Below are 57,671 nucleotides of genomic sequence, written 5' to 3'. Positions count from 1 at the left end.
CGTGGACAACTTCCTGTGTCGATTCAAGGATGTTTTTTCGTTTTTGATGACCTTTTTCTTGATCCGTAATCATGAAGGTTTCCTCCCCTAAATTGTCAATTCTCCCCCAAGAATCAACCTCGTATTCGTTTAAAAGTATAGCCGATAAGCAAGCATTTTGAAAGGGTTTTACAAAAATAATGAAAGCGTTTTCCAAAAAGCGGAGAAGGGGAATCCCTTCTTATTTCTCTAAGGCGAGCGCGATGAAACGCTCTAGCAATTCACCGTAAGAAATACCGGCGACGTTCGCACTGTCCGGGAACAGACTGAGCGGCGTCATCCCCGGGAGCGTGTTCGTCTCGAGGATGTAGGCCAATCCTTGCTCCGACACTAAGAAGTCAGAGCGTGAATAGCCGCTGCAGCCAAGGGCACGGTGCGCCTCAATCGCGGCCGCTTGCACTTCTTTCGTCAACGCCTCCGGCAATTCCGCCGGACAGACGTGAATTGACCCGCCTTCCGAATACTTAGACTCGTAGTCGTAAAATTCATTCTTCGGGATGATCTCGATGACCGGGAGGGCGTGCTCGTTCCCACGGTTGCCGAGCACCGGAACGGTCAGCTCACGACCTTTGATGTACTGTTCGACCAACACGGCCGTATCACATTGGAACGCCTTATCGATGCCCGCGCGTAGCATCGACTCGTCGGTCGCAATCGTCAGTCCGTTCGAAGATCCCTCTTGCGCCGGTTTGACGACACAAGGAAACTCGCCGCCCCATTCAGCCACTTTCAAATCGAGGTCATCCCCTGCTTGGACGAGGACGTCACGGGCGACACGAATACCTGAAGCGGCGAAAATGATTTTCGCGCGTGCCTTGTCCATCGCGAGAGCCGAAGCCAAGACGCCCGACCCTGTATAAGGGAGCTGCGCCATCTCGAGGAGCGACTGGACGCGACCGTCTTCTCCATACTTGCCGTGCAGGGCACTGACGACGACGTCTGCTTGAAGCGTCAATAACTCTTCAGCCCGATCCGGGTGAAAATCGATAGCCACGACTTCATGACCCCGTGTCTCTAACGCTTCGATCATACCTTTACCACTCGTAAGCGACACTTCACGCTCACCCGATACTCCACCATATAAAACAGCGACTTTCATTATATCTCTCCTTCAGCTAACTTCTCAAAAATTCAAGTTTTATCATACCATGTGTCAGCTGAAAACAATAGAAACAGAATAGTAAAAAAGCCGTACTTACGCGAACGTATCGTACAGCTGTTTCACTGCTTGTTCAGTTTGGATGGTCTTCCCGTACTCCATCATGAGATACGGGCTGACGGTCGTCGTTTTGCCATATTCAGACAGGATGGCGGCGAGCCGCTCCTCGACTTGCGGTTTGATAACTTCCACAAAATGTAAGTAGTAGCGGCCGTCATAATGATAGAGTGCCCCACCTTGGTCGGTATCTTGCATATGCGGAAACGCGCGAATCGACGCATTGATCACGTCTTCAATATCGTCAAACTGATAAATCAAATGGTGGATCACATCGATCGTCAACCGAATCTCGACTTGTTCTTGATCCGACTCCGCGACGACCGCATCGACTTTTTGAACATCGATGACGAGTCCATCGCGTGGAAACATCGTCACATTCAAGTCGACAGCACCTTGCGGCATGAACCCATATTCGGCCTCGGCCGTTTCAAGCAATTCCCGCCATAGTTCTTGACCGCTCTCTCCGACAATCGTATCGATGGCGATCCCTCGAATCGATAAGTCGCTCGCAGTCAAGTATACCCTCAAATGTTCTTTTGTCTGTTTTTCAAATCTCAAACGAAAACCTCCAAAGAAAAATCATTCTACTTAATAAGCTACTCCCGTTTTGTCGACCTGTCAAATGGTTGACAACCACTCGTTCCAAGCGTCAGGCGTATCTCCTAGAAACGCTCCTTCAAATTGCGACGCTTGTTGACTGACGGCGTATCCACCCGCACCGATGACGAGGTCCGGGTGCTCCGCTTGAATGTAACGCATCGCTTCTTGAAGATTGGCAATGTGCTCAGTCAACGTACACGAAAAGATTAAACATTTCGCATCGATATCATGGAGCGCTGTGCTCAAATCCTCTTTCGGGAACCCCGATCCGAGGAAAATGACGTCAAAGCCGTATTGTCTTAAATAGAGCGTCACGAACAAAAGGCCAATTTCATGCATCTCACCTGGGGCACAGACGCAAATGATCCGGGGCAAAAATGGATTCATCGGCATTTGAAGAGACAGCGTCGACAAGCGGGCTCGGAAAAAGGACGTCGCAAAGTGTTCGTGCGCGATCGTGATCGTCCCATTTTCCCAGCGTGTGCCGATATCCATCAGCAAAGGGCTAATGATATCTTTCGTCACTTTTTCAAAACTGAACGTGTTGAAGGCACGATTAATCAAATCGTGCGCTTTCCGTTCATCAAATTTGAGCAGCGCGTCCATTAATCCATCCTTCAATTCTTCGTCGTAGAGACGAGCAGGCTTTGGCTTCGGTGCCTCATGAAGTTGCTGAATCGCTTGCGAGACGGTCAACCCTTCGCGTTGTTTTTCAACGACCCATTTGATTTTTTCGACGTCTTGGTCGGAATACAATCGGTGACCTGAATCGGTCCGGCTCGGCTCGATAAACTGATAACGACGCTCCCAAGCCCGAATCGTCGTCGGGTTCACACCGGTCAATGACGCGACCGTCTTGATGGAGTACTTCGGCATAGCAGCCCTCCTCTCCTACAGGTTCTTCCCTTTCAGTATAGACCCATCATTTCAGCTTTACCTGTTTTATTGTGCAAATCTGTGAGAAACAGGTGTGACTTTTCCAATTCAAGTAAACCTCGCGAACATGTTGAAACAAAATAAAAAAATACGGCGTCTCCACCGTATCATCAGAAAAATAATGTATGACGTCCTATATATAAAAATGCGAGGATAATCGCAAACATCGTCAAAGTCAGCATCATAGCCAGCGGTCGTTTCAACCAATTATCATTTAATTTTTCTTTCCGCTCGTGCTCTTGCCGTTCCGACCGAGACGGCAACGTGTCCACGACTTTTTCACGAAGAGAATCTGCTTGGTTTCGATGTCGCAACGTGTGCCCTCCTTTACCTTTTTTATCATTTTACTATGATATCAATCAAAGGAAAAGATGCGCGCCAACCGATGTTTCCAATCTGTCACATTTTTAGACACAACTTGAACCGACGGCGGGAATGAAATCTCACCACAGACGTCACAGCAATCGGCTTGTTTGACCGGTTGCTCCGAAAAGTAATTCAGCAAGTAATCGCGCCGGCACTTCTTGATGAGCGCGTAGTCAATCATTTGGCCGAGCTGGCGGTACCGGGCCCGCTTTCTCTCTTTTACCCAATCGACCGCATCGGCAAGCGTGCGTTCGGCGAGCATTTGGTTTAGCAAGCCCCATACCGGATCTTCCTCGTTCATCTTCAACAGCCGCGGTAATTGCGACAAGCTCGTTCCGTTGTCCCGTTCTAGATAAGCCACGCGGATGTCTTTATCTTTCGGGTACTGTTGATCGATTAAAAACTGTTGGATCCGTTCATCCCCTTCGGCATACAGTAAGACGGCAAACGCCGGTTCGCCGTCCCGGCCGGCCCGGCCGATTTCTTGCATGTACGCCTCGAGCGTCGCCGGCAGTTGGAAATGGATGACAGAGCGCACGTTATCTTTGTTGACGCCCATCCCGAACGCACTCGTACATACCATGATCGCAACTTCATCGCGTAAAAATTGCGATTGAACGAGGCGCCGATCCTCGGTCGACATCCCGCCATGATAAAACAAGGCGTCATCGAGTTGAAGCGCGAGCGCTTCAGCTTCCCGTCGTGTCGCCGTATAGATGACGGCCGGTGTCGGCATTTCTCGAACGAGTTCGATCAGTCGCGGCATCTTTTGTTCCGTCTCGAGCCGTTCGACGATGAGACGGATCTCAGGTCGATTGGCCGAATGGACGAACTGGGACGGCGAGAATAAAGCTAATTTCTCGATAATATCCCGTTTCACGTTTTCCGGGGCCGTCGCCGTGACGGCCATGCATTGCGGGCTTCCGAGTTGTTTACGGAGCTCCCCGAGCCGTGCGTATTCCGGCCTGAATTCGTGACCCCATTGCGAGATACAGTGCGCTTCATCGATGACGAGCATTTGAATCGGAGTCCTTGCGAGCGCCCGGGTCACGTGCGGCACAGCGAGCTGTTCGGGAGATAGGTATAAGAACCGATAGCGCTTCAAATGATTCAGTATGTCTTGCTTCTCTTCTAACGTCTCCATCGACGTCAGTCTCGCCACGCCACGCTCGCCGCGCTCCCGAATATGGAGCATTTGGTCTTCGATCAACGACAAGAGCGGTGAGACGATAATCGTCAAGCCTTCATTCTTTAAATACGACGGGAGTTGGAACGTCAATGATTTCCCGGCACCCGTCGGCATGATCGCCAACACGTCCTGCCCTTCGGCGACCGCTTCGATGACGTCACGCTGTCCGGGACGAAACGTCTCGTGACCGAACACACGCTTCAACGTTTTTTCATACAAATGTCTCACCTCGTTTCAATCTCGCGAACACTAACCGAATTTGGAAGTAACTGAGATTGTCGGTTTTCTCGAAGATCGGCTTTAGCGCCCAGCTGTCTTCTTCCCGTAACCGTTCGACTTCGGCAATCGCGTCGGCTGGCACGAATTGATCGAGCGGGAAGTCGTCCAAATACATCGCCATCTCGACGACGTGGTCTTCGATCGTGCTCGTGCGCAGGCGCCTGATCGATTGTACTTGCGCGAACGTGCGACCGGCCGAAAACAAATCGAACGATTCACGCGCCGATAACGTCATCCGCTCATCCGACAATCCGTGGGCAAACCCTAGTATTTTAGCATCTCGCGGCACAGTCCGTAACAGCGCGTTCCATCCGGCCAAGAAATAAAGCCGTGCCGTCCGAGCATCGACGTCAAGGAGCGTCGCGATCTGTTCATACGTGTATCCCGTCTCGAACGCCCCGGTGAAACGATAGACGACTGCCGTCGCATATGGATCACCGACCGTTTCAAGCGCTGTTTCGAGTTCTTGATGAAACGAGGCGATCAGTTCTTTCCACTCTCGTTCCGTTCGCACGATTTGCTTGACCCACCGCTCGGCCATCCGATCGGCTTGAACCGGATAAAACGTGCGCTCGTGTTCGAGTGACATGAACGTCTGGATAAATAAACTGAGACGTTTCCATGTCATCGTCGTATAGTCCCGGTACTCGCCACCGAGCCGGTCAAACAACTGGCTGACCGCGTCCGGACTAGCGAGCATACTTCCGGCTTCGGTTAACGTGAACGTCGCCCGATTGAGCCAGCCTCTTTTCTCAAACGAGACTAACAGCTTCTCATAATCATATTTCGTATAAGGGAACAGTCCGAAAATCGGTTCAAGGTCATAAAAAAAAGCATCTTGGAGCGTCGTCGCCGAACGTTTTCCGTTTAAAACGTGAAACAGGCTACGTTCGCTGCGCTCCCCTTTTAAGCGTTGAATCGATAGGAGCAACACTCCGTCGGCTAAATGAACCATCCTTCCACCCTCTCTCATTATCACTATCCCTCCAAAACGTTATTCGTTTCCTCATTGAAATATTAGGGTATGTAGACTACAATTACTCATAGTCAGTAGAAAGTCATTTCTATGCAGAGAGACGAAATGTTTGGAGGGTTACAAATGGCAAAATTTACTATCGTTGACAAAGATACATGTATCGCATGTGGTGCTTGTGGAGCAGCTGCTCCCGACATCTTCGACTATGATGACGAAGGTCTCGCCTTCAACTTGATGGACGACAACACAGGCACAGTCGAAGTACCTGACGAACTGTCGGAAGATTTGATGGACGCGTTCGAAGGATGTCCGACCGACTCAATCAAAGTCGCTGATGAATCGTTCGATGGCGACGCACTCAAATACGAATAAGAGAGACATGTGTGTCAAGTTGACACACATGTCTTTTTTTAACGGGCCGCTCTTCTAAACCCGGCCGCCTCGGCCTCTCCTTCCGTACAGAACATTTCCTCCGGGTTCGTGCGTTCATAGCTCGCACCGTCCGGCACGTGATAAATTTTCTCGCCGTCCCGATTAATGTTCCCTTTAATGTCACACGCTTCGCTCGGCTCCGGTCGAGGTTTCGCCGGTCGCGCCGCTCCATGGTCGAAACCGTTGCCGGTCACGTAGTCCTCGATGCTCCAAATGCCGAGCAGCTCGCGCCGGGCAGCGCGTTCGACATCGCGGAACGCATCGATGTGCTGGGTGTTCGGGGCGTAAACGTACGCGACGCGTGCGAGACCGCGACGCAGCAGCTCTTCATTGAGCATCGCATCATCATACCATACGTAAGCGAGCGTCCGCTGATAGCGGTCGTAGCGCCCGACGTCGTACTCGAGGACGATCGTCTCACCTTCCGATAACCAACGCGCGACGAACGCCTTCGCGTCCTCACCGAACGGTTGGACCGGCAACGTCGGATGACTCGTCTCAGGCGTGTCGACGAGCAGGAGTCGAATCGACTCGGTCGCACCGCTCTCAAACTCGACTTTAAGCGTATCGCCATCGATGACGCGGTCTAACGTGACCGTCTCCGTCTTGCCGATCGGCGCTCGGACTTTTGTCCCGACGTCCGCTGCCGGGTAATCCGACTCGAGTTCGACGAGCGATTCCGGCGGCTCGATTTGCTCGGCGAACCAGTCATCGACCGAGCAACCGGCTAACGAAACGCTCAGCACGAGAACGAGCAGTAGTTGCCACCATTGTTTCAATTGTCTCACCTCTACACCAGTATAACAAAAAAGGTTGTTTGACTTAAGCGTCAAACAACCTTGGCAAAACGAGACATATGTCCTTTCCCTCGTCAGCGCTTCCCTTTAATATACGGGATACCAACTGATCTCGGAGCGTCCGCTCGTCCGACGACACCTGCTAGGGCGAGGATCGTCAACGCGTACGGCGCGATCAAGAGCAATACTTGCGGTACGTTATTGATGACCGGCAAGTTACTGCCGATGATCGATAGCGCTTGGGCGAACCCGAAGAATAGACCAGCGCCCAGGGCACCGAGCGGGTTCCATTTTCCGAAGATCATCGCGGCAATGGCGAGGAAGCCTTGTCCGACGATCGTCGTCCCACTGAAGTTGGTCGTAACCGTGACGGCATAGACCGCACCAGCCAAACCACCGAACGCACCTGAGAGCATGACGCCCATGAAGCGCATCTTCGTGACGTTGATTCCCATCGTGTCCGCCGCCATCGGATGTTCACCGACTGAACGAAGACGAAGACCGAACGGCGTCTTAAAGATGACGAACCAGACGACGAACGCGAGGATGATCGCGATGAACGACGTGTATTGGACGTTGATGAAGAACATGCGGAGCACCGGGATGTCTGACAGAATCGGCACGTTCTCTTTGGCGATCCGATACTCGATGAAATCGGTCTGTCCTTTATTGTAAAGAACCCGAACGACGAAGATGGCGAGCCCGACGGCGAGCATGTTGATCGCGACACCGAGAACGGTTTGGTCAGCCCGCCAGAGGATGGCAGGAACGGCCAAGAACAGCGAGAACAGCGCGCCGACGACCATGGCGATCAACAGTGAGAGCCACGGGCTGAGCCCGCCAAATCCCATATCGGTCAGTGTGAGCGTGACGATGATCCCCGTCGCCGCACCGATGACCATGATGCCTTCTAGAGCGATGTTGACGACACCCGAACGTTCACTGAAAATGCCGCCGAGCGCCGCGATGATGAGTGGAGTCGCATAGGCTAACGCAACCGGAACGACGATGTAGAGTACTTCTAAGAAGCTCATTTTTTCTCCACTCCTTTCTTACGGTTTCCTTTAAGTTTTTCAATCACATAGTTTAAAGCATACCCTGACGCCACGAAGATGACGATGGCGGCAATGATGACTTTGACGAGTTCAGACGGGATGTTGGCCCCGAGTTGCATCGCAAGTCCGCCGATGTTGAGACCGGCGAACAAGATGGCTGCCAGGAAGACACCGACCGCCGTGTTCGCACCGAGCAGGGCGACAGCGATCCCGTCGAATCCGACGCCGGTGAACGACGCGCTGAGCGTCATTCCGTTGAACGTCCCGAGACCTTCCATCGCGCCGGCAAGTCCGGCGAACATTCCAGAGATGACGAACGAGAGAATGATGTTCCGGTTAACGCTCATCCCCGCATACTGCGAGGCGTGTTTGTTAAATCCGACGGCACGAAGCTCATACCCGAGCGTTGTCCGTTGCAAGATGTAGTAGTAGACGATCGCTGCGAGCACGGCGATGAGAATACCCCAGTGCAGACGCGAGAACGTCGTCAATTCTTGCAGCAACGGCGAGGCGAGCGAGGCCGAGTCTTTAATATCATCGGTCCGTTCGTTCGTCACACCGATGACGCCACGCAAAATCGCGTTCGTCGTGTAGAGGGCGATATAGTTCATCATGATTGACGTGATAACTTCATGGACGTGGAACTTGGCTTTCAAGAAACCAGGCACGAACGCCCATAGCGCTGCCGCGAACATGGCCGCGAGAAGCGCGAGCGGCAAGTGAATGAACATCGGTAAGTCAAAATTGATCCCGACATAAACCGCTGCCACCCACCCGATCAAGACTTGACCTTCGACACCGATGTTGAACAGTCCGGTCCGGAAAGCGAACGCGACGGCCAAACCTGAGAAAATGAGCGGTGCTGCCGCACGGAGCGTCTCACCGATCGCATACGGGCTGCCGACCATGCCGCTGAACAGTGATGAGAACCCTTGGACCGGGTTGTAACCACCGATGAGCATGACGATCGCACCGACAAGTAGTCCCATCAAGATCGACAAAAGCGGGATAAGAAGTCGATTAAATTGTAGCTTGTTCATACTGTTTCTTCCCCTCTCTTACCGCCGGCCATCAAGAAGCCAAGCTCTTGCTCGGTCGTTTCTTTCGGGTCGCGAATTCCGACGATCTTTCCTTCGTATAAAACGGCGATCCGGTCGGAGACGTGAAGGATTTCTTCAAGCTCGAACGAGATGAGCAGGACGGCGCGTCCTTTCTCCCGTTCTTTAATGAGTTGCTCGTGAATGAATTCGATGGCACCGACATCGAGCCCCCGCGTCGGTTGCGCGGCGATCAACAAGTCTGGTGACCGGTCGACCTCTCGGGCGATGATCGCTTTTTGTTGGTTACCGCCAGATAACGCGCGGGCCGGCACGTCGATTGATGGAGTTCGGACGTCAAACTTCTCAATCAACGCTTTCGCTTTCTCAGCGACGGCTTTATAGTTCATCAAGCCACGCTTTGAGAACGGCTCTTTATAGTACGTTTGGAGCACCATATTGTCACGGATCGAGTAGTCGAGGACGAGTCCGTGCTTGTGACGGTCTTGCGGGATGTGCCCGACACCGGACTCTGTCACTTTACGCGGCGTGAAGCCGGTCACGTCTTTCCCGTTCAATAAGATTTTACCTGCTTCAGGCTTTTTCAGACCTGAAAGCGCTTCAATTAATTCAGTCTGACCGTTCCCGTCAATCCCGGCGATACCGAGAATCTCCCCAGAACGAATTTGTAAATCCAAGCCTTCGACGACTTTCAGTCCGCGGCTGTCTTTGACGACGAGCTGTTGAACGTCGAGCACGACTTGCTGTGGATCTGCCTTGGAATATTCCGCATCAAAGTTTACTTCACGCCCGACCATCATCTCGGCTAAGCTATCTTCATTCACGGTCTCGTCGACTTCGACGGTACCGATATAGCGTCCGCGACGAATGACCGTACAACGGTCGGCGACTTGCATGATTTCTTTTAATTTATGCGTGATCAAGATGATCGATTTGCCTTCTTCAATGAGACGCTTCATGATTTGAATGAGTTCTTGGATTTCTTGCGGCGTCAAAACAGCTGTTGGCTCATCAAAAATCAAGATTTCAGCCCCGCGGTAGAGCGTTTTCAAAATTTCGACACGCTGTTGCATCCCGACCGAAATATCTTCGATTTTGGCATCAGGATCGATGCGAAGACCGTATTGCTCCGAGATGTCCATTACTTTTTTACGAGCCGTCGCCCGGTCGACTGTCAATCCACTTCTCGGTTCAGACCCGAGGATGATGTTCTCGGTCACCGTGAACTTCTCGACGAGCATGAAGTGTTGGTGTACCATGCCGATTCCAAGTTCGTTGGCGATGTTCGGATTTTCAATATTCACTTTCTCCCCGCGCACTCGAATCTCTCCACCTTCTGGTTGGTAGAGACCGAACAAGACGTTCATAAGCGTTGATTTCCCGGCACCGTTCTCGCCGAGCAGCGCATGAATCTCGCCTTTGCGAAGTTGGAGGGTGATGTTGTCGTTGGCTACGAACGTTCCGAACTCTTTGCGAATATTGAGCATTTCAATTACATATTCCAAGAAAGTCCACCCCTAACTTTAAGTAAAGGGAGACCGCATGGGTCCCCCCTAACTCAATGAATTATTTTACTGTCTTCATGAACTCTTCGAACTCAGCGTCAGTCGCTGGCGCCGTGAGTTCTCCGTCGATCAACTGTTGACGGTACTCTTCTACTTTGTCAAGAATCTCAGCAGATACATGCTTGTCAGATGTTTCAGCGATACCGACGCCGTCATCTTTCAAACCAAATTCGATGATCTCGCCACCTGGGAAGTTTCCATCCATCGTCTGTTTCGATACTTCGTAAGTCGCCGTATCAACACGTTTGACCATTGAAGTAAGGGTTACATCTTCAGGAAGTCCTTCTTCGTACTGGTCACGGTCAACTCCGATGACCCATACTTTTTCACCGTTCTTCTTACGGTTTTTCGCTTCTGTGAAGACACCGACACCCGTTCCGCCTGCTGCGTGATAGATGATGTCAGAGCCTGCTCCATACATACCTGAAGAGATTGCCGTTCCTTTTTCAGCTGAGTTGAAGTCTTCAGCGTACTTGACGTCAATTGTCGCGTCTGGGTTGACGGCCATGACACCCGCTTTATATCCGTTCTCGAACTTCTTGATCAAGTCTGACTCGACGCCGCCGATGAAGCCGACTTTGTCCGTTGTCGTTGTGAGACCTGCGACGACACCGACGAGGAACGAACCTTCTTGTTCTTTAAACGTGATTGACGCGACGTTCGGTGCGTCAACGACCATGTCGACGAGCGCAAAGTTGTTGTCCGGGAACTGCTCGGCCACTTTCTTGATGTCTTCACCCATCAAGAAACCGATACCGTAGATCAAGTTGAAGTTATCGCGTGCCAATTGCTGCAAGTTTGGCTGATAGTCCGCTTGTTTCGAAGATTGAAGATATTTGTAGCCTTCGTTTTCAGTCAAGTTGTTGTCCGCTCCGAACTTTTGAAGACCTTCCCAAGCTGATTGGTTGAACGATTTGTCGTCAACGCCGCCAGTATCGGTTACCATCGCGACTTTGAAGTCGCTGCCTTCGCCGCCTTCGCCGTTTGAAGTAGTACCCTCGTTGTCATCCCCACCGCATGCTGCGAGTACTGTTGAGAGCGTGAGACCTGCTGCTAAAGCTGAAAGAATCGTTTTTTTCTTGTTCATCATCGTCGTGTTTCCCCTTTCGGATCATAACAATTAAGGTTGTCATGTCATCAGTCGTCTTTACACCGGTATAAGAAAGCGCTTTCACGCCATTCCCCAAAAATAACCATTTCCGCCTTACAAGAACTTGCTTAGACGCGTTTGCGAACGACGTGGAAGTCGAAGCGGTCCGCTCGGAAAAAGTTTGCCGAATCGAGCAACGGTAAATCGCTCTCATCGTAATGCAGTTGTTTTAAAGCGAGTAACGGTTGGTCCGTTTGAAGTTGGGTCGAGATCTCTGAACTGACACTCGGTTCGATGTGCGTGATCGCGTATGCGACCCGACGTCCTACCTCTTTTTCAAGCGCATCGAATAACGACTTTCCTTCTGTCAATGCTTCAGGATTAGAAACGAGATGGGCTGGAATTTTATCCACGCAGTATACGACCGGTGTTTCATCTGCGTAACGAATCCGGACAATCCGATAAATCGGTGAGTTCGGTTCAATTTTCAGACGCTCAGCTTCTCTCTCTGTCGCTAACACTTTTTCGGCCACCAATACTTTTGTTCCTGGTGTCATCTTGGCGCGCATAATCATGTCCGTCACACTGAACAGTTCCTCGATCCCAGAAGTGAATGGGGGTTTTGAACTGATGAATGTCCCAACACCATGTTTCCGCACGACAAATTTCTCGTCTTCGAGAATGCGAAGCGCTTCTCGGAGCGTCGCTCGACTGACTCCTAGTTGCTTCGACAACTCGAATTCTGAAGGAAGTTTCTCTCCTTCACGATAGACACCATCGTCGATATCCTGCTTGATTTTCTCAATCACGCGAAGATAGAGCAAGCGATGATCGAGCTTGATCGACATGGGCCTCACCACCTTTACCTATTTCTTACCAGTGCTCAGACATCTGACGTATGAATGTCCTTGCCAATTCTAAGTATAGGGATTCCGCAAAAAGAACGCAATACTTTTTTGTTCGGAATCAAGGAAATGTTTTAAAGCCAAGGGATTATGTATACCACTTAGTCTATATTACCTGTTCTACGAGTGTTTGAAAAGAAATCGTAAAATGAAAACGGTATTAAAAAATGAAAGCGTTTCAACGTTTTCAGTAGTATGTCTCAATAGGTCATATAGTCCAGATGTGCTATATAACTTCTACTGTACATGTTTATCCGACGCGAGGTAACTGAATTGACGATACTTTTAAAAACAAACAAAAAACGAACTATTTCGAACGCTTTCGTTCTTATAGTTCGTTTTTAGTATTATGCATCTTGTTGGTTAACGAGTACTTTCCGTGGCTTCGATCCTTCCGAAGGACCGACGTACCCTGCTTGTTCGAGCGAATCAATCAAGCGGGCCGCCCGGTTATAACCGATTCGGAATCTTCGTTGAATCATCGAAGTCGACGCCGTTTCTTGCGTCAAGATGAATTGGACGACTTCTTCGAACAACGAGTCGTCCGAGTCGATCGTCGTCACTTCTTCTTCTTTTGGCATCATCGCCTCGACGTACTGGGCCCGCTGCTGGGCGATGACATGGTTGACGACCGTCTCGATTTCCTGATCAGAGACGAACGCCCCTTGGACGCGTACCGGCTTGTTCATTCCGTTCGCGAGCATGAGCATATCACCTCGACCAAGTAGCTTCTCAGCTCCCCCGCCGTCGAGGATCGTTCTTGAATCGGTCGCTGACGAGACCGCGAACGCGATCCGGGACGGGATGTTCGCTTTAATGACACCCGTGATGACGTCGACGGATGGACGTTGCGTCGCCAGTACCATATGGATACCGGCCGCTCGCGCCATCTGGGCGAGCCGCATAATCGCGTCCTCGACATCGTTTGAGGCGACCATCATCAAGTCGGCCAACTCGTCCACGATGACGACGATGAACGGGAGCCGTTTAGCGTCTTCGTCCTCTGACTTGTCGACGAGGTCGTTGTAGCCCTCGATGTTACGGACACCGTAGCGGCTAAACAGCTCGTAGCGGCGCTCCATCTCGGCAACGACTTGCTTGAGCGCTTGAGCCGCTTTTTTCGGATCCGTCACGACCGGCGTCAATAAATGTGGGACGCCGTTATAGACGTTCAACTCGACCATCTTCGGGTCGATCATCATGAGGCGGACTTGATCTGGCCGCGTCCGCATCAAAATAGACACGATCATCCCATTGATACAGACCGACTTCCCGGAGCCGGTCGACCCTGCGACGAGTAGATGAGGCATCTTGTTCAACGCGATCGTGACCGTCTCACCGCTAATACTGCGACCGAGCGCGACGAGGAGCGGTGCCTCATCGCGTTTGACAGGCTCCGCTTCTAACACTTCACGCAGACAGACCGGCGCGACTTCTTGGTTCGGGACTTCGATGCCGATGGCCGCCTTCCCTGGGATCGGTGCTTCGATGCGAATGTCTTTGGCGGCAAGTGCGAGTGCGAGATCATCACTCAATGAAGTGATCCGGCTCACTTTGACGCCGATGTCCGGTTGCAGCTCGTACTTCGTGACAGTCGGACCGAGATGGATTTTGAGCACTTTCACCCCGACGCCGAACGACTTGAGCGTTTGGACGAGTTTCGTCGCGTTCGCCTTCAATCGTGCGTTCTCCCCTGACAAGTCGGTCACGACCGGTTCACTTAAAATCGTGAACTTCGGCAATTCGTATGTCGCAGACACGTCCTGAGCCGCTGTCATCATCATGTCCTCGGTCGGAAGATCTGATACGACCTCGCTCTTCACGGTCTCGTCAGACGCTTTCTGACGCTTCTCGGCGTCGACGGTCTCACTAAACCCGACAATCGGGATATCATGCATGACGATGGCGTCCGCCTCGGCCTCCACTTCTTGAGGCTTGGCTGTTGACTCGGACGCGCGTGCGTCGACCCGCTTCTTCTCAGTCGGTTTCGGTTTGGCGGGTGTACGTTCCCGGTCACGCCATTCTTGTTTAACCGCAACGAAACTTTCGAGCAACCGGTTCCCGATCGTCCGCCAAATCGCCGGAGACAGAAGCGAGATACCGACGACGAGGCTGCTGATGCCAAGGAAGATAATCCCGAAGTCCGATAGTAAGTATTGGTTCAATCCGTAGAGCGCCCCGTTCACCACTCCCCGTTCCGTTCCCCACACCATGTCCCCGAACAATAGGAAGGACACGAACAGCAAGAAGATGCCGGCTCGTTGGATCGGACGGAAATCGTTCAAGAATACGAGCAAGATGAATGCGACGATCAAATATGTGAGTGCACCCCAGCCCCCAAACAGCGTCGTCGCAAACGTCGCTGTCTGAGTCCCGACCCAGCCGAACTCGAACAGCGAAAAGATGAACGCGATCATCGACAAGATAAAGCCGGCCCAACCATATGTACGAAGTGGGATTGGCTGTTTCCGCTTACGATTCCTCGTCGTCGGTCGCGGCTTACGCTTCACCGGGGTCTTTCTCGTTTTTTGTGCCAACTTCTATTCCTCCTAAAAAAAGAGGCAAAAGTCAGATGACTTTTGCCTCGATCTCAATTCTTTAAATTTCCATGATGATCGGCAAGATCATCGGACGACGTTTCGTCTGTTCAAACAAGAAGACGCTGAGCCGCTCGCGGATATTTGATTTCAATTCGGTCCAATCACTTCCAGCTTCGAGACTCTTCTCAATCTGTTTCGTGACAATCCGGTTTGCTTCTGAGATCATCACTTCTGATTCGCGCATATAGACAAATCCACGCGAGATGAGTTCAGGGCCTGAAATCAACTTCTTCTGTTTACGGTTCAACGTGACGACACAGAGGACGACACCGTCTTGCGACAAGAGGCGACGGTCGCGGAGAACGATATTCCCGACGTCCCCGACACCGATTCCATCGATCAAGACGTTGCCGGCAGGAACTTTACGGCTCATCCGGGCTTTGCGGCCCGTGAACTCGACGACGTCACCTTTCTCGACGATAAAGATGTTACTTGAATTGATCCCGACCTGTTGGGCGAGTTTCGAGTGGGCCATCTGCATCCGGTACTCCCCGTGAATCGGGAGGAAGTATTTCGGCTTGACGAGGTTGAGCATGAGCTTGAGCTCTTCAGCCGAACCGTGACCGGATACGTGCACTTTACGCTGGTTATAGATGACGTTCGCACCAGAACGGAATAAGAGATCGATCGTTTTCGAGACCGATTTTTCGTTACCCGGAATTGGCGTCGCCGCGATCACCACGGTATCATTCAAGCGAATATTCACTTGTTTGTGGGCGTTACGCGCCATGCGCGTCAAAGCCGCCATCGGCTCACCTTGTGAACCGGTCGTCAAGATGACGACTTTATCGTCCGGCAAACGGTTCACTTGCGAGAGCTCGACGAGCGTCTTCGGCTTGAAACGAAGGTAGTTCAGACGTTGTGCGACTTCGACGATGTTGACCATGCTGCGTCCGACGACTGCGACTTTACGGTCGTTCGCCTCGGCTGCAGCAAATACTTGTTGCAAACGATGGACGTTCGAAGCGAACGACGCGACGATCACACGCCCCTCGGCTTGATAGATCACATCGTTTAATTCAGCACCGACTAACGATTCAGACCCTGTTTGGCCTGGTCGTTCCGCGTTTGTTGAATCTGACAATAAACAGAGCACACCGCGCTGACCGATGGCTGCTAACTTGTTAAAGTCAGACTGCTTCCCATCGACCGGCGTGTAGTCGAATTTAAAGTCGCCGGTATGAACGATCGCGCCTTGTGACGTTTGAATGCAGACACCGACACAGTCAGGGATTGAATGGTTGACGCGGAAGAAAGTGATGAAATGATCAGCGATAGTCAATTTCGTTTTAGCGTCAATCAATCTAAGGTCGACTTCTTTCAATAAGCCTGCCTCTTTTAACTTGAGCTCGATTAAACCGAGCGTCAATTTCGTCCCGTAGACCGGGACATGCTTCAAGTCACGGAGTACGTAGCTGAGTCCACCGATATGGTCTTCGTGACCATGGGTGATGAAAATAGCGCGTACCCGATCTTTGTTTTCTTTTAAATACGTAATGTCCGGGATGACGATATCAATCCCGAGCATCTCATCGCCTGGAAACATAAGGCCGGCATCGATGACGAAGATGTCGTCGTCTAGTTCCACGACGTACATGTTCTTCCCGATTTCGCCTACGCCACCAAGCGCAAAGACGCTAACGTTCTCTGTCTTCTTCTTTGACACTAACAAAAACCTCCTAGATGATTCATATTCTGTTTCGTCCACTTATCGCTACTGAATATTGTATCGGAAAAAACGCTTATATGCCACCATTTCCGTTCAATCGACTAGAGGTTTCATCACATCAGCGAGCGGCATCGTCGCTTTAGTGTCCGGCCGCTTGCCGGCTGCGAGCTGTCGAACCGATAAGCCGAAGTCCATCTGCAAGTGTGGATAGTCCGGAAAACTTCTCCAATCCCCACCCCATTCGAAGCCGAGTGCCTTTCCGAGTTCACCGAGTTCTTGCCAGTCGGGTTCCCCCGACTTATTGTGATCTGCGCTCAAATCGTAGTCGGCCCGGTTATCGTGGATGATGACAAAATCGACCGCGAGTCCATAGTTATGATAACTTTGTCCCGCCTTGGCGTTCGTCACGACTTGCCCTGGTTTTGAGCGTCCTTGCGCGTAGAGCGCATTCTGCTCATCGGCCGAACGATAGCCTGACGTCAAGCGGACCTCAAGCCCGAGACATGAATACGCCAGTCTTACGAACGATTCGCCACGATCTCGCACATGAGGATGCAAGTTGGCAAACGCCTTGTCACTACGGTCGACAATCGTTTGTTCCGAGCGCGGGCTCCGTTCGCACATCCCGGCTTCGAACGTCGGTTCATCGACCCAAGGCATTGGCCCGGGCCGCGAGAACGTATACGCCAAGAAGATCCCAATCAAAAACGCCGTCATCGCAAACGTCAAAACGCCTGACCATTTCATCTTCTTAACCGTTTACGGAGTCCTTTGACGAGCGGTAACCCTGTCTCGAGGGCAAAGTAGAGCGGCCGGTTCAAGACGAGGTCGAACTCGCCGACTTTCTCGATTTGATCGCTGCCCCAGCCCGATTTAAACGCATACAGGCCCGCATATTCATCGTCCGGCTCCGTGCTGCCCGATACACCACCGAAATCATAGCGCTCGGCACCGCTCGCCTTGGCAGATTGCATCATCGTCCATTGCATCAAGTGGTTCGGCATGAACTCCCGAAACTCGTTCGAGGAAGCACCGTATAAGTAATACGAGCGGCGGCCGGCGAGCGTCAACAAGCCGCCCGATAACACGAGACCGTCCGGATAGCTGGCATGAAGCTGTTCGAGTTCCGGCAAGGCCGCTTCAGCTTTCACGAGTTGGTCGCGCGTCTGTTTCTGACGATTCGACAAACTGATCCGTTTTTTCTCGACCGTTTCTTTTTCCAAAGACCGTTCGATCTTGTCAAGGTCCCGTTTTGCCTTGTCGAGCGTCGCCATTTGTTGATCGAGCGCGAGTTTCGGTTCAAGTTTCGTCAAAAACAAACGAGCGTCATTCGGCTGCAGGCAATCGTACAAGTTCTCGAAGTAATCGAGCCCGCGAATGGCGAAGCCGTCACGCTCACCCGTGACTTTCATCAGTTCGGCGAACGTTTTCAAGCCGTCCCGACCGACTTCGGTACAGACAATCCCTTTACGCTCGGCAAGACGGACGTTATAGCGAAACTTATGATGGAACTTGGCGAAAATATCTTTCTCGCTCGGACGGAGGTCCGTCTCCATCGTGAAACGGGGTTGGGCATAGTCAAAGCCGCCGCCGTACCCTTTATGTGTAAAACCGAGGCTAGACATTTCCGTAAGTAAGCCCGGTACTTCGTCCCGGTCGATATTCGGATCGATTTTGATGACGATCGCCTTTTTCAGTTTGGCGACGCGTTTCGCTTCCTCGGTCAAGGCACGCAATGATGCCACGTCATCGTAATCGACGACGAAACCGCGCGGTGCGTAACAAAGCGTGAACGGTAGCTTTGGCACTTGTTTGAATAAAAGAAGCGCCACTCCTGTCGTCTCACTATTTGTAGCGACGGCAATCCGCTCAGCGGACCAACCGTTTTGTTTTTTGACGTCTGCCCAACTCGAAAGTTGGAGCAAGTCGCCGCGGTCGTGTGCTTTGACGAAATCGTCATGCTCTGTCTCTGTCAAGGTAATCGGTTGTACTGCCATAAATCAAGATTCCTCCGTATTTAAAATTGTCGCCCGGACGATCGCTTCCTCATCGAGCGGGATTTTCTCGTTACCGATGATTTGGTACTTCTCATGTCCTTTACCCGCCAACACGACGATATTATCCGCTTTGGCTAGACGCGCGGCGTAAGACACCGCTTCTTCGCGGTCGCCGATTTCAACAAAGTTGTCATGGGTCATCCCGGCGGCAATGCCGCTCGTGATCGAATCATACGCCTCAAAACGTGGATCATCCGTCGTGATGATGACGGTACCGGCATATTTTGAGGCCATCTCGCCCATTGTCGGGCGTTTCGTCACATCGCGATTCCCGCCCGTCCCAATCAAGAAGACGATGTTCTCTTTAGGGACACCGACAAGCGACTTCAAGCATTGCTCAATCCCGTCCGGTGTATGGGCATAGTCCGCATAGACGTTATACCCAGGCACGTCGAGTCGTTGCATCCGTCCTTTGGCTGGATGAATCGACTCGAGTGCTTGGATGATCTCAGGTAAGCTGTACCCAGCCGCGAGCAGGCAACCCGTCGCGAGCAACAGGTTGTATACGTTGAAACGTCCGATGAACTGGACCGTCACCGGCAGACTCGCTCCCTGATAGTTGAGACGGAAACTCGTGTCTGACAGTGTCTGAACGATGTCTGACGCTGTCACGTCCGCCATTTCGTCGATGGCGTACGTGATGACACGAGCACCCGTCATCGTCTCGTAAAGCTTGCTGTACGGATCGTCCGCATTCAAGACGGCAACTTTGTCGCGCGACGCCATCTGTCCGAGTTGAGCGAACAGCAAACCTTTGGCCCGCGCATAGTTTTCAAACGTCCCGTGAAAATCGAGATGGTCGTGCGTCAAGTTCGTGAAACCGACGATGTCGAAGTCCGTTCCGATGACACGACCTAGTTCAAGTCCGTGTGATGACACTTCCATCATCACATCGGTCACCCCTTCACCGCGCATGCGAGCGAGTAGCTGCTGAAGCTCAGAACTTTGCGGCGTCGTGTTCTTGCTCGGGACGACCGTATCGTTAATCCGGACCTCGACCGTACCGATCAATCCGGTGCTATGTCCAAGCTTTGATAAAACGTCACGTAAAATCGTCGTCGTCGTCGTTTTTCCGTTCGTCCCCGTGATGCCGAACAGACGCATCTGTTCAGACGGATAGTTATAAAATGCCGACGCTAATAAGCCGACCGTACGCGAACTATCGCGCACGAGCAGGTTTGGGACGCTGATGTCGAGCGGACGCTCACTGACGACCGCGACCGCTCCTTTACTCACCGCTAAGTCCGCATAGTCGTGGCCGTCGACGGTGTAGCCTTTAATCGCGACAAACAGCGTTCCGGGTACGACTTCCCGTGAATCGGTCGTGACATGGGTCACGTTGATGCCCTCTATAGTTGGTTGATTAATCAATTGTATCTTGGTTACTAAATCCGTTAAGTTCAAGTCTTTCCCTTCTTTCACCTGTATCCTGTCCAATGTAAAGAATACCTCTTAATCAGTGTAGAGAACTTACAATCTGGTTTCAAGTCAGTCTTCGGACGGAAGAACATATGATTTTGCTGGGACGTGCCCAAGCAGCTCCCGAATCAAGGCGTTGACTTCATCGGTTTCGATGCGGTCGATTTTATTGAGCACTTCGTCCAAATCCTCGACTTCGTCAAGTAAGACGAGGTTACGCCCGTTCCGGTTCATTCGGGCGCTCGTACTTTCGTTGCCGAGGACGAGCGAACCTTTCAACTGGCGTTTGCCTTTAGCGACTTCTTCTTCGGTTAACCCCTGCGCCTTGAGCGCTTCAAGTTCACGCTCCATGATCGTCTCGACTTGAGTGAGCGTTTCCGGTGACGTCCCGATATAAATCGTGAACGTGCCATGGTCAACGAACGTCGTATAGTACGAATAAATCGAGTAAGCTAACCCTTGTTCTTCACGAATCGATTGAAACAGCCGTGACGACATCGTCGCACCGATCGCGTTGTTTGCCAGCGCGAGGTGTGGGAGCCGGTCGTTCGTTGCCGAAATCGCCTCAAAATTCCAACAGAGGTGCGCCTGCTCCGTCTCTTTATGCTTTTTCAACACATCACTGTATAGAACCGGAATTGTCGATTCTTTCGGTGATTCCCCTGATGGGAGTTCCGCAAACCTCGACGTGACCGCTTCGACCAGCTCGTCGGTCACATGACCGGCGATCGAGACGACGACACGGTTGCCTGTATACATCGATTCGACATACCGCAACAATTGATTGCGAGAGAAGCTGAGCACGCTCGCTTCCGTCCCGAGGATCGGCTTCGCTAATATGTCTTCACGGTAGACGGCATAGGCGAGCAACTCATGCACGAGGTCTTCCGGTGTGTCTTCGTACATTTTAATCTCTTCTAACACGACCCGCTTCTCTTTTTCAAGCTCAGTCTCATCAAAGACTGAATGGAACAACATGTCGGCCAGTGCGTCGAAGGCGATGACAGCATGTTCATCGAGCGTCTTGACGTAGTAGCATGTATGGTCTTTTGAAGTGAAGGCGTTCACACTGCCGCCAAGTTCATCAAAAAACGAAGCGATTTCTTTCGCCGTTTTTGTTGTTGTGCCTTTGAACAACATATGTTCGATCAAGTGGCTGATCCCGATCTCATTGTCTTCTTCGGTCCGTGTCCCGGCTTTGATGAATACACCGGTCGATGTACTGCGGACGTCTGCCATTGGTTCGACCACGATGCGGACGCCATTCTTTAAGGTAATCCATTCCATTTTATCACTCCTATGAAAAAGGCCATCGCACCAGACGATGGCCAAAATAATTAGTTTGTTGGTCTTGACGGACGACGGTCTCCGTCACGACGCGGAGGGCGGCTGTCACGTGGCGGACGGCTCTCGCGTTGTGCTTTACGTTTCGCTTCATACGCTTCTCGCTCTTCAGGAGATAATCCTTCGACAATCAACGTTTTATGCGAGGCGTTGACGCGGCCTTTGTCGTCAATTTCTGTGACTTTGACTTTGATCGTGTCACCGAGCTTGACGACGTCTTCCACGTTGGCGACGCGGTCGAGGCTGAACTCAGAGACGTGGACGAGCGCGTCTTTGCCTTTGAACAACTCGACGAACGCGCCGAACTTCTCGATCCGACGGACTGTCGCGTCGAACACTTCGCCGACTTCGACTTCACGGACGATGTCACCGATGAGTGCCATCGCCATATCGATGCCATCTTGATCGGTCGAGGCGATGAACACCGTACCATCTTGCTCGATATCAACCTTGACACCGGTTTGGTCGATGATGCTGTTGATCATCTTACCACCAGGCCCGATGACGTCGCGAATCTTATCTGGATTGATTTTCATCGTGACGATCTTCGGAGCATACTTCGACAACTGTGGACGCGATGAGTCAAGCGTTTCGAGCATATGGTTGAGAATGTGGAGGCGGCCTGAACGAGCTTGTTCGAGCGCTTCTTCTAAAATCTCACGCGTGATGCCGGCGATTTTAATGTCCATCTGCAACGCCGTGATCCCGTCTTTCGTTCCAGCGACTTTGAAGTCCATGTCGCCGAGATGGTCTTCGAGACCTTGAATGTCAGTGAGTACTGTATAGTGTTCGCCTTCCATGATGAGACCCATCGCGATTCCCGCGACCGGTGCCTTGATTGGAACTCCGGCGTCCATGAGGGCGAGTGTCGAGCCACAGATTGAAGCCTGTGAACTCGAACCGTTCGACTCGAGCACTTCTGAGACGAGACGGATCGTATACGGGAAGTCTGCTTCTTTCGGGATGACCGGAAGAAGCGCACGTTCACCGAGCGCACCGTGACCGATCTCGCGGCGACCTGGCGCGCGAACCGGACGAGCTTCACCGACCGAGAACGGCGGGAAGTTATAATGGTGCATGAAACGTTTGTTATCTTCTAGACCGATGCCGTCGATGATTTGAGCGTCACCGATGACACCGAGTGTCGCGATCGACATGACTTGCGTCTGCCCCCGTGTGAACAAACCGACACCGTGCGCACGCGGCAGCACGCCGACTTCTGACGCGAGTGGCCGGATGACTTCCGGGCGACGGCCGTCTGGACGAACTTTATCGACCGTGATTAAACGGCGGACCTCGTCTTTGACGAACTTGTTCAAAATACCAGATACTTCTTTCAACTTGGCCGGCTCGTCAGCGAGACGCTCTTCATATGACACGACATACTTCGCGATGACTTCGTTAATTGCTTCGTCACGCGCATGTTTCTCTTCAACTTGGACGGCAGCGTTAATTTCTGGGCGAGCCGCTTCAAGTTCTTGTGATAACGCGTCGTCAAATTTAGAGACCGTGTATTCAAACTTCGGTTTCCCGACCGCTTCGACGATTTCCATTTGGAACGCGACAAGCTTTTTGATTTCTTCGTGACCGAACAAGATCGACTCGAGCATGACGTCTTCCGGCACTTCGTTCGCGCCTGCTTCGACCATGTTGATCGCAGTTGCCGTTCCGGCGACTTGAAGTTCAAGATCTGTCTTCTCGAGTTGTGCGACCGTCGGGTTGACGACGAACTGTCCGTCCACACGTCCGACCGTCGCTCCAGCGATCGGTCCGTCAAACGGGATGTCCGAGATCGACAAGGCTATCGACGTTCCGAGCATACCGGCCATCTCAGCCGAGCAGTCCGGATCGTTCGACATGACGTAAATCATGACTTGGATATCGTGACGGAATCCGTCTGGGAATAATGGACGGATTGGACGGTCGATGAGACGTGACGTTAAAATCGCATTCTCACCAGGACGACCTTCCCGACGAAGGAAACCTCCTGGGATTTTACCGACCGAGTATAATTTTTCTTCATAGTTGACCGTTAGCGGGAAGAAATCTAAATCCTTTGGTCCTTTTGAAGCTGTGACCGCGGCGAGCACGACCGTGTCTCCGTACCGGACGAGTGCAGAACCGTTCGCTTGCTTCGCGAGTTGACCTACTTCTACAGACAGCGGACGACCGCCCCATTCTGTAGAAAAAACTTGTTTCGTACCTAACATGTACATTCTCCTCTCAAACCTTATCTAGTTTATTATGTAACTCATTCATATGTTTGTCTAATGATTTTCCTCCAAAAAAAGAAGAAACGGACTAGGAACGAGTGTCCCAGTCCGTCATTTGGTCCGTTCGGATTAACGACGGAGACCAAGGCGTTGAATCAATTCACGGTAACGTGTTACGTCCTTGTTACGAAGGTACGTGAGCAAGTTACGGCGACGTCCAACCATTTTCAAAAGACCGCGACGTGAGTGGTGGTCTTTCTTATGTGTGCGAAGATGATCGTTCAAAGTGTTGATTTGTTCAGTCAAAACAGCAACTTGAACTTCCGGTGAACCAGTGTCACCTTGTTTTGTCGCGTATTCCGCGATGATTTCGTTTTTACGTTCTTTTGAGAGTGCCATTGCCTCTCCACCTCCATTTAATAGAAAATTGCCGCGTTGCCGAGCCGTCGTTGGTGAATCGTCCAGCCAAGCGAAGCGGTGTACTTTGCGTACCAAACTAGAATACATGACCCCTACTCCAAAGTCAAGATAGGATTGCCCGAGCCGCCGTCTCATCTCGTTTCAACTGAGCGATCAGCGAATCGAGTCCGTCGAACGCCCGTTCATCACGCAAATAGTGAACCCATTCGATTTCGAGCAATTGTCCGTACAAGTCCTCCGAAAAATCAAATAAATGACTTTCAATTGAGACGTCTCCCGTGTCGTAAAATGTCGGCCGTCGACCGACGTTCGTCATCGCATCAAACGTCCGGCCGTCTTCTAGGTGGACGCGGGTCGCATAAACGCCGAGCCGTGGCATGACATAAGACGCATCCATCACCATGTTTGCGGTCGGATAGCCGATCGTCCGCCCTCTGGCGTCACCATGGATGACTTCGCCACAGATGACGTAAGGCGCCCCTAACAGCTCACTCGCCAGGTCGACACTGCCTGCGCCGAGAAGTTTGCGGATCCGGGTCGAAGAGACTTTGTCACCGTCACTCGTCTGTTCGGCGACAACGGACGTCGTGAAGCGTCCTCGGGCGTGGTAGGGCATCGTCTCCATCGTCCCTTCCCCGAACTTCCCATACGAATAGTCAAATCCGGCCGTCACGTGCACGGCGCCCGCGCCGATCAAATAATCGTCGACGAACTGTTGCGGTGACAGTGATGCCAACTGTTTTGTGAACGTCAAGACGAGACAACGTTCGACACCGAGCGCGGCGATTCGCTGTAATTTCCGTTTGAGTGGCGTGATGTAACGAACAGCATCCGCATTGTTCGACAGCACTTGTTTCGGGTGCGGATCGAACGTGACGACGGTCACGGGCACGTCAAGCTGCTCCGCGCGCTGTTTGGCGTGCTCGATCACGGCTTGATGTCCGATGTGAACGCCGTCGAAGAATCCGAGTACGATGACCGAAGGGACAAACTCTGGCGTCTCGGGATGTGTGAGATGTATCGTTTCCATACTTCAAATTCCCCCTTAGTCGATTGTCAACATGACCTCGACTGTTGCGTCTGTCGTTCCGTCAAGCCGTCTATAGAGGGCGAGCGGAATTCCTTCTTCATTATAGACAGTAAACAGTTCAAATTCGAGTGAGACGTCGTTTAAGCGCCCACCGTTCCGAATATACCGTTCCCGATTGGCCGGAATGGTGATGGCCGGCCAACGTTTGATCACGTCCTCGAGCGGGATGAGCCGTTCAGCGCGTGCTTCGACCGTCTCTAACGCCGCGAGCTCCGCGAGCGTCACGGCGTCCCTTTCATCGAACGTGCCTGACCGCGTCCGACGCAGATCGCTCATATGGGCCGGATAACCGAGTCCTTCCCCGATTTGGACGGCAAGTGTCCGAATAAACGTGCCTTTTCCGCACTCGACATCAATGCGAAACCGGCAGACGCCGTCCTCGAAGACAGGTTCGTTCGTCCGTTCTAACCGGTGAATCTCGACGATGCGGCGCGGCCGTTCAACCGTCTGTCCTTTGCGGGCGTATTCGTATAGCTTCTTCCCGTTCACTTTGACGGCCGAGAAGTACGGTGGCACCTGCTCGATGCTTCCGGTCAACGTGCCGAGAACGCGGTCGATGGCTTCACCCGTGAACGCATCCGGCGCGACATCAGTTTGCGCGACGACTTCGCCGTGTGCGTCTTCCGTCATCGTTGCCGTCCCGATCGTGACTTCGGCGACGTAGCGCTTGCCCTCATCGGTCAAAAACCGGGACAGCTTCGTCGCGCGGCCGAAACAGATCGGCAACACACCGGTCACTTCCGGATCGAGCGTGCCCGTATGGCCAACTTTTTTCGTTTGAAACAGTTTACGCAGCTTGAAGACGCAATCGTGGCTCGTCATCCCGCTGTCTTTATCTAGTATTAAAATCCCTGTCGGTTCCACGTTCATTCCTCCATATCAAAAAAGGGGAGACACGAGTCCCCCCTCAATTTATTAGTCTTTATTCAAATCACGGATCAACGAATCGATATGGCTACCATATGCGACCGAAGAATCGTATTCGAACGACAATTCCGGCGTCTTACGGAGACGGATCCGGCTGCCGATTTCACGGCGGATGAAGGCGCTCGCCTTATCAAGACCTGCCTGCGTCTCAGCCTTCACGTCGGCGTCGTCTCCGAGCACCGTGTAATAGGCCGTCGCTTGTTGCAAATCTCCTGTCACGTCTACGCTCGTGATGGTCGCGTTCTTTGTACGTGGGTCGTTGACTTCGCGTAAGAGGATATCGGTGATCTCTTTACGCATCTGTTCAGCAACACGTTGGGCACGAATATTCATACGTGTTCACTCCTCGCTTTATTTACGTTCGACTTCTTTCATGATGAACGCTTCGATGACGTCCTCCACTTTGATGTCGTCGAACTTCTCTACTTTAATCCCACACTCGTAGCCTGTCGCAACTTCTTTGACATCGTCTTTGAAGCGGCGGAGCGTATCGAGTTTACCTTCGTACACAACGATCCCGTTACGGATGATGCGTACCCCGGCATCACGTGAGATTTTACCTTCAGTGACGTAACAGCCGGCAATCGTACCGACTTTTGAAACTTTGAAGACGTCACGGACTTCGACTTGTCCTGTCACTTCTTCAACGAACTCAGGGTCAAGCATCCCTTTCATCGCGCTTTCGATTTCATCGATCGCATTGTAGATGATCCGGTGCAGACGCATTTCAACGTGTTCTTGTTCGGCCATTGATCGGGCGTTACCGTCCGGACGAACGTTGAATCCGATGATGATCGCGTTCGCTGCTGAAGCGAGGATGACATCACCTTCTGTGATCGCACCGACACCTTGGTGAACGATGTTGATCTTGACGCCTGCGACGTCGATTTTGCGGAGTGATCCAGCGAGCGCTTCAGCCGATCCTTGAACGTCTGCTTTGATGATGACGTTCAAGTCTTTGACTTCGCCTTCTTGAATCCGGCTGAACAAGTCTTCAAGACTGACTTTAGCCGATTCACGGCGCTGCGACTCGAGGTAACGTTGGTAACGTTTCTCTCCGATTGCACGTGCCTTTTTCTCGTCTTCGAAGACGATGAACTGGTCACCAGCTTGTGGGACATCGTTCAATCCTGTAATTTCGATTGGCGTCGATGGGCCAACTTCTTTCACACGACGACCGATATCGTTGACCATGGCCCGGACGCGTCCGAACGTGCTGCCGACGACGATCGAGTCACCGATACGAAGTGTCCCGTGTTGAACGAGAAGCGTGGCGACAGGACCGCGGCCTTTATCGAGCTTCGCTTCGATGACCGAACCTCGAGCTGGCATTTCAGGCGTCGACTTGTACTCTTCGACTTCTGAAACGAGCAAGATCATCTCGAGCAACTCATCAATTCCCTCATCTTTCAAAGCAGAGATCGGTACGAAAATTGTTTCGCCGCCCCACTCTTCCGGTACGAGTCCGAATTCAGTCAACTCTTGTTTGACGCGGTCAGGGTTAGCCCCTTCTTTGTCCATTTTGTTGACGGCAACGATGATTGGGACGTTTGCCGCCTTCGCGTGAGAAATCGCTTCTTCTGTCTGTGGCATGACACCATCATCTGCTGCGACAACGATAATCGCGATATCCGTCACTTCAGCTCCACGGGCACGCATCGTCGTAAAGGCGGCGTGACCTGGTGTGTCGAGGAATGTGATTTTTTTACCGTTGATATCAACTTGGTACGCACCGATATGCTGCGTGATTCCACCAGCTTCGCCAGCGACGACTTTTGTGTTCCGGATCGAGTCGAGCAACGTCGTTTTACCATGGTCGACGTGACCCATGATCGTGACGACGGCAGGACGCTCAATGAGGTCGTACTCAGAGAAGTCGATTTCCACTTCTTCGAAGTCCGTCTCATCGATGATGACTTCTTTTTCGACTTCGAAACCGAATTCAGTCGCAAGCAATTCGATCGTCTCGTCATCGAGTGTTTGGTTGATCGTCGCCATGACGCCAAGACCCATCAATTTCATGATGATCTCGTTTGGCTTTTTATCCATCTTCGCCGCGAGATCCGATACGCTAAGGACATCCTCGTACTTGATGACGTTGCCCATTTCAGACTCTTGCGCTAAACGAGATGCTTTACGCTGGCTCGTTTTCGAATTTGGATCCGCTTCTAACGGGATTGCCGCTTTTGCAGGCTTCCCTTTAAATTTACCGCCGCGCTTTTTGTTGCGGTTATCGTTACGGTTGTTGCCGAAACGGTTGCCACCACGGTTGCCCGCTTGATTGCTCGGGGCGCTAGAAGTTTGTGGACGGGCTTTCGGTGCTTCTTTTTTCTCTGCTTCTTGTTTCGCAGCAGGCTTCGCTTCAGCCGGCTTCGACTCAGCAGGTTTTTCTTGCTTCTCAGCCGAACGATATTTCTCAGGGTTGAAGACACGGTCGAGTTGCTTGACCGACTCATCATCCAATACAGCCATGTGATTTTTCACTGACTTGTTCATCTTCTCGAGCTGAGTAATGACTTGTTTACTTGTTACATTCTGTTCTTTTGCAAATTCATAGACGCGTTTTCCCAAAGCATCCACCTCCGTTAATAGTTAAGAGAGAAGTTGCTTAAGCTTGTTCGCAAATCCGGATTCTGTCACAGACACGACGACTCGCATGTCTTTACCTAAAGCAGCTCCGATTGTATGTCGGTCGCTCACTTCGATTAATGGAACACCATACGATGTACATTTGTCGGTAATCCGTTTTCTCGTCGACGCTCCCGCGTCTCCGGCAAGAATGACGAGCTTGGCTCGGCCAGCCCGTACATCCTTCAAGACAAACTCTTCTCCCATCGTTACCTTCCTCGCACGTGAGGCGAGGCCTAACAATGATTCCCACTGACTCATGATTCGGCACCTGTGACAGCTTGTTCTAGCTGTTCATAAAGTGTCTCGCTCGTCTTTACTTTCAGATGATGATCAAGCGTTCGTTTTTTCTCTGCTAAACGAATCACATCGACATCTCTTGACAAATACGCGCCACGACCGTTCAGTTTGCCGGTCGTGTCGATGACGACGTCGCCTTCCGGCGTCCGTACGACACGAATCAAATCGTTCTTCGGTAACATCTCTTGAGTGATCACACATTTACGCAAAGGAAGTTTCTTTTGCTTCATGGTCATTCCTCTTCTTTTACCGCGGTTGGTTCGAGCGTCACATCAACCGAGTCAGTCTGTTCAACTTCATTGTGAACAATTTCTGGCGTTGATTCAACTTTTTCGGCATACGTATCGAACAAGTTCATGCTCTCTGCATCCGTCTCGCTCTTAATATCAATTTTCCAACCTGTCAACTTAGCGGCGAGACGCGCGTTTTGACCGCGCTTCCCGATCGCGAGCGACAATTGGTAGTCCGGCACGACGACTGTCGTCGACTTGTTCGGTTCATTGACATATACATCAACGACTTGAGCCGGGCTGAGTGCGTTTTTAACGAACTCTTTTGGATCGTTCGACCAACGGACGATGTCGATCTTCTCACCGTTCAATTCATCGACGATCGTCTGGACACGTTGCCCTTTTGGACCGACACATGCGCCGACCGGATCGACGATGTCTGAGTGGACCGCGATTTTCGAACGGTCTCCCGCTTCACGCGACACCGACATGACGTCGACCGTCCCGCTCGCGATTTCTGGAACTTCGAGTTCGAACAAACGACGAAGTAGGCCAGGATGCGTCCGCGACACTTGAATCGCCGCGCCAGAACCTTTCGTCGTCGAGTCAACTTTCGTCACGTATACTTTGATGCGTTCATGAATCTTATACGACTCGTTCGGCATCTGTTCATTCGGCGTCAACACCGCCTCGATGTTGTTCTCTAAACCGATGTACAAGTTGCGCGGGTCAAACCGCTCGACGATCCCTGTCATGATCTCGTCTTCTTTATCGACGAAGTGGTTGTAGATGCGTTCGCGCTCGGCTTCACGCATCTTTTGCGTGACGACTTGTTTGGCCGTCATCGCTGCGACACGACCGAAGTCGCTCGGTGTCACTTCTTCTTTATGGAAGTCCCCTAACTCAAAGTTCGGGTCGATCTCGTGCGCTTCTTCAAGCGAAAGCTGTTGGTCCGGATGCGTCAGGCGTTCAACGACTTCGAGAAGCGCGAACACGCGAATGTCACCTGTCACTTGGTCAAACTCAACTTTGACGTGCTCGTTCGGGTTGGCGACGTTTCGGCGATATGCCGAAATGAGCGCCTGTTCAAGCGCGTCGATGATGATTTCTTTCTCGATCCCTTTTTCTTGTGCAATCTGTTCGATTGTTGTGAGTAATTGTGGCCCCATCTTTACCTCTCCTTAACTAAACGTGACCGCTAGGCGGGCTTGTGCAATTTTATCAACCGGTAGCGATATCGCTTTTTTTCTAGTCTTGATGCGCGTTTCGACAACTGCGGTCTCGCCGTCGTACTCCGTCAAAATGCCCTCGAACTCTTTGGCACCTTCAATCGGGGCAAACGTTTTAATGTAGACGTTTTTCCCGATCGCCCGCTCAAAGTCAGTCGGCTTTTTAAGTGGTCGTTCGGCACCGGGACTCGAGACGTCAAGATAATAGGCTTGTTCGATTGGGTCGGTAGCGTTTAATTTCTCCGAGAGTTGCTCGTTGATGTTGACGCAATCATCTAAATCGACGCCCCCCGGTTTATCGATATAGACGCGCAAGAACCAGTCTGGCCCTTCTTTCACGAATTCAACATCGACCAATTCCATGTTCGCTTGCTCGACAATCGGCAACGCGATTGTTTCGACGACTTCTGTTATTTTGGACACTCTCATCCCTCCTTCTGGCTTTTACATACAAGAAAGGAGTAGGGTTCCCTACTCCTTTCCGTCGTAGTATCCAACATTGTTCGATACCAATATATCATATTTTCCCGCTTTTTCGCAACTTACACCCCAAAATCAAAGAACGAAAGTTGGTTCTCGTCAGGCAGGCCTTCGAGACATTTCATCGTATCGAGCGTCTCGATAATCGTCTTCGACAATTTCGCCCGTTTCCGGAGATCCTCTTTTGACAAGAACTGACCTTCGGCACGCGCCTCGACAATCGCTTTCGCCGCGTTCGTCCCGAGTCCATCGACAGCGTTGAACGGTGGAATGAGCGTGTTGCCTTCAATCAAGAACTCGGTCGCATTCGAACGGTAAAGATCGATGTTTTGGAATTTCATGCCGCGTTCGAGCATCTCAAGCGCGAGTTCGAGCACGGTGTGAAGCCCTTTATCTTTCGCCGTGGCGTCGAAGCCTTTCTCCCGGATATCAGACATCGCCTTGCGGACGGCCTGAGACCCTTTGATCATCGCCGACAAATCAAAATCGCCGGCGCGGACCGTAAAGTATGTCGCGTAATACAGGATCGGGTGGTGCACTTTGAAGTAAGCGATCCGTACGGCCATGAGCACGTACGCGGTCGCGTGTGCTTTCGGGAACATGTATTTGATCTTCTTACAAGAAGAGATGTACCATTCCGGGACGCTGTTCTCCCGCATCTCTGACTCCATGTCGTCAGACAAACCTTTCCCTTTACGGACCGACTCCATGATCTTAAAGGCGAACGATGGCTCCAGTCCGGCGTAGATCAAGTAGACCATAATGTCGTCACGACACCCGATGACGTCTTTCAGTTCACACGTCCCGTTATAGATCAACTCGTTCGCATTCCCGATCCAAACGTCCGTCCCGTGAGACAGACCTGAAATTTGGACGAGCTCTGAGAACGTGGACGGTTTCGTCTCTTCAAGCATTTGGCGGACGAACTTCGTCCCAAACTCAGGAATACCGAGCGTCCCTGTTTTTGACTCGATTTGCTCCGGTGTGACACCGAGCACTTCCGGTGACGAAAAGATTTTCATGACGGTCGGATCATCCGTCGGGATCGTCAACGGGTCGATGCCTGATAAGTCTTGGAGCATCCGGATGACGGTCGGGTCATCGTGTCCGAGAATATCGAGCTTGAGCAAGTTGTCGTGAATCGAATGGAAGTCGAAGTGTGTCGTCTTCCATTCAGACGTTCGGTCGTCGGCCGGATACTGGATCGGCGAGATTTCGGCGATGTCCATATAGTCCGGGACGACGATAATCCCGCCTGGATGCTGCCCGGTCGTCCGCTTGACACCGGTGACACCCGAGACGAGACGATCGACTTCGGCGTTCCGGTAAATCTTATCGTTTTCGGTCGCATAGCCTTTCACATATCCGTACGCCGTCTTGTCGGCAATCGTCCCGATCGTCCCGGCACGATAGACGTACTCTTCTCCGAACAACACTTTCGTGTACGCGTGAGCGTGAGGCTGGTACTCACCTGAGAAGTTCAAATCGATATCCGGTACTTTGTCCCCTTTAAAGCCAAGGAACGTCTCGAACGGGATATCGTGTCCATCTTTCGTATACCACGTCCCACACTCCGGACATTGCTTGTCCGGAAGATCGTAACCGGAACCGATCGACCCGTCATTAAAGAAGTGAGAGTGTTGACACTTCGGACAGACATAATGCGGTGGTAGTGGATTGACCTCGGTGATCTCGGTCATCGTCGCGACGAGACTCGACCCGACCGATCCTCGTGAACCGACGAGGTAACCGTCGTCGAGTGACTTCTTGACGAGTTTATGTGAGATCAAATAAATAACGGCGAAGCCGTGGCCGATGATTGATTTCAGTTCCTTCTCGAGCCGGGCCTCGACGATCTCCGGAAGCTCGTCCCCGTAAATCGAGCGGGCCATGTCATAACTCATATTACGGACCTCGTCATCCGCCCCTTCGATTTTCGGCGTATACAGTTCATCCGGAATAATTTGAATCGCTTCAATCTGGTCGGCGATCGCGTTCGGATTCGTGATGACGATCTCCCGTGCGAGCTCGTCACCTAAAAATTTAAACTCTTCCATCATTTCTTTCGTCGTCCGGAAATGGGCATGGGGCAACTCTTTTCTCGTGTTAATGAAGTTGGCCCCGCCTTGCGTCCGAATCAGGATTTCGCGATACGACCGATCCGTCTGGTCCAAGTAATGGACGTTCCCGGTCGCACAGACCGGAAGTCCGGCTTGACCTGCTACGCGAATGATCCGTTTGATGATGTCACGAAGTTCAAGCTCGTTCGTGACGATCTCTTTATCGATCAGATGCATATAAAGTGCCGGCGGATGAATCTCGATGAAGTCATAAAATGCCATCATCTTCTCGAGCTCTTCGTCCGACTTGTTCAAGGCGGCGTCAAAGATCTCGCCGTTGTCGCACGCCGAGCCGATGAGCAGCCCTTCTCGGCGCTTCTCGATCTCTGAGCGCGGCATCCGAGCCATCCGGAACAAATAGTCGATGTGCGACAACGAGATCAACTCATACAAGTGGCGCAATCCTGGTTTTTTCGTCTTCGCGTAAACCGTCGCATGAAACGGACGGATCTTCGAGACGTCACTGCCGACTTTCGCGTTCAGTGACCGATGCGTCTGCATCTCGAACATCTGTTTCGCCAAATCGAGCAACTTCATGAGCAGGTACGCCGTCGCCTCGGCATCATAGATGGCCCGGTGATGCTGCGTCAATTCGATATCAAACCGTTTGGCGAGCGTGTTGAGACGGTGGTTTTTGAGCGTCGGTAAAATTGTCCGGGCCAGTTCAAGCGTATCGATGACCGGATAATCGTCCGGCTCATGTCCTCCGCTTCGGAGCGTCGCCTCGAGAAAGCCCATATCGAACGAGGCGTTATGAGCGACGAGAATCCCGTCCCCGCACCAGTCGACGAACTGTTTCGCGATCACTTCCGGGTCGGGCTGTCCGTGGACCATGTCATCCGTGATCCCGGTCAGTTCAATCGTCGTCGCCGAAAGTTGATGTTTCGGGTCGGCGAACGCTTCGAACCGGTCGATGATCTCACCGTCTTTAATCTTGACGCCGGCGAGTTCGATGATTTTGTTGTAGACGGCCGACAGACCGGTCGTCTCGACGTCGAACACGACGTACGTCGCCTCGTCGAGCGAGACGTCGGTCGGATGATACGCGACAGGCACGCCGTCATTGACGACGTTCGCCTCGACACCGTACAAGATTTTAATGTCGTTCTTTTTCCCGGCATAATACGCTTCCGGGAACGACTGCACACCGGCATGGTCGGTGATGGCGATGGCGCGATGACCCCACTTGGCGGCCCGGGCGACGAGCGCCGACACGTTCGTGACCGCATCCATCTGGCTCATCTGCGTATGGGCGTGCAGTTCGACGCGCTTCTCCCCGGCCCATTCGTCCCGCTTCGGTTCGACTTTCACTTCTTGGAGCTGCGACGCCATCATGCACAGTTCGCGCATGAAGCTATCGTCTTCGACCCGTCCGGCCGCTTGGATCCACATGCCTTTTTTGACGGCACTGAGCATACGGTCGTCATCATCGTCACGTGCGAACACTTTGACGATGAGCGAATCGGTATAATCGGTCATCTTGATCGTGAATAGCTTCTTCCCGCTCTTCAACTCTTTCCGTTCGGCTGAAAACACGAGTCCACGGATGGCGACACGGCGTTCTTCTTCGATAATCGTCTTGATCGGGACGATCTCGTCTTTGATCAAGGCGCCCATCCGCACTTCCGTGATCGGCTCATCGTTCGTCTCGGTCGCTTTGGCGAACTGGGCCGCGAGTGCGAGTTTCGCCTGTTCGATATCTTCTTGGACGACTTGTTCACGCAACGCCTGATTCGCTTCCGCGTCTTCTGAGAAACTGGCTTGGCACGGCTTTTTCATAAACCCGTAAGCACTGTAGAGCGCTTGAACTTCTTGGCACAGCTCTTTATCGACATAGCTCGCCTCAGGTGCGGAGCGGACGGGAATGAGCAACTTGTTTTGCTCGAAGCGCGGTTTGACAGTTGCGAAATAGCTTCGCATCGCCCCCGACACTTGACTGAGCTCACTGACGATGCGCGGCCAGTAGTCGATATAATCCTGCTCGCTTCCACCTGTCTCTGTCGTAAAACGAGCATACACTTCATCGGCAAACGTCGCGTACCGATTCTCGACCCGACTCATGAACAATTGATAAACCTCATATGGCAACACTTGGCGCATCTTAAAGTAAAACGTCCACGTCCGTCGCTGTTTATTGACGACAAGACGCGATAGTTCCGCTCCGTCGAACTGATCACTCTCTGTCGTGATCCCGAGATCCGTCAACAGTAATTGCATCTTTTGATTTGCTTCCACGGGTAAGTCGTCCCCCCCTTTTATATGACAATGTCGAAAAATGAAGGTGACGGCAAGAAACCGTCACCTTCATCGATCAATGCGTCTCGTTGAGTTGCGCGACAATCACTTGCGGCAACTCCTCTACCGTCGTTTCAATCACTTCGCCCGTCGCACGGACTTTCACTTCGACGATGCCTTCGCCGGCTTTCTTCCCGACGTTGATACGAATCGGCAAGCCGATCAAGTCAGCATCGGCAAATTTAACGCCGGCCCGTTCTTTGCGGTCGTCGTACAATACATCATACTTCGATGATAGTTCACCGTAAAGTCGATTCGAAAGTTCGAGTTGCGTCTCGTCTTTCGCGTTGATCGCGATCAAGTGCAGATCAAACGGTGCGACACTCTTCGGCCAAACGATACCGCGGTCGTCGTGATGCTGTTCGACGATTGCCGAAAGCGTCCGCGAGACACCGATGCCGTAACAACCCATGATGAGTGGTTCCGCCCGGCCTTCTTCGTTCAAGAACGTCGCGCCCATCGCCTCTGAGTAGCGCGTACCGAGTTTGAACACTTGACCGACCTCGATCCCACGTGCGAACCGGACTGGACCAGATTCGTCCGGTGCCAAGTCGCCTTCGACGACGAAGCGGAGGTCGTGATACGTCAAGTGCGACAAGTCGCGTTCTGCATTGACGTGCATGAAGTGCGTGTTCGCAACGTTGGCGCCACATACCGCATCGACTAAATATTTAACGGCGTAATCGGCGACGACTTTGACCGGTGCGTTGATCGGTCCGAGCGTCCCTGGTTCACAGCCGAACAATTCAATAATCTTCGACTCGTCTTCCATTTGGATATCGAGTCCGCCGAGGGCGTTCTTCACTTTGACATCGTTCGCTTCGTGATCGCCGCGAACGATCGCCATGACCGTCTCGCCGTCGACGTTGAACAACACCGACTTGATCGTCGTGTTCGTCTCCACGCCCAAGAATCGCGCCACGTCTTCGATCGTCTTATGATCTTTCGTATCGACTTGCTCGAGCTCGAGCACAACACCCGCTTGCATGTCGTAACGGTCAAGCGTTTCCGCCATCTCGATGTTCGCCGCGTATGACGACGAGTCCGTGTAGACGATCGTATCCTCACCGATTTCGGCGAGCGCCTGGAATTCGTGCGTGTCTTTCCCGCCAATCGCGCCTGAATCGGCCACGACCGGACGATACTTCAAACCGGTGCGGTCAAAGATGCGCGAATAAGCGTTGTACATATTGTCGTACTCTTCGTCCAAATCAGCCTGTGTGGCGTGGAACGAGTAGGCATCTTTCATCAAAAACTCACGTCCGCGTAATAATCCGAACCGCGGACGACGCTCATCGCGATACTTCGTCTGAATCTGGTACAAGTTGACCGGTAACTTCTTATACGAGTTCAACTCGTCACGGACGATCGACGTGATCAACTCTTCGTGGGTCGCTCCAAGTGCGAAACGGCGGTCATGACGGTCCGTCAAACGCATCAGTTCAGGTCCGTAGATGTCCCAACGTCCCGTCTCTTCCCATAGCTCCGCTGGTTGGATCGCCGGCATGAGCAGTTCTTGCGCCCCGGCCCGGTTCATCTCTTCACGGATGATCGTTTGAATATTTTGTAACACACGATGACCGAGTGGTAAATAAGAGTAGATCCCCGCTGCATTTTGTCGAATAAATCCACCGCGCACGAGAAGTTGATGGCTGACAGCTTCAGCGTCAGCAGGAACCTCTCTCAAAGTAGGCATAAGCAATCTCGATTGTTTCATAAATATCAACGTTTCCCTTCTCTAACACAGTCTATTTAAAAAATGATTGGATATCGTTCCAAGTGACGATGAGCATGAGCAGCATAAGCAGGGCAAATCCGATAAAGTGGACGAACCCTTCTTTTTTTGGATCGATCGGTCGACCACGCACTGCCTCGAACAACAAGAAGATGAGTCGTCCCCCGTCAAGCGCCGGAAGTGGCAACAAGTTGAAGATCGCCAAGTTGACGGATAACAGTGCCGTCCAGTTGAGCAACATGACGAAACCGCTCGCCGCCACTTCGTCGGTCATGCGGACAATCCCGACCGGACCTGCGAGTTGATCGACTCCGACTTGGCCGGTCACTAAATCACCGACCGCAGAGAAAATCAATGTCGACATCGTCCACGTCGTCTCAGCTCCTGTTGTGAACGCTTTTGTCGGTGATCGCTCGAGCGCATTTGTCACGCCAAGGATACCGACCGTCTCGCCATTTTGTTCGACTGCTTGAGGTGTGAGCGTTACCGTTTGTTCCTCACCCGCCCGAATATAGGTCACCTCGGTCGGTGTATCGGCACGATCGGCCAAGACCGTTCGAAGATCGAGCCAGTTATCAATCGTCTCACCCTCGATCGAGACGATTTCGTCTCCGGTGACGAGCCCGGCTTGATCAGCCGCCGAATCCGGTTGTACTGTCCCGATTTGTCCGTCGTCTGTCGGTGTGCCTTGCACGAGACCGACAATAACGAGCAAGACGAAGGCAAGGACGAAGTTCATGGCCGGACCGGCTGCGATCGCGAGCACCCGTTTCCAAACTGATTGCGCTCCGAACGTGCGGTCGTACGGTGCGATTTGAATCTCCATACCTTGATCGACGAGAAGCGTATCGCGCTCGAGTGTGTACACCCGCACTTCTTCGTCGACGAGCAATTGAATCTTCAATTCACGGATCGAATCGAACTTGTCGACCGTTCCGACGACGTGTACATCCGTCGCTTGGTCCGGTTGGAAATAGACGCGGTCGACTGTGCCCGCGCTCGTTAACCGGAGCCCGACTTGTTGACCGGCCTTCACTTCGATCGGCTCGAAATCCTCACCCGCCATCTTGACGTAACCACCGATCGGCAATAAGCGAATTGTATAGAGCGTCTCATTCTTTCTGAACGAAAAGATTTTCGGTCCAAACCCGATTGCAAATTCGTGACAGAGAATCCCTGCCCGTTTCGCCATGACGAGGTGTCCCCATTCATGAACTGAAATGAGCACCCCAAACATCAAAACGATGGCGATAAAAGTTTGCATGATCTATTCCCCACCTTCACTTTCGTTGCTGAATTTGTTCACGAACCGATTGATCGACTTGAAGGATCTGCTCAAGCGTCGGTTCTACAATGACTGTATGTGCATCCATCGCTTGCGCGACGATCGATTCAATCTCGACGAACGCAATCTTTCCGTTCAAGAACAAATCGACAGCCGTTTCGTTAGCCGCATTCAACACTGTCGGCATTGAACCTCCTTGACGACCTGCTTCATACGCTAGTCGAAGAGCCGGATAGCGATCGAAATCGGCTTCCGCAAAATGGAGCGTCCCGATTTCTCTCAAGTTTAACCGCTTGTTCCCTTCGATTTCAAGCCGTTTCGGGGTAGAGAGCGCATAGAGGATCGGTCCCCGCATATCGGGGTTTCCGAGTTGCGCCATGACTGCGGCGTCTTTAAACTCGACCATCGAGTGAATGATCGACTCCCGATGGAGCACCACTTCAATATCATTATAATCGATATCGAACAACCAGTGCGCTTCGATGACTTCGAGCCCTTTGTTGAACATCGTCGCCGAATCGATCGTGATTTTTGCACCCATCGACCAGTTCGGATGATTGAGCGCTTCTTCGACGGTCACGTTCGCTAATTCAGCGCGTGTCCGATCGCGGAAACTTCCGCCTGAGGCCGTCAAAATGATTTTTGAAACGTCCTCACGACGCTCTCCGTTCAGGCATTGGTAGATGGCCGAGTGTTCACTGTCGACCGGAAGCAAACTGACGCCGTGCTCTTTGACGGCGGCCATGACGAGATGTCCGGCTGTGACGAGCGTTTCTTTGTTCGCCAAGGCGATATCTTTACCGGCTTTAATGGCGGCAAGCGTCGGCTCTAAGCCGACTGCCCCGACGACGGCCGTCACGACCACATTGGCCCGCTCAGCGGTCGCACATTCGATCAACCCTTCGAGTCCGATAAAAAAGAGTGGTTCGTATGTAAGGCGTGGCTTGAGCTGTTCGAGTACCTCGATCGTTTTGGCTGATACGTATTTCGGGCGAAGGCGGTTGATCCATTCCTCGGCTACCTCGACGTTCGTTCCGAACGCGTACGCCTCAAGTTCAAACAAGTCGGGGTGCTGCTCGATCACATCGCACGTCTGTACGCCGATCGAACCAGTCGCCCCGATTAAGCTGATTCGCTTCATCTTGACACTCCTTTTACAACAAATTGAAAATCCAAATGACGGTGAATACCGCGATCATACTATCAAATCGGTCTAAAATGCCACCATGTCCCGGTAATAGATGTCCAGAATCTTTTACGCCAAACTGACGTTTGTACGCTGATTGTACCAAATCACCGAGCTGGCCGACGACAGAAACGACAACCGCTAAGACGAGCACTTCGACGAGCGGTAGGACCGGTTCAATCAAGACATAGACGACACCGACGACGACAGCTGAAACAATACCGCCGACAGCTCCTTCGATCGTCTTGTTCGGACTGATCGAGGGCCATAGTTTCGTCTTGCCGATCGCTTTCCCCGTGAAATACGCACCCGAATCGGTCGCCCAAATGATAAATAAGACGAGCAATACTTTCGCCAGCCCGTCTTCAGACAGACGGACGAGGGCAAAGCTTGAAAACCCGATGACGAGATAAACAGCCGAGACGAAATAAAAACTCGCATCTTCATATGTGAAACGGTTTTTCGTGACGACCGTCCAAAAGAGAAGCAGCATTAACCCGAGCACCATCCATTGACTCGTCGAAATCGGAAGTTCACTCGTCAACAACTGCCGTTCTAAGAGCATCATGACGAACGGGAACGCTACGAGCAACGATGTCACGAGGAACGGGAACGCTGTCAGCTTATGCTCACGCATCATCGTAAACTCGCTCAAACCGATCAAAGCGAGCACGCCCATCAAGATGACGAACGGGCTGCCGCCAAGGGCGATCAAGCTGACAAAGATGGCGCCGGCCCAAAGTCCGGTAATAATTCGTGTTTTCATATTACACTCCACCAAACCGACGCGTACGTGTATTGTACGCTTCGATTGCTTCGACGAAGTGCTCACGTTTGAACTCGGGCCACAATACGTCTGTGAAGTGGAGTTCGGCATACGCCCCTTGCCAGAGCAGGAAGTTCGATAACCGTTGTTCACCGCTCGTCCGAATGATCAAATCGACATCTTGCATATTCGTCATGAGCCGCTCTCCGATCATCGACTCGTCGATCTCATCTGGATTGATGTGTCCGGCCGACACGTCGCGCGCAATGTCACGCATCGCTTGGATGAGTTCGTCACGGCCGCCATAGTTCAACGCGAAGACGAGGTCTAACCCCGTGTTTGTCGCGGTACGCGTCCGCGCTTCCTCGACCGCCTCGCGTGTTCCGCGCGGCAGTTTCGACACGTCACCGGCAACGAGCACTCTGACGTTTTGTTCGTCGAGTTCTTTTAAGTCGGTCTCTAAAAATTGCTTCGGCAACTTCATCAAAAAATTGACTTCTTCTTCTGGACGCGTCCAGTTTTCGGTCGAGAACGCGTAAAGCGTCAGCGACTTGATGCCGAGCTCTTGAGCCGTCCGGACTGATTCACGGACCGATTTCATCCCTTCCCGGTGACCCATGATGCGCGGGAGCCCGCGTTTCTTCGCCCAACGGCCGTTTCCGTCCATGATGATGGCGACATGTTCGGGGATGCTCAATTCCGCCTCAGTCTTCGTTTTAGGATTCACCCATTTAAACATAGTCTATCCTCCTGATTGTATGAAAGAGGGACCCTTTCAGTAAAAGGGTCCCCACACAGCTTTTTGGTATACCACTTCCGTGATTATACTTCCATGATCTCTTTTTCTTTGACCGCTGCAGACTCATCAATCTTTTTGATGTAAGAATCCGTTAACGTTTGAACGTCGTCCGCGTAACCACGGAGGTCGTCTTCTGTCAAATCTCCATCTTTTTCAAGCTTCTTCAAGTTCTCGTTCGCGTCACGACGAACGTTACGAACCGCAACTTTCGCTTCTTCCGCATACTTCTTCGTGATTTTAACGAGTTCTTTCCGGCGCTCTTCCGTCAAGGCAGGGATTGCTAAACGGATGACTGTCCCGTCCGAAGATGGCGACAGACCGAGATCCGCTCTTTGAATCGCTTTCTCGACTTCCGTTACGAGCGACTTGTCCCAAGGTTGGATCAACAAAAGACGAGCTTCTGGCGTGTTGATGTTCGCTACTTGGTTGAGCGGTGTTGGCACACCGTAGTAGTCGACTTGGACCGGGTCCAAAATCGATGCACTGGCGCGTCCGGTGCGGAGCGTCCCAAAATCACGTTTTAATGATGTATGGGCTTTAACCATCTTTTCTTCAGCCGTTTTCATAACTTCGTTTGCACTCATGAATTGATTCCTCCCACTACCGTCCCGATATGTTCCCCGAGAACGACACGTTTGATATTTCCTTCTTCAAGCAATGAGAATACAATCAGCGGAATATGGTTGTCCATGCATAGTGACGTCGCTGTCGAGTCCATGACTTGGAGACCGTCTTTTAAAACGTCCAAGTATGTGAGTGACTCGTATTTGACCGCATCCGGGACAAGTTTCGGGTCTGCCGAGTAGACGCCGTCGACGTTGTTTTTCCCCATTAAGATGACATCAGCTTCGATCTCGGCTGCCCGGAGCGCTGCTGTCGTATCTGTCGAGAAGTATGGGTTACCCGTCCCTGCTGCAAAGATGACGACCCGGCCTTTTTCAAGGTGGCGCATCGCCCGGCGGCGGATATACGGTTCAGCAACTTGACGCATTTCGATTGATGTTTGGACGCGGGTTTGGACACCGTGTGTTTCGAGGCTGTCTTGAAGTGCAAGCGAGTTAAGTACAGTTGCGAGCATGCCCATGTAATCGGCATTGGCCCGGTCCATACCGAGTTCGCTTCCCGTCTTTCCGCGCCAGATGTTTCCGGCACCTACGACGACCGCTACTTCGACGCCCATGGCGACTAACTCTTTAATCTGTCCAGAAATCGAGTTGACGATTGCCGGATCGATTCCGTATCCTTGATCTCCTGCGAGCGCTTCTCCACTCAATTTTAACACAATTCTCTTATATTTCGGTTCCATACTTTGCCTCCTCATGCTTGAAAAAAGGGAACACGCTCCCTTAACGAACTAACTCAAGGTTATACAGACGTGTTCCCAATTTTAATTGCATCATCATATATGACGCAGATTATTTTTTAAGTTGGTTCATTACTTCTTCAGCAAAGTTTTCTTCGCGTTTTTCCATACCTTCTCCAACTTCGAAACGTACGAACGAGTTGATACGGCCGCCTTTAGACTCTACGTATTTTCCAACTTTGAAGTCAGCGTCTTTGACGAACGTTTGGTCGACGAGGCAGATTTCTTCGAAGTACTTGTTCATGCGTCCCGCGATCATCTTCTCGACGATGTTAGCAGGTTTGCCTTCGTTGATCGCTTGTTCAGTCAAGACTTTCTTCTCGCGCTCTGCTTCTTCAGCCGAAACTTCGTCACGTGTCGCGTAAAGTGGGTTAGCTGCTGCTACGTGCATCGCTACGTCTTTCGCTACTGACTCATCTGTCGTGCCGTCGATGACGACGACCGAACCGATGCGTCCGCCCATGTGAAGGTAAGTGCCGAATACAGCGTCGTCCGCTTTTTCAAGAACAGCGATGCGACGGAGCGAGATTTTCTCTCCGATTGTCGATGCTTCTTCTTGAATGTGTGTTTCGAGTGTTTTACCAGCCACGAATTCAGAAGCGTGAGCTGCTTCGACTGTCGTCGCGCCTGAAGCGAGAACTGCTTTCGCCACGTCGCTGACGAGTGTTTGGAACTTCTCGTTTTTAGAAACGAAGTCCGTCTCTGAGTTGACTTCGACGAGAGCAGCTTTGTTGCCTTCAACCGCTACTGCTGTCAAGCCTTCAGCTGCGATACGATCGCCTTTAGCTGCTGCTTTAGCAATCCCTTTTTCACGTAGGAAGTCGATTGCCGCTTGCATGTCACCGTCTGTTTCCACGAGTGCTTTTTTGCAATCGAGCATACCTGCTCCTGTTTTTTCACGAAGTTCTTTTACCATTGCTGCTGTAACTGCCATCGGAAATTCCTCCTTGTAAAACTTACATTTTTTTAAAATAAAAGCACTAGGCTTCGAATAGACTATGTCCTAAAAAAAGGTGATAAAAGGCTTTCCCTTTATCACCTGTTGTCTAACTGATTACTCAGCTTCTGTAGCTTCAGCTTCTGGAGCTACAGCTTCTTCAGCAACTTCTTCTTCGCCTTGCTTCGCTTCGATGATCGCATCAGCCATCTTAGAAGTGAGCAATTTAACCGCACGAATTGCATCGTCGTTCGCTGGGATAACGTAGTCGATTTCATCTGGGTCACAGTTTGTATCGACAATCGCAACGATTGGGATGTTCAATTTGTGAGCTTCTGCAATCGCGATCCGCTCTTTGCGTGGGTCAACGATGAAGAGAGCGTCAGGAACGCCTGGCATATCTTTGATTCCGCCGAGGAACTTCTCAAGACGTGTCATTTCTTTTTTCAAGATGATGACTTCTTTTTTAGGAAGTACTTCGAACGTGCCGTCAGCTTCCATTTTCTCAAGTTGCTTCAAGCGGTTAATACGCTTTTTGATTGTTGAGAAGTTTGTGAGTGTTCCACCCAACCAACGCTCATTGATGAAGTACATACCTGAACGGAGTGCTTCTTCTTTGATTGTATCTTGAGCTTGTTTTTTCGTACCTACGAAGAGGACGTTTCCGCCTTCTGCCGCGAGTTCACGAACGAAGTTGTAAGCTTCGTCTACTTTTTTAACCGTCTTTTGAAGGTCGATGATGTAGATTCCGTTACGCTCCGTGAAGATGTATTTCGCCATTTTTGGGTTCCAACGACGTGTCTGGTGACCGAAGTGTACACCAGCTTCGAGCAATTGCTTCATTGAGATTACTGCCATGATAAATTTCCTCCTTGTGGTTTAAAAAAGTCCTCCGCCTCGTTCATCGTTGTACTCCGACCTTTCGGCACCGAGGAATACCATCCCGAGACGTGTGTGATGTGTTTAACACCGAAAATTACTATAGCATAAGTCTTCAAATCCGGCAACTCTCACTTTTGTCGAAGTTTCGCATAAAGCGCCACTTCGCCTTCCCCTTTTCCGAGGAGACGTGCCGTGTCACGGACTGAATGACGGAGCAACACCTCTTCGACGCTCGGGTTAACCGCACCGTCTTCAGACGTTTCAGTTTCTATCTCGGCGATTTCAGTCGAGGTCGGTTTTGGCGATTCGGCCGCATCGTTTTTCACAACATCGCTCATCGATTCCATGAATGACAAGAGCAACGCCTCTGTCTCGCGTTTCTCGCTTTCGAGCCGATTGACGCGTTCGTTCAATGTTTGGATCTGCCGGAACCCGATCAACAGACCATAGGCAATCACGATCCCCGCGATCAGCAACACAAAAGTCATCCCTTCACCTCCTCACGATGTCTTTTCTTCTAGATACGAGCGGCCTAGTGCCTGTTTGAGTGTCTTTAACGCTTTCGAATGAATCTGTGAGATGCGGGAAGTCGATAATTCTAACACTTCCCCAATCTCCGTCAACGTCAACTCGTCAAAATAAAATAGCGAGACGACAAGACGTTCTTTTTCAGACAGTTGATCGATCTCGGTCGTCAGCACGTCGACTAACTCGCGTTGCAACAACGTGTCTTCCGGTTTTTCCGAATCGGGGTCAAAATACGTGACCGACATGACTTTCCCTTCTTCTTGGAGCGTCACCGCCTCGTCAATCGACAACATGTTCGCGAAATACCCTTCCGCCATCGCCTTTTCGATATCAGCGATCGGAAGCGCGCACGCGTCGGCCAATTCTTCTTTCGTCGGGGCACGGTGCAGCTTTTGCTCGAGTTGTTCGGCGACATGGTCAATCTTCTTCACGCGCTCCCGTACCGAGCGCGGCAGCCAATCGATTTTTCGAAGTCCGTCGATAATCGCGCCCCGAATCCGAAACGCCGCATACGTATCGAATTTATTATTATGTTCCGGATCATATTTCATGAGGGCATCGTACAATCCCATGTAACCCAAACTTTTCAATTCGTCGCGTTCGACGCTCTTTGGGAGCGTCACGATCATTCGTTGCACGTGATAATGGATCAGAAATTCATAATGTGATAATAATTCATTTGCCGTATCCATATCGCGGTCAGTATTCCAACGATCCCACAACTGGGTAAGCTGAGTCGTCATGTCGATCCCCCCCTTATAGTTCTTTTGTTCCGATACTCACTGTCCGAATCGATAAGACGCATGTTGCCACGTCAAATTCAATCGTTCGTCCGTTATGCCCACCACAATCCTCAGCGATTAGCGGGATGTGATGTGCTTTTAAAGCGATGCGGATTGCTTCGGCATTTCGTTCCCCGATGCGCATCGCCGCGTTCTCATATTTGAATTGAAACATTTGGGCCCCACCGGCCATCTTGGCTTGCAGACGTCCTGCCCCGGCCCGTTTGAGCGACTCGACGAGCGCGTCAATTGCCGTATCCGCATATTTCCCGACTTCGATCGTCTGGTGTTTCCTTGCGATCGCCGAATCTGGAAGCATGACGTGCGCCATCGCCGCCACTTGCAGCCGGGCATCATACAAGATGACACCGACGCATGAGCCGAGTCCCGCCGTGCGGAGCCGGTTCGGTGCTGTCGTTTGCTTCCACTCGGCAATCCCGATTTTAAGAACTTCAGCCATGGCCAAGCAACCTTCGTTGAATCCGATCTAGCGAGCCGTGCGTCGGTAAGAAGAGCACATGCCCGGCACTCACCTTCTCGTCAATCATGAACGTCGTGTCGATATAGAGCGCGGCATCTTCTTCCGGTTGAACGGACGTGACGACAAATTCGACGATCGATCCGGCCATATCAATCGCGGTCGCCGGCACTTGAATCATGATCGGCGTATTGAGCCAGTCGCCTAACGCTCGCGCGTAGGCCCCGCTCATAATGTTACCGATCTCTTCCCACGCCGATTGACCGAGCTCGTTGTTCGATTGGAACGTGAACGGTGAGCCGATCAGCGAAGCCACCATACTCTCCGCATCATCCACCGGGAACATGATCAGGATCATGCCACTGATCTCGCCTCCAAGCTCTAACAGGACAGAGGCCACATGGCGCTCCGGACCGCCGACGCGGTCCGGTAAATACGTGATCGGTTCCATTTCGGCAGACGATACCGTGATGTTGACCGGCTTGGCGAGCAGTGTCGAGAGCGCGGTCGCCGCATGACCAGACCCGATATTCCCGAGTTCTTTTAACAAATCTTGTTCAAATTCACTCAGCATGTTGGTCCTCGAACAACGCGTTCGCATCGAGAAGCGAGAACAGCTTGTCCTCACCTTTGGCGATCGCCGTCAAGTGTGCCGAGTGCATCTCGTGGCTCGAATCCGGAATCGGTTCGATCCGGACTTCATCGCTCTCGACGACTTCGTTGGCACGATCGACGATAAAACCAGCATCGCCTTGATTCAAAGAAGCGATCAAAATCCGTGTCTCGTCTGTCGGTGCGATTTCTTCATAACCGAGGCGAAGCCTGAGGTCGATGACCGGCGTGACCACACCACGGAGGTTGATGACGCCCTTCACGTGTGCTGGTGCGTTCGGCACCCGGGTGACAGGTTGTAACCGTTCAATCGAACGGACTGATTGGACATCGATTCCGTACGTGTTCGATGCGAGTGAAAACACTACCCATTTTTGTTCCATCTTTCTTCCTCCTTAAAAGAGATCGTTGCTGTCTACGATGAGAGCGACCCGTCCATCTCCGAGAATCGTTGCCCCCGAAATAGCCGGAATACCTTCGAGATACGTCCCGAGCGGCTTCATGACAATCTCTTGTTGACCAATCAAGTCGTTCACGACGACTCCGACGAGTTTATTTCCTTTACGCACGACGACGACCGGGAACTGTGATTTTGTTTCCGAATCGATTCCGAAAATTTCTTTTAAATAAACGAGCGGGACGAGTTGTCCGCGGAAATCGAAGACACGTTCACGATGGGCCGTCAGGATGTTGGCTTCATCGAGCAATGTCGTCTCGAGAATCGATGACAATGGGATGGCATACGTCTCATCGCCCGCTTGGACGAGCATCGCCGAGATGATTGATAACGTGAGCGGTAGGCTGACTTGGAACTTGGTCCCTTGTCCGACCACTGTCTCGAGCGTGACCACACCACCGAGTGACTCGATTTTATTTTTGACGACGTCGAGTCCGACGCCACGACCTGACAAGTCTGTGACAACGTCTGCCGTTGAGAAGCCCGGTGCAAAGATGAGCATCGCGAGCTCGTTGTCCGTCATCGCCGCCGCTTCTTCAGTCGTGATGACACCACGTTCGAGCGCTTTCGACCGGACTTTATCGACATTGATTCCCGCTCCATCATCTTCGATCTCGATGAAGACACGGTTACCGCCATGGTAAGCACGGAGGGCGAGTCGCCCTTGTTGCGGTTTGCCGGCTTGGACGCGTTTGTCAGGAAGCTCGATGCCATGATCGATCGCGTTGCGAATCAAGTGGACGAGCGGATCGCCGATCTCATCGATTACGGTCCGGTCGAGTTCCGTGTCAGCTCCTGAGATATCGAGTTGAACTTTTTTATGAATGTCTTTCGCGACCGAGCGGACCATCCGTGGGAACCGGTTGAACACTTGCTCGATTGGCATCATCCGTAACGTCAACACGAGTGATTGCAGTTCGTTCGTGCCCCGTTTGATTTTCTCGACCGTCTCGTTTAGTTCAGGCTGTCCAACCTCATCGGCAAGGCGTTCGAGTCGGCCGCGGTCGATGATGAATTCTTCAAACAAGTTCATGAGACGATCGATCCGTTCTAAATTGACACGAATCGTCTTCGCTTGAGCGACAGCTTGTTCTTTCGGTTCTTCTGCTTCTTGCGCTTTCGGTTTTATTTCTTGCACCGCTACCGTTTCTGCACTCACAGCAATTTCCGGCTCGCTCTCGCTCTCGCTCACGCCCGTAAATACCGAGACGTGGACTGTTTCAACTTCCGACACTTGCGAGACGGCGTGTTCGATGACTGCAGCCGTCTCTTGTGACAAGAACAAGACGTCAAACGACAAGTCGAACTGTTCTTGCTCAATCGCTTCCGTCTCCGGATGGGTCCGAACGACTTCACCGAGCTCTTGGAGACGATCAAACACCATATAAGCCCGGGCTGCTTTTAAGACGACGGCATCCGATAACTTCACATGGAGTTGGAACGCCTCAAAACCGGTCTGTTTCGCTTGTTCGATGACCGAATCCGCATACAAGTCGACAGTAAACACCGACGATTCTTCCGCCGCAGCGACCGTTTGTTCTTTACTCCCGATAAACGACTGGAATGCCGAAACCGTCGCTTTGACGTCGACGTTCGTGCCGGTTCCACCCGTCTCGATGTCGGCAATCATCGCTTCAATTTGTTCCATTGCGGTAAACATCGTATCAAGCAACAATTGGTTGCTCTCTTTTTTGCCTGACCGGACAAGGTCAAGGGCGCTCTCCATTTCGTGTGTCAAGTTGGCCACGCTTTCGTACCCCATCGTCGCCGACATCCCTTTGAGCGTATGGGCCGAACGGAAAATCTCTTGAACCGCTTCAGCGCTAGCCGTCTGCTCAAATTTCATCAACTGTGTGTTGACCGATTGGATATGCTCTTGCGACTCATCCAAAAACAACCCTAAGTATTCGTTCACGTCCATCTATATTGCCTCCCTGTCGTTAGACTCGCTTCCACTGTTGCCGCAAATTCCCAATCAACCGATCCATGAAGTGCCGTGGCTTCGGTGGTGTACCGGTAAGCGTTGTCAAAATACGCTCAAGCCGCCAGCTAATATCACTCTTTCGGTCAAATTGGTAAAACGGGACTTGGGCGATGACCGCTTTCCTTACAGAAGCGTCATCTGGTAAAAAACCAAGGAACCGAATCGGTTTATTCAAAAACTGTCGGCATGCGACTTCCATACGTTCGTAACACTGGAGCGCTTCTTCCCCCGACTGCGCCCGATTGACAATGACCCCGATCGGTAAATCCGGACTTTGACGATGCACGAGTTTCGTGTACGCGTAACCATCCATCAGCGATGTCGGTTCTGGGGTCAGGATGAGAAACATCTCGTCACATCCTTCAATGAATCGTAACGATGTGTCCGTTGCTCCTGCTCCCATGTCAAACAGTACGTAATCATAAGTCGTCAGCACTTCAAGTTCACGCATTAAAAACTGCATGTCTGCTTCTGAGAATTGAACTAATGTGTCAAGTCCACTTCCCCCATGTAATATATCGACACCGTGCACGTCTTTCTGAACCGAAGACGCAAGCGGAGTCCGAGTTTTCACAGAATCGACCATCGTTTTAGACTGCGCCGCATTCAAAAGAATGTGCACGTTCGCCATCCCGATGTCGAGATCGACGATCAAGACACGCTTTCCGAGTTCGACGAGCCCGATTGCGGTATTCACGCAGACGTTCGTCTTGCCGACGCCGCCTTTTCCGCTCGCGAACGCGATTGTCGTTGGCGCGACATCCGTCTTCGCTCTTAAACGCCTTGCTTGGTCCATCGTGTCCACCCTTCCTTCTCAAGCATCTTTTGCGTCAAGATGCCTGGGTCGCCGGCGACCATATCGTCCGGCACTTCCTGGCCGTCTGTCAGCCAAGCGACGGGGAGTCCGCTCTCGCGCACCATCCGATACATCGCGTGGATATCACTCGTCTCATCCGATTTCGTGAAGATGAGCGACCGGAGCGGCAATTTTTCAAACTGTCGGTAAATCAAATCCATGTCTTTCATCTTCGACGTCAGACTGAGCACGAGTGACAAGCTCGTCTCCGAGAAGTCGTGATGGTTATGAAACTGTTCGACGTACGCCTCATCGCGGAAATTGCGTCCGGCCGTATCGATCAAGACGATATCTTTTCTTGCAAACAGTTGTTTCGCCCGTTTAAAGTCGTCAAAGTCATAGGCGACCTCGACGGGGATATTTAAAATCTCGGCGTATGTCTTCAGCTGTTCGATCGCTGCGATCCGGTACGTGTCGGTCGTAATCAAACCGACCGACATCCCTTGGTCGAGCTTATAGTGAGCGGCAAGCTTCGCGAGCGTCGTCGTCTTGCCGACACCGGTCGGACCGACGAGCATGATGTAGCGCAACGCATCCGGGACTGGTAAAAAGGAACTGCGGATCTGGTCATAGACGTATTGCTCGACGACCTCTAGCGATTTAGTCGTATAGTACAGTTCGTTGATTCTCTCTTCCCACGATTCATTCGTGAACGACTCAGACGCTAAGAGCGACTCGATATGGGTCAGCCCCGCCGGCAAACGCCTCTTTTCAGGAACAGGCGTCACCAGTTGTGGAGTGGGTGTAGGTGCAGGAACCGGCTTCGCCTTTGCTTGTTTCGGCTGCAGTTTCGGCTCGGTTCGAGGCTTGACCGTTAGCGGCGCTTTCTCGAGTGCGGCAATCACTTCAACTTCTTGTGAAGCGAACAACCCAAACCATCCTTTCTTGACTTGGCGAGAATTTAAGATGACAGCCTCGTCGCCGAGCTCTTGTTTCACTTTCGCCATCACTTCGGACATCGTCTTGCCTGTATATTTTTTAATTTGCATATTAAATCACCCCAATACTTTTCACTTCGAGCGAGCTGAGCAATTCGTTATACGCAAGGACCGGAACGTCAGGATAGTACCGTTCGAGCAGTTGTCTCACGAATATCCGAATCGTCGGCGAGCAAAGAATGACGGCCGAAGCCCCGTAGCGTTCAAACATCGACAGTTGTTCGCCAGAGCGCTCGATGATTTCGCGCGCTTGCTCCGGATCGAGCGCCAAATAGTTGCCGAACTCGGTTTTTTGGACAGCGTCTTGAATCAGTTGCTCGGTCTGCCCACCGAGTGTGACAACGTAGAGTGGACCGTCCGGCGGGCTGACTTGGTCAGTCAACTGACGGGCGAGTCCTTGACGACAGTATTCGCCTAATATATCAGCGTCTTTCGTCACTTTCCCATAATCGGCCATCGTCTCAAACAGGAGCGGCAAGTTGCGAATCGAGACGTGCTCTTTCAATAGATGACGAAGTACTTTTTGGATATCTCCGATTGAGAGCACGGATGGGGTCACATCTTCGACGAGCACCGGATGTGTCTCTTTCAAATGCTCGACGAGCTGTTTCGTCTCTTCCCGTCCGAGTAAGTCGGACGCATGTTTCTTGAGCGTCTCCGTTAAATGCGTGGCGACGACTGAAGGTGGGTCGACGACGGTGTAACCGCTCATCTCAGCCCGCGTCCGCGTCTCTTCATCGATCCAGAGAGCGGGCAATCCGAAAGCCGGTTCCGTCGTTTCGATCCCGTACACTTCAGGGTCTTCAATTCCAGGACTCATCGCCAAGTAGTGATCGAGTAATAACTCACCTTCTGCAACAACATTGCCTTTCACTTTGATCCGGTAAGCGTTCGGTGACAGTTGCAGGTGGTCACGAATCCGGACCGTCGGTAAGATGAACCCGAGTTCGAGTGCGAGTTGACGGCGGATCATGACGACACGGTCGAGCAGATCGCCGCCTTGCGATTCATCCGCGAGTGGGATCAGCCCGTAGCCGAACTCGAACTCGATCGCATCGATTTGCAGGAGCGAGACGACGGTCTCGGTCGGTGCCGCTGGTTCCTCATCCGGTAGCGGTTCAGCAATCGCTTGCTTCAGGCTGCGGCGCATCGAGTACGCCCCGAAGAATGTCGCACCCGCGATGAGCGTCGTCACCGGAAGTAAACTTGGTGACACGAAACCGAGCAAGAAGATGACCGTGCCCGCGATATAGAGCAACGTCGGATTTTGACCGAGCTGGTCGACCACGTCTTCCCCGAGATTGCCGTCCGAGACGGCACGGGTGACGATGATCCCGGTCGCCGTCGAAATGAGGAGGGCCGGAATCTGACTGACGAGCCCATCCCCGATTGTCATAAGCGAGAACGTCGTAAACGACTCACCGACAGGTAATCCCATTTGGACAACGCCGATGATGATACCGAAAATCAAGTTGATGACGACGATAATGATTCCGGCAATGGCGTCACCTTTTACGAATTTCGAGGCCCCGTCCATCGAACCATAAAAATCAGCCTCGCTTTGAATCTTTTTACGACGGATTTGGGCGTCTTTGTCATCGATCAACCCGGAGTTCAAATCGGCATCGATTGCCATTTGTTTCCCCGGCATCGCGTCGAGTGTGAATCGAGCCGAGACTTCAGATACCCGTTCGGCACCTTTCGTGATGACGACGAATTGGATGATGACGAGAATGAGGAATACGACAAATCCGACGAGAACGTTTCCGCCGATGACGAAGTTCCCGAACGTCGCAATGACTTCCCCACCATATCCGGTCGAGAGGATCGAACGGGTCGTTGACACGTTCAACCCTAGCCGGAACAGCGTGATGATCAGCAAGAGGGACGGAAAGACAGAGAAATCAAGCGCTTCCCGGGCGTTCATCGCCACGAGTAAAATCATGAGGGCGATCAATATATTTATAATGATAAGAAAATCTAGTAAGAACCCCGGTAACGGGATGACCAGCATGACGACGATCATAAGAACGCCAATCAATACTGCGAAATCTTTAGCTTTTACAGCCAACGCATACTCCTCCTCAAGACGGTTGTTTCAGTTGATAGACGAACGCCAGCACTTCGGCGATCGCCTGATAAAACGACTCGTCGACGACTTCTCCGATGTCTAGCTGCGCATAGAGCGCACGGGCCAGTGGTTTATTTTCCACGATCGGGATATCGTGCTCTTTTGCGACGTCACGAATATTGAAAGCGACTTGGTCGACCCCTTTGGCGACGACGAGCGGCGCAAAGTCTTTCGTATCGTCATAACGGATGACGACAGCGAAATGGGTCGGGTTAGTGATGACGACGTCCGCGTTCGGAATCTCTTGCATCATGCGCCGCATCGCCATCTCCCGTTGTTGTTGTTTGATTTTCGACTTGATGAGCGGGTCGCCTTCACTGTTCTTATACTCGTCTTTAATGTCTTGTTTCGACATGCGGATCGACTTTTCAAAGTCGAACCGTTGATAAAAGAAGTCGAGCAGTGCGAGCGCGAGCAACGCGACGCTGACCCAAAGCCCGAGTTCGATCGTGATTGCAGCGAGTGCGACGACCGATTCACGAACATGTTCGACGGCCATGCGTGACAATTCTTTTTGGTTTTGCCAAAGTATAGCGACCGCAGTCGTCAGGATAATCAATAATTTGAATAAGGACTTTAAAAATTCGACGACTGCTTTCATGCTGATGATGCGCTTGACCCCTTTGAGCGGGTCAATCCGCTCTAACTTTGGTTGAATCGCCTCTGTTGAGAACAGTGAACCGATTTGGAAATAGTTGATTAAAATACCGAACACGACCGCAACGATCAAGAACGGTGCTAAAATGATCCCGGCGCGAATGACCAAATCAATCATCATCCCGGACATGCCTTCTGATAAGTCGTACAGCAAATACGTTGGACCGAGCAGCTCTTTCGTCAGGCCAAACAACTGCTGACCGACATAAGGTCCGAGAAAAGATAACATGAGGAACATCGCGAACAAGGCGAACGCTCCGGTCAGATCGGCTGATTTCGCAACTTGTCCTTTTTTACGCGAGTCTTCTCGTTTTCGAGGTGTTGCTTTTTCCGTTTTTTCTCCTGCAAAAAACTGAAGATCGACCGATAAAGAGTATAGAGGCTTCATTGAGCGTCTCCTAACAACGTCATAAAATCACGTAATATTTCTTGCAACACCGGGATGAATTGGCTGATCCCATTCAACGTCAACCCCATCATCATGACCATCACGGAAAACCCGGCGATCAATTTGAACGAGAACCCGATGGCAAAAATGTTGAACTGCGGGGCCGATTTTGCTAAGAAGCCTAGCGCCAAGTCGACGAGAAGCAACGATGCCATGAGTGGGAACGCGAGTTGCAACGCGACCATCATCGTCATCGTGACGACCTTCACGGCCATCATGAGCGATGCTTCGCTAAAGTTGATCATCGGCTGACCAGGCGGATAAATTTGAAAGCTGTAATAGATACCGTCGATCAACAGTAAGTGCAAATTACTTGATAGCATGATGAACAGCGTAAAGATGTAATAAAATCGTCCGATCAACGGCGACTGTCCGCCAAACATCGGGTCATACGCTGACGCCATCGCCAGACCGAGCTGCAAATCGATGATTCCCCCGGCAATCTGTGGGGCAAAAAATAAGATGTTGATCAAAATGCCGAGCAGAAGTCCAATCAGCACTTCGTACAGCACTTGAACGATGAATGCTTGTCCGAGTTCAAGCGGCTCCGTTACCGTGAACATCGCATAATAAGCTAAAAAGGCGCTAAACGCGACACGGTGCATGACCGGAAGCTGCTTTGAAGAAAATAAAGGCACACTTACGAAAAATCCGGACAGACGAGCAAACGTCAATCCATATAAACTAATGAAATCGACCGCATTCATTTCGAGGCGACCTCGACCATCAGTTCAAAGATCATCCGCGTAAATCCTTCCATCTGTTGCAGCATCCACGGGGCGAAAACGACGAGCCCGATAAAGACCGCGACTAGCTTTGGAACGAACGATAATGTTTGTTCTTGAATTTGAGTCGTCGCCTGTAAAATCGAGATGACGAGTCCGACGACGAGGGCGATCAAAAGAAGTGGCATCGCAATCTTTAATAACGTCCATACACTCTCTGTCGCCAAATAGATGACCATTTCATGCGTCATAATCGTTCCTCCTACATACTTCTAAGCAATGATTCCACGATTAAGTGCCATCCATCCACTAATACAAACAACAACAATTTGAACGGCAGAGCGATCATGACCGGTGGAAGCATCATCATCCCCATCGACATGAGCACACTCGCCACGACCATATCAATGATCAAAAAAGGCAAGAAAATCATAAAGCCGATTTGAAACGCCGTCTTGAGCTCACTGATGGCGTAAGCTGGTACCATCGCGAGCAAAGGAACGTCTTCGACCGACTCCGGTTGCTCATAATTCCCGTATTTGATAAACAGTTGCAAATCTTCCTGTCGCGTATACTTTGCCATGAATCGTTTCATCGTGTTACCGGCTTCCTCGAACGCCTCATCTTGACTGATCTCGTCGTCCATATATGGAGACAACGCCTTGTCGTTTAAATCAGATAAGACCGGAGACATGACGAACAGCGTGATGAACAAGGCGAGTCCGATGATCAATTGGTTCGGCGGTGTCTGTTGTGTCCCTAAGGCTGGCCGAATGAACGACAGGACGACGACGACACGTGTAAAACAAGTCATCAAAATCAAGAATGACGGCGCCAGCGTGAGCAGTGTCAATACGACCAACAATTTAATCGAAGTCGACGTGCTGTCCGGCGTTTCTAAATTGATCAGTTGTTCAATCGTCGTCATTGCTTCTTCCTCACTTCTTCAATCTGTGACAGTTGTTGCTTGAACGTATCTAAGAACGTTGATGTATTCGAAGCGTTCAGTGAAGGTGCGTCATACGCTGCTTCATCGATCGATTCCGCGTCGATTCGATCAATCAATTGAATCGATTCACCGACACCGAGCACGTATACTTGCTCCCCTAGCTTGACGAGCTGCACCGAGCGGTCTTTCCCAAGCGGTACTCCGCCGAGATGTTTCATATGTTGCGCCGTCTTCACACCTTGCGTCCGTGCGTTTAACCAACGCATCAAGACGAGGAATCCTCCAATTACGACAACTAAACTCAAGACGACCTTGACCAACGTCCCGACCGTCGAGACGGTCGTAGGGACAGATTGATCTTTGGCTTCAGGCTGCTGTTGTTCGAACTGTTTATCCACGGTGGCGGCCTCGACCGTGGCCGGCATAGACAGCCCGACCACGAGCAGGAAAATCAACCACCACTTGTTCATTGCGCGACCGTTTTCGAAACTGCCTCGACGACACGTTCCGCGTTGAACGGTTTCACGATGAAGTCTTTCGCTCCCGCTTGGATCGCATCGATGACCATCGCCTGTTGTCCCATCGCCGAACACATGATGACTTTGGCGTTCGAATCGAACCCGCGAATTTCTTTCAATGCCGCCAGGCCGTCCATTTCTGGCATCGTGATGTCGAGAGTGACGAGATCTGGCGTGAGTTCACGGTATTTTGCGACCGCGTCAATACCGTTCTCTGCCTCGCCGACCACTTCAAACCCGTTCTTCGTTAAAATGTCTTTAATCATCATGCGCATGAACGCCGCATCATCTACCACCAAAATTTTTGCACTCATTATTCTTCCTCCTTAAACGATTCCAATCCGCTCATGCGGTTGGATGATTTCTGTTACACGTACCCCGAAGTTCTCTTCGATGACGACGACTTCGCCGCGGGCAATGCGTTGTTGGTTCACATAAATATCGACAGGTTCCCCCGCCAATTTATCAAGTTCAATGATCGATCCTTGCGACAGTTCGAGCACTTCTCGCACCGACCGTTTCGTCCGACCGAGTTCGACCGTCACGTTGAGCGGCACATCATACAGTAAACCTAGGTTTGCCGGCACCGAATCGTTTGACGTCGGGGCGTGGAGTGGCATGAACTCGGCTTGGCTGACCGCCACTTCCGGGGCTGACGTTTTTTCAGTGCGTGCCGGAGCAGGTGCCTGCGCTTTCGCTGGTGTGACCGCCGCTTGAACTTTCGGTTGCTCTTGTTTAGGCGCGGCCGGGGCTGACGTCGTAGCTGCGATCAGTTCGTTCACCAGTTGTTTCCCGAATTGAATCGGGGCAATTTGAACAATTTTTGAATCAATCAACGTACCGACTTTCAAATTGAACTCGATCAGTACCATCGTCTCCCAAAGCTCAAGCCGGTCAATGATCGTTTGATTTTTCGTCGCATCGAACACTTCGACGAGCGGCGGCGAAATATCAATCTTTTTAGAGAACACGGTCGAGAGCGATGTGGCCGCAGCCCCCATCATTTGGTTCATCGCTTCTTGAACGGCCGACAACCGAATCTCATCGAGCCCGTCCGGATCGACACCGATTCCGGTCCCGCCGAGCATCAAATCAGAAATGATGGCCGCATCTTCACGAGTCAAGACG

Annotated in this window: 56 protein-coding genes (2 of these 56 running past the window's edge); 1 reads left to right on the top strand and 55 read right to left on the bottom strand. The window is 51.7% G+C overall.

All coding sequences use genetic code 11. From position 1 onward, the window contains the following. From EVJ28_RS01425 to EVJ28_RS01395, 7 genes are all read right to left on the bottom strand, one after another. Nucleotides 1–73, bottom strand: partial view of a Glu/Leu/Phe/Val family dehydrogenase gene (locus EVJ28_RS01425; protein WP_131456144.1) — the 5' end (the start) only. Its footprint begins 1,196 nt before the window's first position; the window shows 73 of its 1,269 coding nt (coding positions 1–73); it begins with the start codon at nucleotides 71–73; its stop codon lies beyond the left edge, outside the window. Nucleotides 74–220: 147 nt separating this feature from the next. Beyond that, nucleotides 221–1,138, bottom strand: a complete 918-nt coding sequence (locus tag EVJ28_RS01420; protein WP_131456146.1) for a D-alanine--D-alanine ligase — start codon at nucleotides 1,136–1,138, stop codon at nucleotides 221–223. A gap of 96 nt (nucleotides 1,139–1,234) precedes the next feature. After that, nucleotides 1,235–1,816, bottom strand: a complete 582-nt coding sequence (locus tag EVJ28_RS01415) for an adaptor protein MecA (protein ID WP_131487846.1) — start codon at nucleotides 1,814–1,816, stop codon at nucleotides 1,235–1,237. Between the two features lie 60 nt (nucleotides 1,817–1,876). Beyond that, on the bottom strand, nucleotides 1,877–2,734 hold the full coding sequence (locus EVJ28_RS01410; RefSeq protein WP_131467753.1) for a MerR family transcriptional regulator: 858 nt from the start codon (nucleotides 2,732–2,734) through the stop codon (nucleotides 1,877–1,879). 170 nt (nucleotides 2,735–2,904) lie between these two features. Next, nucleotides 2,905–3,108: a hypothetical protein gene (locus EVJ28_RS01405; protein WP_070327448.1), complete on the bottom strand. Its 204-nt coding sequence runs from the start codon at nucleotides 3,106–3,108 to the stop codon at nucleotides 2,905–2,907. A gap of 41 nt (nucleotides 3,109–3,149) precedes the next feature. Beyond that, the gene (locus tag EVJ28_RS01400) at nucleotides 3,150–4,577 is read right to left on the bottom strand and encodes a RecQ family ATP-dependent DNA helicase (RefSeq protein WP_131456150.1); all 1,428 of its coding nucleotides are present in this window, start codon (nucleotides 4,575–4,577) and stop codon (nucleotides 3,150–3,152) included. Beyond that, nucleotides 4,561–5,583, bottom strand: coding sequence for a YpbB family protein (locus tag EVJ28_RS01395; RefSeq protein ID WP_070327450.1), 1,023 nt, complete (start codon nucleotides 5,581–5,583; stop codon nucleotides 4,561–4,563). The genes EVJ28_RS01400 and EVJ28_RS01395 overlap by 17 nt, the downstream gene beginning before the upstream one ends. 144 nt (nucleotides 5,584–5,727) lie before the next feature. Between EVJ28_RS01395 and EVJ28_RS01390 the strand changes: the two genes are divergently transcribed. Beyond that, nucleotides 5,728–5,976: a ferredoxin gene (locus EVJ28_RS01390; RefSeq protein WP_016510114.1), complete on the top strand. Its 249-nt coding sequence runs from the start codon at nucleotides 5,728–5,730 to the stop codon at nucleotides 5,974–5,976. A 38-nt stretch (nucleotides 5,977–6,014) separates the two neighbouring features. Here the strand turns inward: EVJ28_RS01390 and EVJ28_RS01385 are convergent, their stop codons facing one another. The 48 genes from EVJ28_RS01385 to fliY all read right to left on the bottom strand — a co-directional run. Then, nucleotides 6,015–6,824: a thermonuclease family protein gene (locus tag EVJ28_RS01385; protein ID WP_131487844.1), complete on the bottom strand. Its 810-nt coding sequence runs from the start codon at nucleotides 6,822–6,824 to the stop codon at nucleotides 6,015–6,017. A gap of 83 nt (nucleotides 6,825–6,907) precedes the next feature. Further along, entirely contained in the window at nucleotides 6,908–7,867 is a 960-nt protein-coding gene (locus EVJ28_RS01380) for an ABC transporter permease (protein WP_070327452.1), read from the bottom strand. After that, complete coding sequence (locus tag EVJ28_RS01375; RefSeq protein ID WP_131456154.1) at nucleotides 7,864–8,928, bottom strand: ABC transporter permease; 1,065 nt, start codon at nucleotides 8,926–8,928, stop codon at nucleotides 7,864–7,866. The genes EVJ28_RS01380 and EVJ28_RS01375 overlap by 4 nt, the downstream gene beginning before the upstream one ends. Then, nucleotides 8,925–10,451 (bottom strand): ABC transporter ATP-binding protein, encoded by a 1,527-nt coding sequence (locus tag EVJ28_RS01370; protein ID WP_131456156.1) that lies wholly within the window; start codon nucleotides 10,449–10,451, stop codon nucleotides 8,925–8,927. The genes EVJ28_RS01375 and EVJ28_RS01370 overlap by 4 nt, the downstream gene beginning before the upstream one ends. 61 nt (nucleotides 10,452–10,512) lie before the next feature. Beyond that, entirely contained in the window at nucleotides 10,513–11,598 is a 1,086-nt protein-coding gene (locus EVJ28_RS01365) for a BMP family lipoprotein (protein WP_131456329.1), read from the bottom strand. Nucleotides 11,599–11,729: 131 nt separating this feature from the next. Continuing rightward, nucleotides 11,730–12,449, bottom strand: coding sequence for a GntR family transcriptional regulator (locus tag EVJ28_RS01360; RefSeq protein WP_016510124.1), 720 nt, complete (start codon nucleotides 12,447–12,449; stop codon nucleotides 11,730–11,732). 404 nt (nucleotides 12,450–12,853) lie between these two features. Beyond that, complete coding sequence (locus tag EVJ28_RS01355; RefSeq protein WP_236634002.1) at nucleotides 12,854–15,043, bottom strand: FtsK/SpoIIIE family DNA translocase; 2,190 nt, start codon at nucleotides 15,041–15,043, stop codon at nucleotides 12,854–12,856. A 61-nt stretch (nucleotides 15,044–15,104) separates the two neighbouring features. Next, nucleotides 15,105–16,772 carry a ribonuclease J gene (locus EVJ28_RS01350; protein ID WP_070327456.1) on the bottom strand — a complete coding sequence of 556 codons (1,668 nt, stop codon included), beginning with the start codon at nucleotides 16,770–16,772 and terminating at the stop codon, nucleotides 15,105–15,107. A 96-nt stretch (nucleotides 16,773–16,868) separates the two neighbouring features. Next, nucleotides 16,869–17,522 (bottom strand): M15 family metallopeptidase, encoded by a 654-nt coding sequence (locus tag EVJ28_RS01345; RefSeq protein ID WP_131456158.1) that lies wholly within the window; start codon nucleotides 17,520–17,522, stop codon nucleotides 16,869–16,871. Further along, complete coding sequence (locus EVJ28_RS01340; protein WP_070327458.1) at nucleotides 17,519–18,772, bottom strand: lipid II:glycine glycyltransferase FemX; 1,254 nt, start codon at nucleotides 18,770–18,772, stop codon at nucleotides 17,519–17,521. The genes EVJ28_RS01345 and EVJ28_RS01340 overlap by 4 nt, the downstream gene beginning before the upstream one ends. Nucleotides 18,773–18,775: 3 nt before the next feature. After that, nucleotides 18,776–20,254, bottom strand: a complete 1,479-nt coding sequence (locus EVJ28_RS01335; protein WP_131456333.1) for a UDP-N-acetylmuramoyl-L-alanyl-D-glutamate--2,6-diaminopimelate ligase — start codon at nucleotides 20,252–20,254, stop codon at nucleotides 18,776–18,778. 66 nt (nucleotides 20,255–20,320) lie between these two features. Next, complete coding sequence (locus EVJ28_RS01330) at nucleotides 20,321–21,538, bottom strand: M16 family metallopeptidase (protein ID WP_131456160.1); 1,218 nt, start codon at nucleotides 21,536–21,538, stop codon at nucleotides 20,321–20,323. Between the two features lie 50 nt (nucleotides 21,539–21,588). Further along, nucleotides 21,589–23,805, bottom strand: coding sequence for a polyribonucleotide nucleotidyltransferase (pnp, locus tag EVJ28_RS01325; RefSeq protein ID WP_131487842.1), 2,217 nt, complete (start codon nucleotides 23,803–23,805; stop codon nucleotides 21,589–21,591). A gap of 132 nt (nucleotides 23,806–23,937) precedes the next feature. Then, a complete protein-coding gene (rpsO, locus tag EVJ28_RS01320; RefSeq protein ID WP_015881433.1) occupies nucleotides 23,938–24,207 on the bottom strand; it encodes a 30S ribosomal protein S15 in 270 nt (89 codons plus the stop codon). Between the two features lie 124 nt (nucleotides 24,208–24,331). Beyond that, nucleotides 24,332–25,258 (bottom strand): bifunctional riboflavin kinase/FAD synthetase, encoded by a 927-nt coding sequence (locus EVJ28_RS01315; protein WP_131487840.1) that lies wholly within the window; start codon nucleotides 25,256–25,258, stop codon nucleotides 24,332–24,334. A gap of 15 nt (nucleotides 25,259–25,273) precedes the next feature. After that, complete coding sequence (gene truB, locus EVJ28_RS01310) at nucleotides 25,274–26,188, bottom strand: tRNA pseudouridine(55) synthase TruB (protein ID WP_201738392.1); 915 nt, start codon at nucleotides 26,186–26,188, stop codon at nucleotides 25,274–25,276. 45 nt (nucleotides 26,189–26,233) lie between these two features. Beyond that, nucleotides 26,234–26,578, bottom strand: a complete 345-nt coding sequence (rbfA, locus tag EVJ28_RS01305; protein WP_016508272.1) for a 30S ribosome-binding factor RbfA — start codon at nucleotides 26,576–26,578, stop codon at nucleotides 26,234–26,236. 18 nt (nucleotides 26,579–26,596) lie between these two features. Then, the gene (gene infB / locus EVJ28_RS01300) at nucleotides 26,597–28,816 is read right to left on the bottom strand and encodes a translation initiation factor IF-2 (protein WP_131456166.1); all 2,220 of its coding nucleotides are present in this window, start codon (nucleotides 28,814–28,816) and stop codon (nucleotides 26,597–26,599) included. A gap of 21 nt (nucleotides 28,817–28,837) precedes the next feature. Then, nucleotides 28,838–29,134 (bottom strand): YlxQ family RNA-binding protein, encoded by a 297-nt coding sequence (locus EVJ28_RS01295; protein ID WP_070327464.1) that lies wholly within the window; start codon nucleotides 29,132–29,134, stop codon nucleotides 28,838–28,840. Then, the gene (rnpM, locus tag EVJ28_RS01290) at nucleotides 29,131–29,409 is read right to left on the bottom strand and encodes an RNase P modulator RnpM (protein ID WP_233589595.1); all 279 of its coding nucleotides are present in this window, start codon (nucleotides 29,407–29,409) and stop codon (nucleotides 29,131–29,133) included. Before rnpM ends, EVJ28_RS01295 begins: the two co-directional genes overlap by 4 nt. Continuing rightward, entirely contained in the window at nucleotides 29,406–30,572 is a 1,167-nt protein-coding gene (gene nusA, locus EVJ28_RS01285) for a transcription termination factor NusA (protein ID WP_070327466.1), read from the bottom strand. Before nusA ends, rnpM begins: the two co-directional genes overlap by 4 nt. A 12-nt stretch (nucleotides 30,573–30,584) precedes the next feature. After that, nucleotides 30,585–31,055, bottom strand: a complete 471-nt coding sequence (gene rimP, locus EVJ28_RS01280; protein ID WP_070327467.1) for a ribosome maturation factor RimP — start codon at nucleotides 31,053–31,055, stop codon at nucleotides 30,585–30,587. A gap of 119 nt (nucleotides 31,056–31,174) precedes the next feature. Next, on the bottom strand, nucleotides 31,175–35,449 hold the full coding sequence (locus EVJ28_RS01275; RefSeq protein WP_236634001.1) for a PolC-type DNA polymerase III: 4,275 nt from the start codon (nucleotides 35,447–35,449) through the stop codon (nucleotides 31,175–31,177). Nucleotides 35,450–35,543: 94 nt separating this feature from the next. Next, on the bottom strand, nucleotides 35,544–37,244 hold the full coding sequence (locus EVJ28_RS01270; RefSeq protein WP_131467763.1) for a proline--tRNA ligase: 1,701 nt from the start codon (nucleotides 37,242–37,244) through the stop codon (nucleotides 35,544–35,546). Nucleotides 37,245–37,275: 31 nt separating this feature from the next. Next, nucleotides 37,276–38,526, bottom strand: a complete 1,251-nt coding sequence (gene rseP / locus EVJ28_RS01265; RefSeq protein ID WP_131456172.1) for an RIP metalloprotease RseP — start codon at nucleotides 38,524–38,526, stop codon at nucleotides 37,276–37,278. A 16-nt stretch (nucleotides 38,527–38,542) separates the two neighbouring features. Continuing rightward, the gene (dxr, locus tag EVJ28_RS01260) at nucleotides 38,543–39,688 is read right to left on the bottom strand and encodes a 1-deoxy-D-xylulose-5-phosphate reductoisomerase (RefSeq protein WP_131456174.1); all 1,146 of its coding nucleotides are present in this window, start codon (nucleotides 39,686–39,688) and stop codon (nucleotides 38,543–38,545) included. 13 nt (nucleotides 39,689–39,701) lie between these two features. After that, nucleotides 39,702–40,499, bottom strand: a complete 798-nt coding sequence (locus EVJ28_RS01255) for a phosphatidate cytidylyltransferase (protein ID WP_070327472.1) — start codon at nucleotides 40,497–40,499, stop codon at nucleotides 39,702–39,704. Between the two features lies 1 nt (nucleotide 40,500). After that, nucleotides 40,501–41,238, bottom strand: a complete 738-nt coding sequence (locus EVJ28_RS01250; RefSeq protein ID WP_070327473.1) for an undecaprenyl pyrophosphate synthase — start codon at nucleotides 41,236–41,238, stop codon at nucleotides 40,501–40,503. Nucleotides 41,239–41,321: 83 nt separating this feature from the next. Beyond that, nucleotides 41,322–41,882 (bottom strand): ribosome recycling factor, encoded by a 561-nt coding sequence (frr, locus tag EVJ28_RS01245; RefSeq protein WP_035385902.1) that lies wholly within the window; start codon nucleotides 41,880–41,882, stop codon nucleotides 41,322–41,324. Next, the gene (gene pyrH, locus EVJ28_RS01240) at nucleotides 41,879–42,604 is read right to left on the bottom strand and encodes a UMP kinase (protein ID WP_071399619.1); all 726 of its coding nucleotides are present in this window, start codon (nucleotides 42,602–42,604) and stop codon (nucleotides 41,879–41,881) included. The genes frr and pyrH overlap by 4 nt, the downstream gene beginning before the upstream one ends. Before the next feature lie 109 nt (nucleotides 42,605–42,713). Continuing rightward, entirely contained in the window at nucleotides 42,714–43,595 is an 882-nt protein-coding gene (gene tsf / locus EVJ28_RS01235) for a translation elongation factor Ts (RefSeq protein ID WP_131456176.1), read from the bottom strand. A 120-nt stretch (nucleotides 43,596–43,715) separates the two neighbouring features. Beyond that, on the bottom strand, nucleotides 43,716–44,456 hold the full coding sequence (gene rpsB / locus EVJ28_RS01230; RefSeq protein WP_021067146.1) for a 30S ribosomal protein S2: 741 nt from the start codon (nucleotides 44,454–44,456) through the stop codon (nucleotides 43,716–43,718). Nucleotides 44,457–44,608: 152 nt separating this feature from the next. Continuing rightward, nucleotides 44,609–44,968: a hypothetical protein gene (locus EVJ28_RS01225; protein WP_131487834.1), complete on the bottom strand. Its 360-nt coding sequence runs from the start codon at nucleotides 44,966–44,968 to the stop codon at nucleotides 44,609–44,611. Between the two features lie 12 nt (nucleotides 44,969–44,980). Beyond that, entirely contained in the window at nucleotides 44,981–45,751 is a 771-nt protein-coding gene (locus EVJ28_RS01220) for a FliA/WhiG family RNA polymerase sigma factor (RefSeq protein WP_131456180.1), read from the bottom strand. A gap of 13 nt (nucleotides 45,752–45,764) precedes the next feature. Further along, nucleotides 45,765–46,250 carry a chemotaxis protein CheD gene (locus tag EVJ28_RS01215; protein ID WP_131467767.1) on the bottom strand — a complete coding sequence of 162 codons (486 nt, stop codon included), beginning with the start codon at nucleotides 46,248–46,250 and terminating at the stop codon, nucleotides 45,765–45,767. Then, entirely contained in the window at nucleotides 46,243–46,842 is a 600-nt protein-coding gene (locus tag EVJ28_RS01210; protein WP_070327478.1) for a chemotaxis protein CheC, read from the bottom strand. Before EVJ28_RS01210 ends, EVJ28_RS01215 begins: the two co-directional genes overlap by 8 nt. After that, a complete protein-coding gene (locus tag EVJ28_RS01205) occupies nucleotides 46,832–47,263 on the bottom strand; it encodes a chemotaxis protein CheW (protein WP_070327479.1) in 432 nt (143 codons plus the stop codon). Before EVJ28_RS01205 ends, EVJ28_RS01210 begins: the two co-directional genes overlap by 11 nt. Nucleotides 47,264–47,275: 12 nt before the next feature. Further along, nucleotides 47,276–49,258 carry a chemotaxis protein CheA gene (locus EVJ28_RS01200; protein WP_131456183.1) on the bottom strand — a complete coding sequence of 661 codons (1,983 nt, stop codon included), beginning with the start codon at nucleotides 49,256–49,258 and terminating at the stop codon, nucleotides 47,276–47,278. A 19-nt stretch (nucleotides 49,259–49,277) separates the two neighbouring features. Further along, nucleotides 49,278–50,117, bottom strand: a complete 840-nt coding sequence (locus EVJ28_RS01195) for a MinD/ParA family protein (protein ID WP_070327481.1) — start codon at nucleotides 50,115–50,117, stop codon at nucleotides 49,278–49,280. Then, the gene (locus tag EVJ28_RS01190) at nucleotides 50,096–51,166 is read right to left on the bottom strand and encodes a flagellar biosynthesis protein FlhF (protein ID WP_131487832.1); all 1,071 of its coding nucleotides are present in this window, start codon (nucleotides 51,164–51,166) and stop codon (nucleotides 50,096–50,098) included. Before EVJ28_RS01190 ends, EVJ28_RS01195 begins: the two co-directional genes overlap by 22 nt. A gap of 1 nt (nucleotide 51,167) precedes the next feature. Beyond that, nucleotides 51,168–53,186: a flagellar biosynthesis protein FlhA gene (flhA, locus tag EVJ28_RS01185; protein WP_255417540.1), complete on the bottom strand. Its 2,019-nt coding sequence runs from the start codon at nucleotides 53,184–53,186 to the stop codon at nucleotides 51,168–51,170. Between the two features lie 13 nt (nucleotides 53,187–53,199). Then, entirely contained in the window at nucleotides 53,200–54,291 is a 1,092-nt protein-coding gene (gene flhB, locus EVJ28_RS01180; protein ID WP_071399611.1) for a flagellar biosynthesis protein FlhB, read from the bottom strand. Continuing rightward, the gene (gene fliR, locus EVJ28_RS01175) at nucleotides 54,288–55,058 is read right to left on the bottom strand and encodes a flagellar biosynthetic protein FliR (protein ID WP_131456187.1); all 771 of its coding nucleotides are present in this window, start codon (nucleotides 55,056–55,058) and stop codon (nucleotides 54,288–54,290) included. The genes flhB and fliR overlap by 4 nt, the downstream gene beginning before the upstream one ends. Then, nucleotides 55,055–55,327, bottom strand: a complete 273-nt coding sequence (fliQ, locus tag EVJ28_RS01170; protein WP_035385907.1) for a flagellar biosynthesis protein FliQ — start codon at nucleotides 55,325–55,327, stop codon at nucleotides 55,055–55,057. Before fliQ ends, fliR begins: the two co-directional genes overlap by 4 nt. An 11-nt stretch (nucleotides 55,328–55,338) precedes the next feature. Next, nucleotides 55,339–56,004, bottom strand: coding sequence for a flagellar type III secretion system pore protein FliP (gene fliP / locus EVJ28_RS01165; protein ID WP_016508219.1), 666 nt, complete (start codon nucleotides 56,002–56,004; stop codon nucleotides 55,339–55,341). Next, nucleotides 56,001–56,495 carry a flagellar biosynthetic protein FliO gene (locus tag EVJ28_RS01160; protein ID WP_236634000.1) on the bottom strand — a complete coding sequence of 165 codons (495 nt, stop codon included), beginning with the start codon at nucleotides 56,493–56,495 and terminating at the stop codon, nucleotides 56,001–56,003. Before EVJ28_RS01160 ends, fliP begins: the two co-directional genes overlap by 4 nt. Beyond that, nucleotides 56,492–56,857, bottom strand: a complete 366-nt coding sequence (locus EVJ28_RS01155; RefSeq protein WP_035385909.1) for a response regulator — start codon at nucleotides 56,855–56,857, stop codon at nucleotides 56,492–56,494. The genes EVJ28_RS01160 and EVJ28_RS01155 overlap by 4 nt, the downstream gene beginning before the upstream one ends. Before the next feature lie 12 nt (nucleotides 56,858–56,869). Then, nucleotides 56,870–57,671, bottom strand: partial view of a flagellar motor switch phosphatase FliY gene (fliY, locus tag EVJ28_RS01150; RefSeq protein ID WP_131456189.1) — the 3' portion only. 308 nt of this gene lie beyond the right edge of the window; the window shows 802 of its 1,110 coding nt (coding positions 309–1,110); its start codon lies beyond the right edge, outside the window; the stop codon is at nucleotides 56,870–56,872.

It is taken from the genome of Exiguobacterium sp. SH3S3 (assembly GCF_004337115.1).
Taxonomy (GTDB): domain Bacteria; phylum Bacillota; class Bacilli; order Exiguobacteriales; family Exiguobacteriaceae; genus Exiguobacterium; species Exiguobacterium aurantiacum_A.
This window is presented reverse-complemented; position numbering and strand designations above follow the sequence as displayed.

Bases quoted from the DNA above. Each gene is read 5' to 3' on its own strand.
- EVJ28_RS01420 (WP_131456146.1), bottom strand. From the start codon at position 1,138: ATGAAAGTCGCTGTTTTATATGGTGGAGTATCGGGTGAGCGTGAAGTG.
- EVJ28_RS01410 (WP_131467753.1), bottom strand. From the start codon at position 2,734: ATGCCGAAGTACTCCATCAAGACGGTCGCGTCATTGACCGGTGTGAAC.
- EVJ28_RS01395 (WP_070327450.1), bottom strand. From the start codon at position 5,583: ATGGTTCATTTAGCCGACGGAGTGTTGCTCCTATCGATTCAACGCTTA.
- EVJ28_RS01390 (WP_016510114.1), top strand. From the start codon at position 5,728: ATGGCAAAATTTACTATCGTTGACAAAGATACATGTATCGCATGTGGT.
- EVJ28_RS01380 (WP_070327452.1), bottom strand. From the start codon at position 7,867: ATGAGCTTCTTAGAAGTACTCTACATCGTCGTTCCGGTTGCGTTAGCC.
- EVJ28_RS01375 (WP_131456154.1), bottom strand. From the start codon at position 8,928: ATGAACAAGCTACAATTTAATCGACTTCTTATCCCGCTTTTGTCGATC.
- EVJ28_RS01365 (WP_131456329.1), bottom strand. From the start codon at position 11,598: ATGAACAAGAAAAAAACGATTCTTTCAGCTTTAGCAGCAGGTCTCACG.
- EVJ28_RS01360 (WP_016510124.1), bottom strand. From the start codon at position 12,449: ATGTCGATCAAGCTCGATCATCGCTTGCTCTATCTTCGCGTGATTGAG.
- EVJ28_RS01345 (WP_131456158.1), bottom strand. From the start codon at position 17,522: ATGAAATGGTCAGGCGTTTTGACGTTTGCGATGACGGCGTTTTTGATT.
- EVJ28_RS01340 (WP_070327458.1), bottom strand. From the start codon at position 18,772: ATGGCAGTACAACCGATTACCTTGACAGAGACAGAGCATGACGATTTC.
- EVJ28_RS01330 (WP_131456160.1), bottom strand. From the start codon at position 21,538: ATGGAATGGATTACCTTAAAGAATGGCGTCCGCATCGTGGTCGAACCA.
- pnp (WP_131487842.1), bottom strand. From the start codon at position 23,805: ATGTTAGGTACGAAACAAGTTTTTTCTACAGAATGGGGCGGTCGTCCG.
- rpsO (WP_015881433.1), bottom strand. From the start codon at position 24,207: ATGGCACTCTCAAAAGAACGTAAAAACGAAATCATCGCGGAATACGCG.
- EVJ28_RS01315 (WP_131487840.1), bottom strand. From the start codon at position 25,258: ATGGAAACGATACATCTCACACATCCCGAGACGCCAGAGTTTGTCCCT.
- truB (WP_201738392.1), bottom strand. From the start codon at position 26,188: ATGAACGTGGAACCGACAGGGATTTTAATACTAGATAAAGACAGCGGG.
- rbfA (WP_016508272.1), bottom strand. From the start codon at position 26,578: ATGAATATTCGTGCCCAACGTGTTGCTGAACAGATGCGTAAAGAGATC.
- EVJ28_RS01295 (WP_070327464.1), bottom strand. From the start codon at position 29,134: ATGAGTCAGTGGGAATCATTGTTAGGCCTCGCCTCACGTGCGAGGAAG.
- rnpM (WP_233589595.1), bottom strand. From the start codon at position 29,409: ATGACCATGAAGCAAAAGAAACTTCCTTTGCGTAAATGTGTGATCACT.
- nusA (WP_070327466.1), bottom strand. From the start codon at position 30,572: ATGGGGCCACAATTACTCACAACAATCGAACAGATTGCACAAGAAAAA.
- EVJ28_RS01275 (WP_236634001.1), bottom strand. From the start codon at position 35,449: ATGCAATTACTGTTGACGGATCTCGGGATCACGACAGAGAGTGATCAG.
- EVJ28_RS01270 (WP_131467763.1), bottom strand. From the start codon at position 37,244: ATGAAACAATCGAGATTGCTTATGCCTACTTTGAGAGAGGTTCCTGCT.
- rseP (WP_131456172.1), bottom strand. From the start codon at position 38,526: ATGCAAACTTTTATCGCCATCGTTTTGATGTTTGGGGTGCTCATTTCA.
- dxr (WP_131456174.1), bottom strand. From the start codon at position 39,688: ATGAAGCGAATCAGCTTAATCGGGGCGACTGGTTCGATCGGCGTACAG.
- EVJ28_RS01255 (WP_070327472.1), bottom strand. From the start codon at position 40,499: ATGAAAACACGAATTATTACCGGACTTTGGGCCGGCGCCATCTTTGTC.
- EVJ28_RS01250 (WP_070327473.1), bottom strand. From the start codon at position 41,238: ATGTTTAAATGGGTGAATCCTAAAACGAAGACTGAGGCGGAATTGAGC.
- frr (WP_035385902.1), bottom strand. From the start codon at position 41,882: ATGAGTGCAAACGAAGTTATGAAAACGGCTGAAGAAAAGATGGTTAAA.
- pyrH (WP_071399619.1), bottom strand. From the start codon at position 42,604: ATGGAACCGAAATATAAGAGAATTGTGTTAAAATTGAGTGGAGAAGCG.
- tsf (WP_131456176.1), bottom strand. From the start codon at position 43,595: ATGGCAGTTACAGCAGCAATGGTAAAAGAACTTCGTGAAAAAACAGGA.
- rpsB (WP_021067146.1), bottom strand. From the start codon at position 44,456: ATGGCAGTAATCTCAATGAAGCAATTGCTCGAAGCTGGTGTACACTTC.
- EVJ28_RS01225 (WP_131487834.1), bottom strand. From the start codon at position 44,968: ATGACTTTTGTGTTGCTGATCGCGGGGATCGTGATTGCCTATGGTCTG.
- EVJ28_RS01220 (WP_131456180.1), bottom strand. From the start codon at position 45,751: ATGACGACTCAGCTTACCCAGTTGTGGGATCGTTGGAATACTGACCGC.
- EVJ28_RS01215 (WP_131467767.1), bottom strand. From the start codon at position 46,250: ATGGCTGAAGTTCTTAAAATCGGGATTGCCGAGTGGAAGCAAACGACA.
- EVJ28_RS01210 (WP_070327478.1), bottom strand. From the start codon at position 46,842: ATGCTGAGTGAATTTGAACAAGATTTGTTAAAAGAACTCGGGAATATC.
- EVJ28_RS01205 (WP_070327479.1), bottom strand. From the start codon at position 47,263: ATGGAACAAAAATGGGTAGTGTTTTCACTCGCATCGAACACGTACGGA.
- EVJ28_RS01200 (WP_131456183.1), bottom strand. From the start codon at position 49,258: ATGGACGTGAACGAATACTTAGGGTTGTTTTTGGATGAGTCGCAAGAG.
- EVJ28_RS01195 (WP_070327481.1), bottom strand. From the start codon at position 50,117: ATGGACCAAGCAAGGCGTTTAAGAGCGAAGACGGATGTCGCGCCAACG.
- EVJ28_RS01190 (WP_131487832.1), bottom strand. From the start codon at position 51,166: ATGCAAATTAAAAAATATACAGGCAAGACGATGTCCGAAGTGATGGCG.
- flhB (WP_071399611.1), bottom strand. From the start codon at position 54,291: ATGAAGCCTCTATACTCTTTATCGGTCGATCTTCAGTTTTTTGCAGGA.
- fliR (WP_131456187.1), bottom strand. From the start codon at position 55,058: ATGAATGCGGTCGATTTCATTAGTTTATATGGATTGACGTTTGCTCGT.
- fliQ (WP_035385907.1), bottom strand. From the start codon at position 55,327: ATGACGCATGAAATGGTCATCTATTTGGCGACAGAGAGTGTATGGACG.
- fliP (WP_016508219.1), bottom strand. From the start codon at position 56,004: ATGACGACGATTGAACAACTGATCAATTTAGAAACGCCGGACAGCACG.
- EVJ28_RS01160 (WP_236634000.1), bottom strand. From the start codon at position 56,495: ATGAACAAGTGGTGGTTGATTTTCCTGCTCGTGGTCGGGCTGTCTATG.
- EVJ28_RS01155 (WP_035385909.1), bottom strand. From the start codon at position 56,857: ATGAGTGCAAAAATTTTGGTGGTAGATGATGCGGCGTTCATGCGCATG.